Source organism: Streptomyces sp. NPDC037410 (assembly GCF_055602235.1).
In genome coordinates, this window is sequence record NZ_JBVJWR010000034.1 from 1 (window position 1) to 52,343 (window position 52,343).

The window sequence follows — 52,343 nt, forward strand, 5'->3', positions numbered from 1 at the left end:
ACGTCCACACAGTCCGCAAAACCGACACCGCCACGTCCCGGAACAAGAAGTCGACGACCCCACGGCCTCGCCGCACAGGTTAAAGATCAAGCTAGCGGCCGCCAGGGCATCCCCGGCGCCCGGACCTAGACTGGAGAGGTCCTACCTGGGTCGGGAGGCGTCATGACATTCGTGCAGATCATCGACTGCAAGACGAGCCGGGTCGACGACCTGAACCGGCTCATGGACCGGTGGGTCGAGCAGACCAAGGGCAAGCGGACCGCGACGCACAGCATCGTCGGGAAGGACCGTTCCGACTCCTCGCACGTCGTGGAGATCGTGGAGTTCGCCTCGTACGACATGGCCATGCGGAACTCGCAGCTTCCCGAGACCGACCGGATCTTCAAGGAGATGGTCGCGCTCTGTGACGAGATGCCGACCTTCACCGATCTGGACGTCGTCCGGGACGAGCAGATGTACAAGGCGGCCTCGCGCCGGTTCTTCGAGCTGGTCTCGATGCCCGGGGAGCTGCCGCCGCTCGACGAGGTGTTCGCCGAGGGGTATCACGACCACGATCCGACGAATCCGAGCGACGCGGTCGGGATGGACGCGCTGCGGCGTGAGGCCGAGATGTGGCGGGCGGCGTTCGACTTCACGTTCACCGTCGAGGACCAGATCGCCGACGGTGACCGGGTCTGCACCCGCTGGACCTGGAACGGCACCCATGTCGGCGACTTCATGGGGATCCAGCCGACCGGCATGGAGGTGAGCATGACCGGGATGGTCGTCCACCGCTTCCGGGAGGACGGCAAGGCCGTCGAGGGCTGGTGGCAGTACGACCTGCTCGGTCTGATGGGGCAGCTCGGGGCAGTGGAGGCCTAGGGCCCATACGGCCCTGATCCGCCGGACAGGCTCCAGGCAAGCAGTGAGGCCCGGTGCTCCCGCGACGGGAGCACCGGGCCTCGGCTGTCAGCCGGGCTGCCTCAGCGGGCCTCGGCTGTCAGTCGGCTGACTCAGTGGGAGTGGCCGTGACCGTGGCCGTGGCCGTGGTCCGCCGGCTCCTCTTCCTTCTTCTCCACCACGAGGGTCTCGGTGGTGAGGAGGAGGGAGGCGATCGAGGCGGCGTTCTCCAGGGCGGAGCGCGTCACCTTCACCGGGTCGATGACGCCGGCCTTGACCAGGTCGCCGTACTCGCCGGTCGCGGCGTTGAAGCCCTGGCCCTTGTCGAGCTCGGCGACCTTCGAGGTGATGACGTAGCCCTCGAGGCCGGCGTTCTCGGCGATCCAGCGCAGCGGCTCGACGGCGGCGCGGCGGACGACCGCGACACCCGTGGCCTCGTCGCCGGTCTTGTCGAGGTTGCCCTCGAGGACCTTGACGGCGTGGACGAGCGCGGAGCCACCACCGGAGACGATGCCCTCCTCGACCGCGGCGCGGGTCGCGGAGATGGCGTCCTCCAGACGGTGCTTCTTCTCCTTGAGCTCGACCTCGGTCGCGGCGCCGACCTTGATCACGCAGACGCCGCCGGCGAGCTTCGCGAGGCGCTCCTGGAGCTTCTCGCGGTCCCAGTCGGAGTCCGTGGACTCGATCTCGGCCTTGATCTGGCCGACGCGACCGGCGATGTCCTCGGCGTTGCCGCCACCGTCGACGATGGTGGTGGAGTCCTTGGTGATCGTCACACGGCGGGCGGTGCCGAGCACGTCCAGGCCGGCCTGGTCGAGCTTGAGGCCGACCTCCTCGGCGATGACGGTGGCACCGGTGAGGGTGGCCATGTCGCCGAGCATCGCCTTGCGGCGGTCGCCGAAGCCGGGGGCCTTGACGGCCACGGCGTTGAAGGTGCCACGGATCTTGTTGACGACGAGGGTGGAGAGGGCCTCGCCCTCGACGTCCTCGGCGATGATCAGGAGCGGCTTGCTGGCGCCGGCCTGGATGACCTTCTCCAGGATGGGCAGCAGGTCCTGGATCGAGGAGATCTTGCCCTGGTTGATCAGGATGTACGGGTCGTCGAGGACGGCCTCCATGCGCTCCTGGTCGGTCACCATGTACGGGGACAGGTAGCCCTTGTCGAAGGCCATGCCCTCGGTGAAGTCGAGCTCCAGGCCGAAGGTGTTGGACTCCTCGACGGTGATGACACCGTCCTTGCCGACCTTGTCCATCGCCTCGGCGATGAGCTCGCCGACCTGCTGGTCCTGCGCGGAGAGCGCGGCGACGGCGGCGATGTCGGACTTGTCCTCGATCGGGCGCGCGGTGGCGAGCAGCTCGTCGGAGACGGCCTTGACGGCGGCGTCGATGCCCTTCTTCAGGGCGGCCGGGGAGGCGCCGGCGGCGACGTTCTTCAGACCCTCGCGGACCAGGGCCTGGGCGAGCACCGTGGCGGTGGTGGTGCCGTCACCCGCGATGTCGTTGGTCTTGGTCGCCACCTCCTTCACGAGCTGGGCGCCGAGGTTCTCGTACGGGTCCTCGATCTCGACCTCGCGGGCGATCGTGACACCGTCGTTGGTGATGGTGGGGGCGCCGAACTTCTTGTCGATGACGACGTTGCGGCCCTTGGGGCCGATCGTCACCTTCACCGTGTCGGCAAGCTTGTTGACGCCGCGCTCAAGGGCGCGACGGGCGTCCTCGTCGAACTTCAGGATCTTCGCCATGGGAGCGGTTCAGCCCTCTCGGAATGTCGTGGAACGAACTGCGCCCCCGGACGCCCGGTGCGGGGTCAAGGGGCGCAGCTCAAAGCATCTGGTTCAGATACTTCGGCGAATTACTTCTCGACGATCGCGAGCACGTCGCGAGCCGAGAGGACGAGGTACTCCTCGCCGTTGTACTTCACCTCGGTGCCGCCGTACTTGCTGTACAGCACGATGTCGCCGGTCTTGACGTCGAGCGGCAGGCGCTCGCCGTTCTCGAAGCGGCCCGGGCCCACGGCAAGGACGACGCCCTCCTGGGGCTTCTCCTTGGCGGTGTCCGGAATGACCAGGCCAGAGGCGGTGGTCTGCTCGGCGTCGAGCGGCTGGACCACAATGCGGTCCTCGAGCGGCTTGATGGCAACCTTGGAGCTGGTGGTCGTCACGATCCGACCTCCCCCTTCGGAGATCTCACGGGGTTAACTGTCTGAGGTGGCGACCAGGTGGATCCGTCGTCGCGGGTGCCGGACCTGCCCGTCGCTGTGTTGGCACTCTCCAGTGGGGAGTGCCAGGGCCGAGACTATGACCGCGATTAGCACTCGGTCAAGCGGAGTGCCAATTCATCGCTCCGTGGCGTGACGGTACGCGTGACGGTACGAGTGACCGTACGAGGTCCGCCGGCCCCTTCGCAGGTCTTCGCGCCGACCGCCGCCCCCACCCGCTGGACCGGTGAGGGGTGGGGGCTCACCCGTTCCGCCGCCTTCCGGACGAGCCGTTCGATCGGGTCGACGGGGGCGGCGCAGGCCGGGAGGGCGAGGAGCGCGCCGGTCACGGCGAGCGCGGCGAACCGCCTCACACGTAGTCCTCGAGCTTCGCGACCGCGTACCCCTTGGACGTGATCACGTTCATCACCCGCCGGATCATGTCCGGCATCGTGCCCTTCCAGTCCTCCTTGCCCCGGAAATGGGTGAGCACGATGTCGCCGGGGTGCAGGTCCCGGTCCCATTCGCGCCACTCCATGTGGTCGGGGAAGGCCTCGGCGGCCCAGAGCGGGACCGCCTTGACGCCGCAGCTCTTCGCGGCGACCAGGGTGTCCTCGTTGTAGTTGCCGTACGGCGGGCGGAAGATCGAGGGCCGCTTGCCGAACTGCTTCTCGATGACGTCCTGCATGCCGCAGATCTCGTGCTTCTGCTCGCTGTACGAGAGTGCGGGGAGGTACCGGTGGTGGAGGGTGTGGTTGTTCAGGGCGACGCCGGACTCCTGGGACTTCTGCATCTTCGCGAAGTAGCCGTAGTCGTCCTTGACGACGTAGTCGCTGAGGAAGGCGCTGTAGGGGATCCGCAGCTCCTTCATCATCTTCAGCAGCTGGGGGTCCTTCTCCGCGCCGTCGTCGATCGTGAGGAAGACGACCTTCTGCTTGGTGGGCACGGTGGTGAAGACGGGCGGCAGGCCTTCGCCGTCGGTCTCGAAGCCCTTGCGGGTGGTGATCTTCGGCTTGACGGCGGGCGGGGCGGGCGCTTCGAGCGGGGGCTTGGCGAGGCCCCACTTCCTGGCGGCGAGCACGCGGGCGGCCCGCTGCGCGCGGACCCTCGCGACGTACGCGTTGAGGGCGCCGGCGGCGGGGGCCTGTTTCTCGGCGGCGGGGGCGGGCGCGCCGCGCTCGGGTTCGGCGCTGCCGGAGCAGGCCGTGGCGGCGGAGGCGAGGGCGGCCACGGCGAGCGCCGCCCCGAGCGTCCGGCGGGAGCGGTGCGCACCCTTGGCCGTCATGCGGGAGTGATGCGCACCGTATGTCATCATCTGGTCCTTTTGTCGTACGAGCTGCATGGCGCCGCATCCTGTCAGCGCGAGAGCCCCTTCCGGGCCGCGACACCGCCGTACGGCCCCACCGTCCCCCGACCGGCCCACACCCTCCCAGGCCCCAGAATGGGACGGGTGACCGACCTCGCCTCCTTCGCCGCCCTGCTCGCCCCCGAGGGGCAGACGCTCCTCGCCGCCCTGCGCGACTACGACCCCGCGCAGGAGCTCGCGGTCGCCTCCCGGCTGCGCCGCGACCATCCCGCCGAGCTCGTCACCGCGGCGCTCGGCCAGGCGCGGCTGCGGCAGCGGGCGGTGGCGAAGTTCGGTGCGGAGGACGCGTACCGGATGTACTTCACGCCCAACGGCGTCGAGCAGTCGACCCGCGCCTCGGTCGGCACGTACCGGGCGGCCCGGATGAAGGCGCTCGGCGTCCGGAGCGTCGCGGACCTCTGCTCCGGGATCGGCGGCGACGCGATCGCCCTGGCCCGCGCCGGGATCTCCGTCCTCGCCGTCGACCGGGACCCGCTGACCGCCGAGGCGGTACGGGCCAACGCGGCCGCGCTCGGGCTCGGGGAGCTGATCGAGGTCCGGTGCGCGGACGTCACCGAGATCGACACGAGCCCGTACGACGCGGTCTTCGTCGACCCGGCGCGGCGCGGCGGCCGGGGCAGGATCTTCGACCCCGAGGCGTACTCCCCGCCGCTGTCCTGGGCGATCGACGCGGCCCGCCGGGCGCCGCACGCCGCCCTGAAGGTGGCGCCGGGCATCCCGCACGAGGCGGTGCCCGAGGAGGCCGAGGCGGAGTGGATCTCGGACGGCGGGGACGTGAAGGAGGCCGTGCTCTGGTTCGGCACGGAACCGGGCGCCCGCCGGGCCACCCTGCTGCCCTCCGGCGCCGGGCTCACCGGCCGGGGGCTGCCCGATCCGGCGGTCCGCCCGGTCGGCCGCTATCTGTACGAACCGGACGGCGCCGTGATCCGCGCGCACCTCGTCGCCGAGGTCGCGGAGGAGCTGGACGGCGGTCTGATCGACGAGACGATCGCGTACGTGACGGCGGACGAGCTGAGGGAGACCCCGTACGCCGCCGCGTACGAGATCACCGACGAACTCCCCTTCAACCTCAAGAAGTTGAAGGCCCTGCTGCGGGAGCGCGAGGTCGGCACCCTCACCGTGAAGAAGCGCGGCTCGGCGGTCGAACCCGAGGAGATCCGCCGCAAGGTGAAGCCGAAGGGCCCCAACGCGGCGACGGTGCTGCTCACTCGGGTCGCGGGTGCCCCGACGATGCTGATCGGCCGGCCGGCCGGCGGGGGCCGTTGAGCCGCACCGCGAAGCGGTAGTGGCCGACGGCCTTCGCCAGGCCGGTCAGACCCGTGATCCAGAGGATCAGGGCGACGCCCATGCCGTACGCGACCAGGCCGTAGCCGTCGTTGCGGCCGGCGCCCGCCGGGACCGCGAAGCCCATCCAGAGGCCGACCCCGCACATCGCGAAGGACAGCAGCAGCCAGACGACGCTGAGGACGGGGGCGAGCAGCCGGGCGTCCGTCGGACCGTGCCGGTCGAGGGCCGCCCATGGGGTGAGGCGCTCACGGACGGTCCGGTCGCGCCGCAGGCTGCGGACGGTCAGCCACACGGCCGTCACGAAGATCCCGAGGCCGGGGACCGCCGCGATGACCCCGGTCACCACCATCATGAAGTCGGAGTACGGCGCGCCGAGCGCGATGAGCAGCACGCCGATGAGCCCCCAACCCAGTTGGAGCAGGAGGAACCAGACCAGGAACAGCGTGAGCCGCCCGACGCCGAGCAGCCGCCTGCCGAGTTCGTCGAGGGCCAGCGCCCGGTCGGCGAGCAGCGCCTCCCGGTCGGGCCAGCTCCGGAGTTCGGCGGGCGGGGGCGGCGGAGGGAGCGGGGTACGCGGGGACATGCCCAGGACTCTAAGGCGCGCCGCGCCGGGACTCCTCGGCGCGGGCCCCCGTCGCCTCGCCCGCGCGCCCGAGCAGCAGTTCCCGCTCGCTCTCGTTCCTGGTGAGCGCGGCCGCCCGCGCGAACTCCGCGCGGGCCTCCTCCGTACGGCCGAGGCGGGCCAGGAGGTCGCCGCGGACGCTCGGGAGCAAGTGGTAGCGCGCCAGGGCCGGTTCGTCGGTGAGCGCGTCGACGAGGGCGAGGGCCGCGGCGGGGCCCTCGGTCATCGACACGGCGACCGCGCGGTTCAGCTCGACGACCGGGGAGGGCATGAGGGCGCCGAGCCGGCCGTAGAGCGCGGCGATGGTCGCCCAGTCCGTCTCGTCGTACGAGGCGGCCCGCGCGTGGCATGCGGCGATGGCGGCCTGGAGGGCGTACGGCCCGTAGGAGCGGCCGTCCCCGGCGCGGGCGAGGGCCGCGTACCCGCGGCGCATCAGGAGCCGGTTCCAGCGGCTGCGGTTCTGGTCGGCGAGGAGCACCGGCCGCCCGTCGGGGCCGGTGCGGGCGGGGATGCGGGAGGCCTGGAGTTCGAGGAGGGCGGACAGGCCGTGTGCCTCGCTCTCGCCGGGCATCAGGGCGGCCAGGCCCCGGGCGAGCCGCAGCGCGTCCTCGCACAGGCCGGGCCGCAGGAGGTCGTCGCCGGCGGTCGCCGCGTACCCCTCGTTGAAGATCAGGTACACGACTTCGAGGACGGAGCCGAGCCGGGCGGCCCGGTCCGCCCCGTACGGCACCTCGAACTCCACGCCCTCCTTCGCGAGCGTCCGCTTGGCGCGGGTGATCCGCGCCGCGACCGTCGCCTCCGGTACGAGGAAGGCGCGGGCGATCTCGTCCGTCCGCAGTCCGCCGACGAGCCGCAGGGTGAGCGCGGCGCGCGCGTCGGCGGAGAGCACCGGGTGGCAGGTGGTGAAGACGAGCCGGAGCACGTCGTCGTCGATGTCGCCCGGTCCTGACGGCTCGGGGTCGTACGACTCCTCCGAGAGCGTCCTGCCCACCTCGGCGAGCTTCCGGGCGTACGTCTCGCGCCGCCGCACGAGGTCGACGGCGCGGTGCTTCGCGGCGGCCGTCAGCCAGGCTCCCGGTCTTTCCGGGACTCCTGACCGCGGCCACTGCTCCAGGGCGGAGACGAGGGCGTCCTGGGCGAGCTCCTCGGCGATGCCGACGTCACGGACGATCCGCGCCACGGTGGCGATGATCCGCGCCGACTCCATCCGGAAGACCGTCTCAAGCGTGCTCTCCACCACCGTCACGTCTCACATGACAGCACAGCGCGGGTCAGCCTTCCGGCATCTCCTCGACCTCGCGGACCTCCAGGCCGACCTTCCAGTGCGGCGGGTGGACGGCCAGGAACCGCTTCCCCCACTCGACGGCCTCGGCCATGTCCTTGCACTGGAGCATCGCGTAGCCGCCGACGACCTCCTTGGTCTCGGTGAACGGGCCGTCGGTGAACGACAGCTTCCCGTCCGACCAGGTGATCCGGGTGGCCTCGGCGGTCGGCTTGAGTCCGGCCGTGTCCACCATGGCGCCGGCCTTGGTGATCTCCTCGAAGAGGGCGCCCATGCGCTGCTCGAAGCCGGGGTCGGCGCTCTCCATGTCGATGGTGTTCTCCTCGATGCGCACGAGGGACAGGTAGCGGGGCATGACGACTCCTCGGGGGTGCGGTGGGCGGGGCCGTTCCCCGCCGTCCACACATACGTCGAACGGGCGGGGCCCGCATCGACACCGCGCCGCGAGAATCTTCTAGACGTAGTCCTCCAGGCGGGCCACCGTGAAGCCCTGCTCCTGGATCTTCCGCAGCATCGTCGCCGTCATCTCGGTCATCGTCCGGCCCTTGAGCTCGGACGGGCCCCGGAAGTGGGCCAGGATGATGTCGCCGGGGCGCAGCTTCCGGTCGCCGCGCTGGTACTGCATGTTCTTGATCTGCATGGACTCGCGCCACAGCACGATCGCGTCGAGACCGCACTCCCCGGCCGCCGCGCGCGTGGCCTCGTTCCAGTTGCCGTACGGCGGCCGGAAGAGCCGCGGTGTCGTGCCGTACCGCTGCTTGAGCTTCGTCTGCTGGCCGCAGATCTCCCGGCGCTGGGCCTCCGCGGAGAGGGTGCGCAGGTTGGGGTGGGTGAGGGTGTGGTTGGCGAGGCCGTTGCCCTGGGCTATCAGCGGCGCGAAGTACGGGTAGTCGGCGCGGATGGACGCGTCCGTGAGGAACATCGTGAAGGGGACCTTGAGGTCCTTCATCATCCGGACGAAGCCGGGGTCCTTCTCGGCCCCGTCGTCGATCGTGATGAAGACGATCTTCTCGCGGGTGGGGACGTCGCCGATGACGGGCACCGGCCCGCCGGGCGCGCGGACCACCGGCTTGACGGCGGGCGGGGCGGGCGGGGCGGCGAAGGGCTTCAGACCCCACTTCCGGTACGCGGCGGCAGCGGCGGCTCCGGGGGCCTCGTCCTCGGCGGAGGGCGTGGCGGCGGGTGCGCTCGTCCGCTCGGGGAGGGGTGCGGCGGCCGCGGACGGCTCCTCCGCCGTGCAGCCGGTCACCAGGAGGGCGACGGCGGTCAGGGCCGCCCACAGCGCGATCGTCTTCTTCACGCGCTGTGGGATGCCCGAAGCGGTCGAAAGGTTGCTCTATTTTCGAGCCGAAATCGCTTATTCGACCGATTCGAAGCGCCAGCGGTGGACCGGCCGGGTGATCAGCTCCGCGTCCGGCTCCGGCAGCTCGGGCAGCTCGGCGTCGAACGCGTCCGCCTCCCACCAGGTGAGGACGAGGACCCGGTCCTGCGGGGCCCGGAGGACCTCCCGGCGGACCGGCTCACGGGCGAGGACCCGCGCCCGCTCCCGCGCCCACTCCAGGAGCTCGGCGCCCCGGCCCTGGGCGGCCCGGGCCTCCCACATGAGCGTGAGCCTCACGAGTACAGGTTCTCCTTGCTGACCTCGTGCACGTGGTCGTGGTCGTGGGCGTGCGACGCACCGGGCACGTGGGGGTCCGTCACCGGCAGGGACGAGTCCGCCGACAGCTCCAGGTCGGAGGCCGGCCGGTTGCGGGCGACCATCTCCGAGCCCAGGGCCGCGACCATCGCGCCGTTGTCGGTGCACAGGCCGGGCCGGGGCACCCGCAGCCGGATCCCGGCGCGCTCGCAGCGCTCCTGGGCCAGGGCCCGCAGCCGCGAGTTGGCGGCGACGCCGCCGCCGATCATCAGGTGGTCGACGCCCTCGTCCTTGCAGGCCCGGACGGCCTTGCGGGTGAGCACGTCGACGACCGCCTCCTGGAAGGACGCGGCGACGTCCCGTACGGGCACGTCCTCGCCGGCCGCCCGCTTGGCCTCGATCCAGCGGGCCACGGCCGTCTTGAGGCCGGAGAAGGAGAAGTCGTACGCGGGGTCCCGGGAGCCGCTGAGGCCGCGCGGGAAGGCGATGGCCGCCGGGTCGCCCTCCTTGGCGAGCCGGTCGATGACCGGTCCGCCGGGGAAGCCGAGGTCGAGCACGCGGGCGATCTTGTCGAAGGCCTCGCCGGCCGCGTCGTCGATGGTGGCGCCCATCGGCCGCACGTCGGAGGTGATGTCGGCGGAGAGCAGCAGCGAGGAGTGCCCGCCGGAGACGAGCAGGGCCATCGTCGGCTCGGGCAGCTTGCCGTGCTCCAGCTGGTCGACGCAGATGTGCGAGGCGAGGTGGTTGACGCCGTAGAGCGGCTTGCCGAGGGCGTAGGCGTACGCCTTGGCGGCGGAGACGCCGACGAGCAGGGCGCCCGCGAGGCCGGGGCCCGCGGTGACGGCGATGCCGTCGAGGTCCTTCGCGGAGATCCCGGCCGTCTTCAGGGCGCGCTCGATCGTCGGGACCATGGCCTCCAGGTGGGCGCGGGAGGCGATCTCGGGCACGACGCCGCCGAAGCGGGCGTGGGTGTCGACGCTGGAGGCGACGGCGTCGGCGAGGAGCGTGGTCCCGTGGACGATGCCGACGCCGGTCTCGTCGCAGGAGGTCTCGATGCCGAGTACGAGCGGTTCGTCAGCAGCCATCTGAATCAGTCTCTGTTCCTTGAACGGTGTGTCGCATCACGAGCGCGTCCACGTTGCCGGGCTGGTAGTAGCCGCGGCGGAAGCCGATCGGCTCGAAGCCGAAGCGCTCGTAGAGCTTCTGGGCCCGGGTGTTGTCCACGCGGACTTCGAGGAGGACCTCTTCGCACTCGAAGGCGGTCGCGGCCTGGAGGAGGTCGGTGAGGAGGCGGGCGCCGAGACCCGTACCCCACTGGTCGCGGGCGACGGCGATCGTCTGGACGTCGCCGAGGCCGCCGGCGGCGGCGAGCCCGGCGTACCCGACGAGCCGGCCGGACTCGTCCTCGGCCACCCGGTAGTGGCGGGTCGCGTGCGGCCCGCGGGCGTGCGCGAGCTCCGACCAGAACATGCCCTCCGACCAGGCGTCCTCGGGGAACAGCTCGGCTTCGAGCGCGAGCACGGGCTCGATGTCCCACCAGCGCATCTCACGGAGCACGGCCGTCACTTGGGGGTGACCACCTTGTAGTTCTTCGGCACCTGCGCGTCGGGCCGGCGCAGGTACATCGGCAGCGGTTCGAGGAAGCCGCCCTCGTCCTTCGCCAGCTTCTCGGCCGCGAGGGCGGCGAGCGCGGCGGCCGACTGGTGCTCGGGCTCGCGGGCGTCCGGGAAGGCGTCCGGGTAGAGGAGCGCGCCCGCGCCGACCACCGGAAGCCCGGCGAGGGACTCGGCGATGTCGGCGGGCCGGTCGACGGCCGCGTCGCCCACGCGGGTGCGGGAGTCCTCGTACCGCGCCCAGTAGACCTCCTTGCGGCGCGCGTCCGTCGCGACGGCGAAGGGCTCGTCGATCCCGGAGGCGTACGCGAGGCCGTCGAGGGTGCACAGGCCGTGCACGGGCACGCCGAGCGCGGAGGAGAAGGCCGCCGCCGTGACGAGGCCGACCCGGAGCCCGGTGTACGGGCCGGGGCCGACGCCGACGACGATCGCGGTGACCGCGTCGAGCTTGAGTCCGGCCTCCTGGAGGACGCGGTCGACGGCGGGCAGCAGGAGTTCCCCGTGGCGGCGGGCGTCGACCTGGCCGGACGAGGCGACGACGGCCTCGCCGTCGTGGAGGGCGACGGTGACGGCGGGGGTGGCGGTATCCATGGCGAGCAACAGCACGCGAACAGCCTACGGCTCCCGGGCACGCTGCCCCGAACCTCGGTCCGGCGGCTGCTACCGTCACCCTTCGATACGTTCGTACGAAAGGTGGGCACGGTGGCACGGAGCAGCTCGGGATTCGTGGCCGGGCTCACGGCGGCGGCCGTCGCCGCGGTCTGCTTCCTCGCCTACCAGGCCTCGGCCAGCGCCCCGGCGGACCTGTCGGTGAAGCCGCCGACGTCGGGCGCGACGACCCCCTCGGTCTCGCCGAGCGGCGGCCCGAAGAAGCCCGCGAAGGACCCCCTCGCGGTCCCGGCGGGCTCGGGCACCGGCGAGCGCGTGGTGTACGCGCTGTCCGACCGCCGGGTGTGGATCGTGGACGGCAAGGGCAAGGCGACCCGGACGTTCACGGTGTGGCCGAGCACGGTCGACCCGCTGCCCGGCGCGTACCGGGTGAGCTCGCGCTCGGGTTCGGTGCGCGGTTCGGACGGCGTGCAGATCGAGCACGTGGTGCGGTTCGCGACGGCGCAGGACGTGGCGGTCGGATTCAGCGCGGCGGTCGACGGCTCGACGCCGTCCCCGGACCCGGCCAGGAAGACCGGCGGCATCCGGATGAAGCGGGCCGACGGAAACGCGATGTGGACGTTCGCGGTGATCGGCGCGAAGGTCGTCGTCGTCTCCTGAGCCCCGGCTACGCGGCCTCGTCCCGTACGGGCTCTTCCTCCTCGGGTTCGGCCGGTGGCGGGGTGGAGAGGGCCCGGGCGGCCGCGCAGGACGCGAGCAGCTCACTCATCGAGACGTGGTCCCGGCCGGGTTCCGCGCGTTCGGGCGTCGCCATGCATGCCTCCCGTAGGTTAGGTACACCTAACCAGCTCGTGCATCCATGTCACCACGGCTCACGGGACCCATGCAACACCTTCCCGACGCGTTGTCGGAATCTACGTGCGTCCGGATACGCGCCCCCAGTTGCGTGCCGTTCAGATCAGCGTGAGCTCCTCCCCGGCCCAGCGCGTGCCGATCCCGCGCAGCACGACCGTGCGCCGGTCGTCGTCGGTGTCCCCGGTCACCCGGTGGATGAGCAGGTGCAGCCGGTCATCGGTCAGCTCCTCGACCTTGCCGTCGCCCCATTCGACGACGACCACGGACTCGGGCAGCGAGACGTCCAGGTCGAGGTCCTCCATCTCGTCGAGCCCGCCGCCGAGGCGGTACGCGTCGACGTGGACGAGGGCCGGCCCGCCGACCAGGGACGGGTGGACGCGGGCGATGACGAAGGTCGGGGAGGTGACGGCCCCCCGCACCCCGAGCCCCTCGCCGAGGCCGCGGGTCAGGGTGGTCTTCCCGGCGCCGAGCTCGCCGGTGAGCATGACGAGGTCGCCGGGCCGGAGGACCTTCGCGAGCCGGCGGCCGAGCTCCTGCATCTGCTGCGGGGAGTCGACGGAGAGGGTGGCGCCGGAGACGGGCGGATGAGCTGCTTCCATACGGGCCAACTTAGCTCGTACGGAACGGCTCCCCCGCCGGGACCGCACCGGCCCGGACCAGCAGGTCGGCCAGGCGGTCGGTGACCGCCTCCGGGTGTTCCAGCATCACCAGATGGCCCGCGTCCGGGACGATGACCAGCTCGGCGTCCGGCAGGAGGGCGGCGATGGCCTCGGTGTGCGAGCTGGGGGTGACCAGGTCGTTGTCCCCGGCGAGCGCGAGCACCGGCAGCTCGGCGAAGGCGGCGAGGGCGGCGGCCTTGTCGTGCTCGGCGAAGGCCGGGTAGAAGGCGGCGACCACGTCGATCGGGGTCGACTCGATCATCCGCTCGGCGAAGCGGGCGACGGCCGGGTCGACGTCCTTCGAGGCGAACGAGTACTTCTTGATCAGCCCGGCGAAGAGGTCGGCGGTCGCCCGGCGCCCGCGCTCGACCAGCTCCGCCTGGGAGCCGAGGGCCCGCAGGACGCCCGGCAGGACCCGCCGGACGGCGTTGACGCCGGCGAGCGGCAGCCCGTACGACACCTCGTCCAGCTTCCCCGCCGAGGTGCCGACGAGGGCGACGCCGGCGACCCGGTCGCGGATCAGCTCGGGGTACTGCTCGGCGAGCGCCATCACGGTCATGCCGCCCATGGAGTGCCCGACGAGGACGAGCGGCCCCTCGGGCGCGGCCGCGTCGAGGACGGCCTTGAGGTCGCGGCCGAGCAGGTCGATGGAGACGGGCCCCCCGTCGGAACCGGCTTGGGAGTGCCCGGAGCGGCCGTGGCTGCGCTGGTCCCAGTGGACGGTGCGGACGAGCCCGCGCAGGGCGGCCCGCTGGAAGTGCCAGGAGTCCTGGTTGAGGCAGTAGCCGTGGCTGAAGACGACGGTGACGGGGGCCGGGGCCTTCCGCCCGAAGAGCCGCCGGCGGCGGCCGGGCGACGAGGTGTCCGGCTCGACCTCGTCCACCTCGTAGTACAGGACGGTCCCGTCGTCGGCGAGGGCCCGGCCGGGCGTGCCGCGCAGCCCGCCGTACGGCCCGGCGGCGTCCAGGGCGAGCCGGGCCTTCTGCCGTACGGAACGGCCCACCGTGAGCCGCTCGACGGCGACCCCGGCGGCCGCTCCGGCGGCGAGGACGCCTATCGCGGCACCGGCGAACCCGGCCCTCCGCCAGCTGCTGCCGCTCGGCTCCGCCATGGCGGGCTACTCCCCCAGGTAGACGCGCGGGACGCGCGCGCTGATCCGGGTGACGATCTCGTACGCGATGGTGCCGGCGGCCACCGCCCAGTCCTCGGCGGTCGGCTCGCCCCGGTCGCCGGGGCCGAAGAGCACGGCCTCGGTGCCGGGCTCGGGAGTGTCCCCGCCGAGGTCGACGACGAACTGGTCCATGGCGACGCGCCCGGCGACCGTGCGGACGCGGTCGCCGACGAGGACGGGCCCGCGCCCGGAGGCGTGCCGGGGAATCCCGTCGGCGTACCCGAGCGGGACGAGGCCGAGGGTGGTCTCGCCCTCGGTGACGTAGTGGTGGCCGTAGCTCACGCCGTGCCCGCCGGGCACCTGCTTCACCAGCGCGACGCTCGCCTTGAGCGACATGACGGGCCGCAGGCCGAGCTCGGCGGAGGTGCCGAGCTCGGGGCTCGGCGACACGCCGTACATCGCGATGCCGGGCCGGACCAGGTCGAAGTGGGCCTCGGGCAGCGTGAGGGTGGCCGGCGAGTTCGCGATGTGCCGGACCTCGGGGCGCACCCCCGCCCGCTCGGCGTGGGCGAGCATCGAGCGGAAGAGGTCGAGCTGGGCGGCGATCGACGGGTGGTGCGGCTCGTCCGCGCAGGCGAAGTGCGACCAGAGACCGGTCACCTTGACGAGCCCGTCGACCTCCGCCTTGAGGGCGGCCTCGACGAGCTCGGGCCAGTCGGCGGGCTGGCAGCCGTTGCGTCCGAGCCCGGTGTCGGCCTTGAGCTGGATACGGGCGGTCTTCCCGACGGCCTTCGCCGCCTCGACGACCTCCTCCAGGGCCCACATCCCGCTCACGGACATGTCGAGCCCGGCCTCGATGCCCTGGTCCCAGGGGTCGCCGGGGGTCCAGAGCCAGCACATGACCGGCACGTCCGTGATCCCGGCGGCGCGCAGCGCGAGCGCCTCGTGCGGGGTGGCCGTGCCGAGCCAGTCCGCACCCGCTTCCAGGGCGGCGCGGGCGCAGCGCAGGGCGCCGTGTCCGTACCCGTCGGCCTTGACAACGGCCATGATCCGGACGTGCGGGGCGACCCGGGCGCGCAGCGTGCGGAGGTTCGCACGCAGCGCGCCGAGGTCGATCTCGGCGCGGGCCCTGAGGGGCGGAGTCGTCTCAGTCATCGCGCCCAGTCTCTCAGGTGTCAGCGCCCGGGCCGCTTTCCCCAGATGTAGACCCGGTCACCCTTGCGGAGGGCGCCCCAGAGTTTCCGCGCGTTCGCGTAGCTGAGATTGACGCAGCCACGGCTTCCGCCGGGCGTGGCGAGCTGTCCGTAGACTGCGTGAAACGCCTGGCCACCGCTGAAGAACTGGGCGTACGGCATGGGGGTGTCGTAGATGGACGACCAGTGGTCCTTGTGGCGCCAGTAGACGGTGTGCCAGCCGGTGCGGGTGGCGTAACCGGGCCGCCCGGTCCGCACGTTGACGACGGAGTATGTCACCTTCTTCCCCTTTTGCACCCACATGAGCTGTCGATTGAGGTCGACGCAGGCGACGGTGTACGACTTCACGGGGCAGCGCCGGCCCGGGTCGAGGTTCTTCCGGGCGGCGAGCAGCTCGGCGCGGGCCCAGGTGACGGGACCGGCGAACCCGACGGCCGGCTTGATCTTCTCCTTCACCTGGAAGGCGCGGATCGCCCGGCAGTCGGCGGCGGACTGCCTCCCGTCGACGGGCAGCCTGAGCAGCCGCTCGACCTGCCGCTGATAGGTCCCCGCCTTCGCGGTGCAGGCGGCCCCGCCGACGGCGCTGCGCGGCAGGAACTCGACCAGCTCGTCGACCTGCTCCTCGGGCTCGGGCACGACCGCGTCGCCCTCCGTCGGGAGGGGCGGCAGCACCTGATCGGGCGTATCCATCGGGTACTCGGCCCGCCCGCCCCCGACGAGCCCGGGCACGAGCGGATCGGGGTCGGCGGCGGGATCCGCGGCGAGGCGGCCACCGACGGGCGGGGCGGCGAGGCGGCCACCGGCCGGCGGGGCGGCGAGGGCGACGGGTCCCAGGGCGAGGGACGCGGCGAGAACGAACAACACGGGCGCGGTACGACTTCTCCAACTGGTCACCCCACCCACCCAATCCGCCCCACGCGCCGACAGCGCGCGGGAACCCACGGCTGGGTCAACGGTGTTCGCCCGAGTGGGGGGTGGACGCCTACGGCGCGCCCATCACGTCCCGCCACGCCCCCCGGAGCGAGTCCGCGACCTCCGTAGCCGTCACCGGCGCACCGCCCGAGGACGCCCGCCGCGCGGCGAGCCCGTGCAGGTACGCCGCACAGGAGGCCGCGTCGAAGGCCGGAAGCCCCGCCGCGAGAAGCGACCCGGCGAGCCCGGACAGCACATCGCCACTGCCCGCCGTCGCGAGCCAGGACGTCCCCGTCGGGTTGACCCGTACGGGACCGGTCCCGCCCGCCCCGCACACCACCGTCGTCGAGCCCTTCAGGAGGACCGTCGCCCCGAAACGGCCCGCCAGTTCGCGCACCGCCGCGAGCCGCCCCGCCTCGACCTCCTCCCGCGCGACGCCGAGCAGCGCCGCCGCCTCGCCGGCGTGCGGGGTGAGCAGGGTCGGAGCCGTACGGGACCGCACGGCGTCCGGCGCGATGGCCCGCAGGCCGTCCGCGTCGACGAGCACGGGAACGTCCGAGGCGAGGACCCCCGCGACGGCGACCCCCGTGCCCGGGCCCTCCCCGAGACCGGGCCCCACGACCCAGGCCTGGACCCGCCCGGCCTTGTCGGGGGGTCCGGGGTGCACCAGGGTCTCGGGGTGCGCGGCGATCACCGTGTCACCGGCGTGGCCCACGTACCGCACGGCCCCCGCCCCGCCGCGCAGCGCCCCGGCGACGGCGAGCACGGCGGCACCCGGATAGCGTGCCGATCCGGCGAGCACCCCGACGACACCCCGCCGGTACTTGTCGCTCTCGGCGCCCGGCACGGGCAGCAGCCACGCCAGGTCCTCGTGCTGGAGGGCCTCCAGGTCCGGCACGCCGGGGAGTACGTCTCCGAGCCCGATGTCGACGAGCCGCAGCGCGCCCGCGTACTCCCGCGCCGGGTCGACCAGCAGACCCGGCTTGTACGCCCCGAAGGTGATCGTCGCGTCGGCCCGCAGCGCCTCCCCGTGGACCTCGCCGGTGTCGGCGTCGACCCCGCTCGGCAGGTCGACGGCGACGACGACGGCGTCGGAACCGCGCGCGGCGCGGGCGACGGGCACGGCGTCGGGGCGCAGCCCGCCGCGGCCCCCGATGCCGGTGATGCCGTCGAGGACGAGGTCGGCGCCGGCGAGCACGTCGTACGGATCGTCGACGACCCGGCCGCCGGCGGCCCGCAGCGCGGCGAGCCCGCCCTCGTGCGCCCGCTCCCCGAGCAGCACGGCCGACACCCCCGCCCCGCGGCGGGCGAGCCGGGCCCCGGCGTACAGGGCGTCGCCGCCGTTGTCGCCGCTGCCGACGAGGAGGACGACCCGGGCGCCGTACACCCGCCCCTTCCCGAGCAGCGAACAACAGGCGGCGGCGAGGCCGGCGGCGGCGCGCTGCATGAGCGCGCCGTCCGGAAGGCGGGCCATGAGCTCGGCCTCGGCGGCCCGGACGGTCTCCACGCGATAAGCGGTACGCATGCGAGCAGTCTCCCGCCGAAGCCCCCTCCGCGCAGACCCCACACCCGGCGGGTCGGCGCCCGCGACGGGGAGCGCCGGGCGTCTCAGCCCTCCGCGATCACCACCGCCGATGCCACCCCCGCGTCATGGCTCAGCGACACGTGCCAGTGCTTGACGCCCAGTTCCGCCGCGCGCGCCGCCACCGTCCCGCGGACCCGGAGCCGCGGCTGGCCGCTGTTCTCGACGTACACCTCCGCGTCCGTCCAGTGGAGGCCGCCCGGCGCGCCGAGGGCCTTCGCGAGGGCCTCCTTCGCGGCGAAGCGGACGGCGAGGGACGCGGGCCCGCGTCGGTCGCCGCTCGGGAGGAGGACCTCCCGCTCGACGAAGAGGCGCTGCAGCAGCCCCGGCGTGCGCTCGATGGACGCGGCGAAGCGGTCGATCTCCGCCACATCGATCCCCACCCCAATGATCATTTCCCACTCACTCCACGGTCACGGATTTGGCCAGGTTGCGCGGCTGGTCGACCTCGTTGCCCCGCGCGGTGGCGAGCTCGCAGGCGAAGACCTGGAGCGGCACGGTGGCGACCAGCGGCTGGAGCAGCGTAGGCGTGGCGGGGATGCGGACGAGGTGGTCGGCGTACGGGACGACGGCGTCGTCGCCCTCCTCGGCGATGACGATGGTCCGCGCCCCCCGGGCCCGGATCTCCTGGATATTGGAGACGATCTTGTCGTGGAGGACGGAACGCCCGCGCGGCGAGGGCACGATCACCACCACCGGCAGGTCCTTCTCGACGAGCGCGATCGGCCCGTGCTTGAGCTCGCCCGCCGCGAAGCCCTCCGCGTGCATGTACGCGAGTTCCTTGAGCTTCAGGGCGCCCTCCAGGGCCACCGGGTGGCCCACGTGGCGGCCCAGGAAGAGGACCGTGTCCTTGTCGGCGAGGGACCGGGCGAGCACCCGTACGGGCTCCATGGTCTCCAGGACGCGCTCGACGTCCTCGCCGATCCGGGCGAGGTCGCGGACGACGGCGTGGATCTCGTCGCCCCACTGGGTGCCGCGCACCTGGCCGAGGTAGAGGGCGAGCAGGTAGCAGGCCACCAGCTGCGTCAGGAAGGCCTTCGTCGAGGCGACGGCGACCTCGGGCCCGGCGTGCGTGTAGAGGACCGCGTCCGACTCGCGCGGGATCGTCGAGCCGTTGGTGTTGCAGACGGCGAGGACCTTCGCGCCCTGCTCCCGCGCGTGCCGCAGCGCCATCAGCGTGTCCATGGTCTCGCCGGACTGGGAGATCGCGATGACGAGGGTGCGCTGGTCGAGGATCGGGTCGCGGTAGCGGAACTCGCTGGCGAGCTCGACCTCGCAGGGGATCCGGGTCCAGTGCTCGATGGCGTACTTGGCGATGAGCCCGGCGTGGAAGGCGGTGCCGCAGGCGACGACGACGACCTTGTCGGCCTCGCGGAGCACGGCGTCGGGGATGCGCACCTCGTCGAGGACGAGCCGGCCGGCGCCGTCGATCCGCCCGAGGAGGGTGTCGGCGACGGCCTTGGGCTGCTCGGCGATCTCCTTGAGCATGAAGGAGGCGTAGCCGCCCTTCTCGGCGGCGGAGGCGTCCCAGTCGACGTGGTAGGCGCGGACCTCGGCGGGCACGCCCTCGAAGTCGGTGACGGTGACGCCGTCCCTGGTCAGCTCGACGACCTGGTCCTGGCCGAGCTCGATGGCGGACCGGGTGTGGGCGATGAAGGCGGACACGTCGGAGGCGAGGAAGTTCTCGCCCTCCCCCACGCCGACGACGAGCGGCGAGTTCCGGCGGGCGCCGACGACGACGTCGGGCTGGTCGGCGTGGACGGCGACGAGGGTGAAGGCGCCGTCGAGGCGGCGGCAGACGAGCCGCATGGCCTCGGCCAGATCGCCCACGGACGAGAACTCCTCGGCGAGGAGGTGGGCGACGGTCTCGGTGTCGGTCTCGGAGAGCAGCGTGTGGCCGCGCTCGGCGAGTTCCTCCCGGAGGGCGGCGAAGTTCTCGATGATGCCGTTGTGGACGACGGCGACGCGCCCGGCGTTGTCCAGGTGCGGGTGCGCGTTGACGTCGGTGGGGCCTCCGTGGGTGGCCCAGCGGGTGTGTCCGATGCCGACGGAGCCGCCGGGCAGCGGCCGGTCGACGAGCTCCTTCTCCAGGTTGACGAGCTTGCCCGCCTTCTTGGCGGCGGCGAGCCCGCCGTCCGCGAGCACGGCGACGCCGGCGGAGTCGTACCCCCGGTACTCCAGCCGCTTCAGCCCCGCGACGACCACATCAAGCGCCGACTGCCCGCCGACGTATCCCACGATTCCGCACATGACGGCAGGCTACGCCGGAACCCCTGCCACCGGCCGGAGTCGACGCGGGGCGCGCGTCGGCGGCTCCACGGGGACCGTATGACCGCTTTCGCCACGTGACCGACCCCACGACCCACGGACGCCTCCGACCCCCGACAATGGCGGGGTGATCACTTCGCCGCCACGAAGCTCCGACGGAGACGGCCCCCGCAACGGCGCCGGGACCAAAGAGGGCGCCGGACACGGGAGCCCCCGCAACGGGACGGGGCACCGCCGGCCGTCCGAGGCGACCCCGTACGTCGACCTCACCCGCGCCGAGTGGAGCGCCCTGCGCGACAAGACGCCGCTCCCGCTGACCGCCGACGAGGTCGAGCGGCTCCGCGGCCTCGGGGACGTCATCGACCTCGACGAGGTGCGGGACGTCTACCTCCCGCTGTCCCGGCTGCTCAATCTGTACGTGCAGGCCACCAGCGGGCTGCGCGGCGCGCTGAACACCTTCCTCGGCGAGAGCGCCGAGCAGCGCGGCACGCCGTTCGTCATAGGGGTCGCCGGTTCGGTGGCCGTCGGCAAGTCGACGGTCTCCCGGCTGCTGCAGGCGCTGCTCGCCCGCTGGCCGGAGCACCCGCGGGTGGAGCTGGTGACGACGGACGCCTTCCTCTACCCGATGGAGGAGCTGAAGTCGCGCGGTCTGATGTCCCGGAAGGGTTTCCCCGAGTCGTACGACCGCCGGGCCCTGACCCGCTTCGTCGCGGACGTCAAGGCGGGCAAGGACGAGGTCTCGGCGCCGGTCTACTCGCACCTGATCTACGACCGGGTGCCCGGCGAGCGGCTCGTCGTGCGCCGCCCGGACATCCTCATCGTGGAGGGTCTCAACGTCCTCCAGCCGGCGCTGCCCGGCAAGGACGGCCGCACCCGCGTCGGTCTCGCCGACTACTTCGACTTCTCGGTGTACGTGGACGCCCGGCCGGAGGACATCGAGCGCTGGTACCTGAACCGCTTCCGGAAGCTGCGGGACACCGCGTTCCAGGACCCGTCCTCGTACTTCCGGCGCTGGACGCAGGTCTCCGAGGACGAGGCCTTCGACTACGCCCGCACGATGTGGCGGACCATCAACAAGGTGAACCTGCTGGAGAACGTGGCCCCGACACGCGGCCGCGCGACCCTCGTCGTCCGCAAGGGCCCCGACCACAAGGTGCAGCGCCTGAGCCTCCGTAAGCTCTGAGCTCCGTACGCTCGGCACATGCTGCATCTGAGGCTGATCGTCCCGCCCGACCGCACCCCCGCCGCGGTGCGGCTGATCGAGTCGACGGTCGGCACCGCCCATCTGGTGGTGCTCACCGGCGCGGCCCGGGACCCCTCGGGCGATGTGGTGATGTGCGACGTGGCCCGCGAGGCGGGCGACGAACTGCTGCACGGGCTGCGTGAGCTGAGGATCGACCAGGACGGCTCGATCGCCGTCGAGAACATCGACCTGTCCCTCTCCACCCGCGCGGACGCGGCCGAGCTGGAGGCCCCGGGCGAGCCGGCGGACGCGGTGATCTGGGAGCAGCTGGCGGGGGCGACGCACGAGGAGTCGACGCTCTCGATCACGTACAGCGCGTTCATGATCCTGGCGACGATGATCGCGGCCTGCGGTGTCGTCCTGGACAACGCGATCCTGATCGTGGGCGCGATGGCGGTCGGCCCGGAGTTCGGCCCGCTGGCCGGTGTCTGTACGGCGGTCGTGCAGCGCCATCCGAAGCTGGCGGCGCGCTCGCTGATGGCGCTGTTCGTCGGCTTCACGGCGGCGATGATCGCGACGACGCTGTTCAGCCTGGGGATGGACGCGCTCGGCCTGTTCAGCAAGGCGCAGCTGGACGCGGACCGCCCCAACACCAGCTTCATCTGGCAGCCGGACCCGTTCTCCTTCGTCGTGGCGCTGCTCGCGGGCATCGCGGGCACCCTGTCCCTGACCTCGTCCAAGTCCGGGGCCCTGGTGGGCGTGGCGATCTCGGTGACGACGGTCCCGGCGGGCGCGAACGCGGCGGTGGCGCTCAGCTACGGCGACCTGGGCCAGATGTGGGGCTCGATCGCGCAGCTGACGCTCAACCTCTTCGGCATCATGCTGGCCGGGACTCTCACCCTGTACGGGCAGAAGGCGCTGTGGCGCACCCAGCGGGGCCGCTGGCGCCGCGCACCGAAGGTCTGACCGTACGGAGGAGGGCCCCCGCCCGGCTGCTGGAACTCCAAGCATCCGGTGGGGGCCCTCACTCTGCATGACGGTGCCTCAGAAAGCCTAGCCCAGTGCGGACTTCACGACGTCCGCGAGGCGCTGCGCGACCGAGCGGGCCTGCTCGATGTCGGCGGCCTCGACCATGACGCGCACCAGCGGCTCGGTGCCGGAGGGGCGCAGCAGGACGCGGCCGGTGGAGCCCAGCTCCCGCTCGGCGTCGGCGACGGCCGCGGCGAGCTCGCCGGAGGTGTTCACCCGGGACTTGTCGACGTCCTTGACGTTGATGAGGATCTGCGGCAGCCGCTCCATGACGCCGGCGAGGTCCGCGAGCGACCGGCCCGTGGCGGCGACGCGGGCGGCCAGCATCAGGCCGGTGAGGGTGCCGTCGCCGGTGGTGGCGTGGTCGAGCACGATGACGTGGCCCGACTGCTCGCCGCCGAGGGCGTAGCCGTTCTCCTTCATGGACTCCAGGACGTAGCGGTCGCCGACCGCGGTCTGGACGAGGTGCAGGCCCGCGCCCTCCATGGCGAGCTTGAAGCCCAGGTTCGACATGACGGTCGCGACGACGGTGTCGCCGCGCAGGGTGCCGGCCTCGCGCATGGCGAGGGCGAGCACGGCGAGGATCTGGTCGCCGTCGACCTCGTTGCCGGCGGCGTCCACGGCCAGGCAGCGGTCGGCGTCGCCGTCGTGGGCGATGCCCAGGTCGGCGCCGTGCTCGACGACGGCGGCCTTGAGCAGGCCCAGGTGGGTGGAGCCGCAGCCGTCGTTGATGTTGAGGCCGTCGGGCTCGGCGCCGATGGTGACGACCTGCGCGCCGGCGCGGGAGAAGGCCTCGGGCGAGACGCCGGAGGCGGCGCCGTGGGCCTCGTCGAGGACGATCTTGAGGCCGTCGAGACGGTTGGGGAGCACGGACATGAGGTGCGAGACGTACGTCTCGAAGCCCTCGCCGACGTCGCGCACACGGCCGACGCCGGAACCGGTCGGGCGCTCCCACGGGGCGCCGGTGCGGTGCTCCTCGTACACGCCCTCGATCTTGTCCTCGAGGTCGTCGGCGAGCTTGTGGCCGCCGCGGGCGAAGAACTTGATGCCGTTGTCGGGCATGGCGTTGTGGCTGGCGGAGAGCATCACGCCGAGGTCGGCGCCGAGGACGCCGGTGAGGTGGGCCACGGCCGGGGTGGGCAGGACGCCGACGCGCAGCACGTCGACGCCGGCGCTGGCGAGGCCCGCGACGACGGCCGCTTCGAGGAACTCTCCGGAGGCGCGCGGGTCCCGCCCGACCACGGCGGTCGGCCGGTGGCCCTCGAAGGTGCCCGCCTCGGCGAGCACGTGCGCGGCCGCGACGGACAGGCCGAGCGCGAGCTCCGCCGTCAGGTCCGCGTTGGCGACGCCGCGTACGCCGTCCGTGCCGAAGAGTCGTCCCACAGCTGTCCTCCGAGAATACGTGCCCAAAGTTTTGAAAGAGGTTATGAAAAAACGTACGCCCCGACGGCACGGGCAGTGCCGCCGGGGCGTACGAAAGCAGCGAGCAGGCGTGATTAGCGCTTGCTGTACTGCGGAGCCTTGCGGGCCTTCTTGAGACCGGCCTTCTTCCGCTCGACCGCACGGTCGTCACGGGAGAGGAAGCCGGCCTTCTTCAGCGCCGGGCGGTTGTTCTCGACGTCCGCCTCGTTCAGCGCACGGGCCACGCCGAGGCGCAGGGCGCCGGCCTGGCCGGAGACACCGCCACCCGCGATGCGGGCGATGACGTCGTAGCGGTTGTCGAGCTCGAGCACCTTGAAGGGCTCGTTGACTTCCTGCTGGTGCACCTTGTTGGGGAAGTAGTCCTCAAGGGTGCGACCGTTGATCTTCCACTTGCCGGTGCCCGGAACGATCCGGACGCGGGCGATGGCGTTCTTGCGACGGCCCAGGCCGGCGGCCGGCTGCGGGTCGCCGAAGCGGGACGCGAGCGACTCGGAGGTGTACTCACCCTCGACGAGCTCGGTCTCGGTGGTGTACTCCTCGACGCCCTCGAACTCGTCGACGGGGGTCTCGGGGGTGGTCTCGGCCACGATGCTCCTCAGATTTCTTTCGTTCTTAGGGGGTGTGGCCGGAATTACTGCGCGACCTGGGTGATCTCGAACGGAACCGGCTGCTGGGCAGCGTGCGGGTGGTTCTCGCCCGCGTAGACCTTCAGCTTCGAGAGCATCTGACGGCCCAGGGAGTTCTTGGGGATCATGCCCTTGATGGCCTTCTCGACGGCCTTCTCGGGGTTCTTGGCGAGCAGCTCGTCGTAACGGACGGAGCGCAGACCACCCGGGAAGCCAGAGTGGCGGTAGGCCATCTTCTGGGTCTTCTTGTTGCCGGACAGGTGAACCTTGTCGGCGTTGATGATGATGACGAAGTCGCCCATGTCCATGTGGGGGGCGTAGACGGGCTTGTGCTTGCCTCGCAGGAGGTTCGCAGCCGTCGTCGCCAGGCGGCCCAGGACGATGTCCTGCGCGTCGATGATGTGCCACTGGCGAGTCACATCGCCGGGCTTAGGGCTGTACGTACGCACTTCGTAGCCTTCGCTTCTTCAGTGGATGGAGTCCAGACACACCTGAAGCGATCATGCAGCTGGGGCCTGCACTGCCGGGACGACGCCCGTATGCGAGCCACTGGTAACTGCTCCAGGGAACCTGCGTAAAGGCCGCTCGTGTGAGAACCACGAAGCCAATACGCATAACAAACCGCAACAGTACCCGCGCACCCCACCAGGGTCAAAACGGCCGGTGACCCGGCTGTGGGCAATCGTTCCGCAGGGCGAGGGGGGTCCCCCCTGCTCGAGCGAAGCCGAGAGCTTGGGGGAGGGTGGGCACAGCCCCGAACGCGCCTCCCGCGCCAGGGCCCTCCCCACGACCACCTACCGGACCCTGTCCACCCGTCGCTCGTCCCACACCGGCTCCGACGTCTCGCGTACGACCCCGTCCGACCCGAAGACCAGGAACCGGTCGAAGCTCTTCGCGAACCAGCGGTCGTGCGTGACGGCCATCACCGTCCCGTCGTACGACTCCAGGCCCTCCTGGAGGGCCTCGGCGGACTCCAGGTCCAGGTTGTCCGTCGGCTCGTCCAGGAGCAGCGCCGTGGTGCCGGCGAGCTCAAGGAGCAGGATCTGGAACCGCGCCTGCTGCCCGCCCGACAGCTTGTCGAACGGCTGGTCACCCTGCCGCTCCAGCTCGTACCGCCGCAGCATCGACATCGCCCCGCCCCGGTCCTTGGCGTGCTCGGTCCACAGGATGTCGACGAGCGGCCGCCCGGCCAGCTCCGGGTGCGCGTGGGTCTGCGCGAAGTGCCCCGGCACGACCCGCGCGCCGAGCTTCCACGTACCCGTGTGGGCGACCGACCGGTCCCCCGCGAGCAGCCTCAGGAAGTGCGACTTCCCGGACCCGTTCGAGCCGAGGACGGCGACCCGCTCCCCGTAGAAGATCTCCAGGGAGAACGGCTTCATCAGACCGGTCAGCTCAAGGTTCTCGCAGGTCACGGCCCGCACACCGGTCCGCCCGCCGCGCAGCCGCATCCGGATGTCCTGCTCGCGCGGCGGCTCCGGCGGCGGCCCCGCCTCCTCGAACTTCCTCAGCCGGGTCTGCGCCGCCGCGTACCGGGACGCCATCTCGTGGCTGACCGCTGCCGCCTGCCGCAGGTTGATCACCAGCTTCTTCAGCTGCGCGTGCTTCTCGTCCCAGCGCCGCTTCAGCTCCTCGAAGCGGGCGAACCGCTCCCGCCGCGCCTCGTGGAAGGTGTCGAAGCCGCCGCCGTGCACCCAGACGTCCGAACCGGCCGGTCCCGGCTCGACCGCGATGATCTTCTGCGCACCCCGGGAGAGCAGCTCCCGGTCGTGGGAGATGAAGAGCACGGTCTTACGGGTCTCCCGCAGCCGCTCCTCCAGCCACCGCTTGCCGGGGACGTCGAGGTAGTTGTCGGGCTCGTCGAGGAGCAGGACCTCGTCGGGGCCGCGCAGCAGCGACTCCAGGACGAGCCGCTTCTGCTCGCCGCCGGAGAGGGTCCTGACCTGTCGGAACTGCGCCTTGTCGTACGGGACGCCCAGCGCGGCCATCGTGCAGATGTCCCAGAGGGTCTCGGCCTCGTAGCCCTGCACCTCGGCCCAGTCGCTGAGGGCCTGCGCGTACTTCATCTGGGCGGCCTCGTCGTCGACGGTCATGATCAGGTGCTCGGCCTCGTCGACGGCCTTGGCGGCCTCCCGGATCCGGGGCTGGGCGACCGAGACGAGCAGGTCACGGACGGTGGACTCGTCCCGTACGGAGCCGACGAACTGCGGCATCACGCCGAGCCCGCCGCTGACGGTGACGGTGCCGCCGTGCGGCTGGAGCTCCCCTGCGATCATCCGGAGCAGTGTGGTCTTGCCGGCGCCGTTGGCCCCGACGAGGGCGACGACGGCGCCCTCCCCGACCCGGAAGGAGGCGTCCCCGAGCAGGACCCTCCCGTCGGGAAGGTAGTACTCCAGATGCGCGGCCTCGACATGTCCCATGGGATGCATTGTCACCGCCCGCCGGGGCCCCGCCCAACCGGTTTAGGATGCGCGGCATGAGCTTTGGGGGACCGCAGTGGCCGCAAGAGCCGCAGCAGCAGGGGCAGCAGGGGTACGGACAGCAGCCCGGATACGGGTATCCGCCACAGCAAGGGCAGGGGCAGCAGCCGGGCTACGGCTACCCGCAGCCCTACCAGCCGCAGCAGCCTCAGCAGCCGAACCCCTTCCCCGGCGCGCAGGCCGGCACCGACACCCCCGACTGGGGCGCCCTGGCCGACGCCTCGGCCTCGCGCGGCCGCCGCAAGCGCCTCCTGCTGATCGCGGGCGGCGTCCTGGCCACGGTGGCCGTGGGCGCGATCGTCGCGACCGCCGTCGTCAGCACCAACCAGGAGAACGACGAGGCCAAGAACCACCCGGTCCCCACCGGTTCGGTCTCCCCCACGGGCACGCCGACCCCCGAGCCGACGTTCTCGTCGGTGGCGCCGCCGCCCCCGCCGAACCCGAAGGACTACATCTCCGACCCGAAGAAGGACAAGGCCCCGCTCAGCGCCGAGGGCCTCTTCCCGGGCAAGAAGCTGACCATGGACGGCCGCGCGTACAAGAAGGGCGCGACCTCCGCCACGACGAACTGCGCGGCCGTCACCCAGGGCGGCCTCGGCCCGGTCCTGAAGCGGAACGGCTGCGAGCGGGTGCTCCGCGCCACCTATGTGAAGGACGGCGTGGCGATCACCGTCGGCGTCGCCGTCTTCCCCTCCGAGGCGGCGGCCCAGAAGGCGAAGGACCAGGCCAGCGGCGGCATCGCGCCCCTGACGGGCGCGGGAGTGGGTGACTTCTGCCACGCCACGGTCTGCCTGCGCCGCTCGAACGCGATCGGCCGCTACGCCTACTTCACCCAGGCCGGCTTCGCCAACGGCAAGAAGGTCACCAAGGCCGACAAGCCCGTCTTCCAGGGCAGCGACGACCTCGGCACCTTCGCCTTCAACCAGATCTACGCCCGGGGCCGCGCCCAGGCCTCAGCAGCAGCCGCCGGCTCCGGGGAGTGACCGCTTGTTGCGCGCCTCCCGGCTGCGGGCGGCGAGCAGCTCGTCCGCCGGGTAGCCGACCTCTTCGAGGGTGAGGCCGTGCGGCCGCACGACGTGGACGGCCGAGTCCCGGACGCCGGCGGCGAGCACCTTGCCGGGCCAGTCGACGGGCCGGTGGCCGTCGCCGACGAAGAGCAGGGCACCGACGAGCGAGCGGACCATGTTGTGGCAGAAGGCGTCCGCCTTGACGGTCGCCTCCAGGATCCCGTCCTCGCGCCGCTCCCAGCGCAGTACCTGGAGCGTGCGGATGGTGGTGGCGCCCTCGCGCTTCTTGCAGTACGCGGCGAAGTCGTGCTCGCCGACGAGCGCGGTGGCGGCCTCGTTCATGGCGTCCATGTCGAGGGCCCAGTCGTGCCAGAGCACGTGCCCGCGGAGCAGCGGGTCGACGCCGCCGGGGTTGTCGGTGACGCGGTAGGCGTAGCGGCGCCAGATGGCGGAGAACCGGGCGTTGAAGCCCGCGGGGGCCTCTTCCACGCTCCACACCCGCACGTCGTGGGAGAGCCGCCCGGCGAGCCGCCGCAGCAGCTTGTCCCGGTGCTCGGCCCACACCTCCACGGGCAGGTCGACATGGGCGACCTGGCCGCGCGCGTGCACCCCGGCGTCGGTCCGGCCGGCGACGGTCAGCTCGTACGTCTCCTTGGACCGGGTGACGGTCCGCAGGGCGTCCTCGATCTCTCCCTGTACGGTCCGCTGCCCCTGGGCCTGCTTGGCCCAGCCGGAGAAGTCCTTGCCGTCGTACGACAGGTCAAGCCGAACCCGTACGAACCCGTCCTGCACGTCATCGCTCACGCGGCGATCCTCTCAAAAGCAGCTCAGACACACGGGAACGGGCCCGCACCCCAGGGGGTACGGGCCCGCTCACGAGAAACGTACGAAAAACGCTTACGCGTCCTTCGCCTCGTCCTCGGTCGCCTCGACGGCGGCGGCCTCGTCGGCCTCCTTGACGGCGCGCTTGGTGGCGGCCTCGGCCTCGGCAACGGTCGCCTTCTTGGCGATCTCGCCCTCGACCAGCTCGATCACGGCCATCGGGGCGTTGTCGCCACGACGGTTGCCGATCTTGGTGATACGGGTGTAACCACCCGGACGCTCCGAGTAGCGCGGGGCGATCTCGGTGAAGAGGGTGTGGACGATGCCCTTGTCGGTGATCGTCTGCAGCACCAGGCGACGGTTGTGGATGTCGCCCTTCTTCGCCTTGGTGATCAGGCGCTCGGCGACCGGACGCAGGCGACGGGCCTTGGCCTCGGTCGTGGTGATGCGGCCGTGCTCGAAGAGCGACTTCGCCAGGTTGGCGAGGAGCAGCTTCTCGTGCGCGGCGGAACCGCCGAGGCGGGCACCCTTCGCGGGACGCGGCATGGTGATTCTCCTTGTGATCTGCACCGGCCGTATGAGGTACCGATGTCAGTGTCCGAGCGGGCGGTCACCCGTCGGAGATCCGGCCGCGCCCCGAAGGGGCGAGGCCGGAAGGGGCGCGGGGCGGCGTCGATTTGCGACTCCGTCGCGGGGCGCGATCAAGCACAGCGCTCCCGCACCCACGTACGGACCGTGAGGCCCGAGCTCTTAGTACTGCTCGGTCTCGACGAAACCGGCGTCCGCGTCGTCATCGGCGCCGAAGGCGTCAGCCGCAGCCGTCGGGTCGAATCCGGGCGGGCTGTCCTTGAGCGCGAGGCCCATACCGGCCAGCTTCGCCTTGACCTCGTCGATCGACTTCGCACCGAAGTTGCGGATGTCGAGCAGGTCGGCCTCGGAGCGGGCGACGAGCTCACCCACGGAGTGGATGCCCTCGCGCTTGAGGCAGTTGTACGAACGAACGGTGAGCTCGAGCTCCTCGATCGGCAGCGCCAGGTCGGCGGCAAGGGCGGCGTCCGTCGGGGACGGGCCCATGTCGATGCCCTCGGCGTCGATGTTGAGCTCGCGGGCGAGACCGAACAGCTCGACCAGGGTCTTGCCGGCGGACGCCATGGCGTCACGCGGGCGCATGGCCTGCTTGGTCTCGACGTCGACGATGAGCTTGTCGAAGTCGGTGCGCTGCTCGACTCGGGTCGCCTCGACCTTGTAGGTGACCTTGAGGACCGGCGAGTAGATCGAGTCGACCGGGATGCGGCCGATCTCCTGGCCGACCTGCTTGTTCTGGACTGCGGAGACGTAGCCGCGACCGCGCTCGACGGTCAGCTCCATCTCCAGCTTGCCCTTGGCGTTCAGGGTCGCCAGAACGAGGTCGGGGTTGTGCACCTCGACACCGGCCGGGGGCGCGATGTCGGCGGCGGTGACCAGACCCGGGCCCTGCTTGCGCAGGTACATCACGACCGGCTCGTCGTGCTCCGAGGAGACGACCAGCTGCTTGATGTTGAGGATGAGGTCGGTGACGTCCTCCTTGACGCCCGGCACGGTGGTGAACTCGTGCAGGACACCGTCGATGCGGATGCTGGTGACAGCGGCACCCGGGATCGAGGAGAGGAGGGTACGGCGGAGGGAGTTGCCGAGGGTGTAGCCGAAGCCCGGCTCCAGCGGCTCGATGACGAACCGGGAGCGGAACTCGTCGACGACCTCTTCGGTCAGCGACGGACGCTGAGCGATCAGCATGTCTGTGATTCCTTCATTCGTGGACGCCCACTATTTGACGTCCTCGGAGTACTGCGTACTGCAAGGGTACGGGCGGTACGCCCCCGAAAGGGGACGCACCGCCCGAAAGTCCAGGTCAAGCAGCCGATGCGTCAGACGCGGCGGCGCTTGGGGGGACGGCAGCCGTTGTGCGGCGTGGGGGTGACGTCCTGGATCGAACCGACCTCGAGGCCCGTGGCCTGGAGGGAGCGGATCGCGGTCTCACGGCCGGAGCCGGGACCCTTGACGAAGACGTCGACCTTGCGCATGCCGTGCTCCTGCGCGCGGCGGGCGGCCGACTCGGCGGCCATCTGCGCGGCGAAGGGGGTGGACTTGCGCGAGCCCTTGAAGCCGACGTGGCCGGCGGAGGCCCAGGAGATCACGTTGCCCGAGGGGTCCGTGATCGAGACGATCGTGTTGTTGAACGTGCTCTTGATGTGCGCGTGGCCGTGAGCGACGTTCTTCTTTTCCTTGCGGCGCACCTTCTTGGCAGCGCCCTGACGACCCTTGGGGGGCATCTCTTACTCCTACGGGAGGTGGTCGGTCCTACAGCGAAGACCGCTTGGTCAAGCGTCCGCTGAGGACTACTTCTTGCCCGGCTTCTTCTTACCGGCGATGGCGCGACGCGGGCCCTTGCGGGTACGAGCGTTCGTGCTGGTGCGCTGGCCGCGGACGGGCAGGCCACGACGGTGGCGGAGGCCCTGGTAGCAGCCGATCTCGACCTTGCGGCGGATGTCGGCGGCGATCTCGCGGCGGAGGTCACCCTCGGTCTGGAGGTTGGCGTCCACGTACTCGCGGATCTTGACGAGGTCTTCCTCGGCAAGGTCGCGGACACGGGTGGACTCGTTCACGCCAGTGGCGGCGAGGATCTCCTCGGACCGGGTGCGCCCGATACCGAAGACGTAGGTGAGTGCGACCACCACACGCTTTTCACGCGGGATGTCAACACCGGAAACGCGTGCCATTCAATGGCTCCTGTGTTCTCGGGGGTCTGCTGCAGAACCATTCCCGGCTGCCGTATGAGGTACAGGTCGGGTCCCCGGCCCCCGCCGGAGGTGCCGTCAACCGTGGGACACGGTCGGACGGGCTCTGCGTATGTACGTATTGCTATGCGTCGCGCGAAGAACTGCGAAATGCAGGTCGGTCGGCGTGCGTCAGCCCTGGCGCTGCTTGTGGCGCAGGTTGTCGCAGATGACCATGACCCGGCCGTGACGGCGGATCACCTTGCACTTGTCGCAGATCTTCTTGACGCTCGGCTTGACCTTCATGGGATGTGAGGTTCTCCGGGTCAGTGCCATCACCCGCGCGGAGGGCGGGTGCGGGCAAGATCTACTTGTACCGGTAGACGATCCGGCCACGCGTCAGGTCGTACGGAGAGAGCTCCACGACGACCCGGTCGTCCGGGAGGATTCGGATGTAGTGCATCCGCATCTTGCCGGAGATGTGCGCGAGGACCTTGTGACCGTTCTGGAGCTCCACCTTGAACATGGCGTTCGGGAGGGACTCGATCACGGTGCCCTCGATTTCGATGGCACCTTGCTTCTTGGCCACGCTTCGCCTTTCGAATCGGCTACCTTGATCGACTCTCTTCGCCGCGTGCAGGCACACGGGTACACGAGAGCCGACGCATCAGTCTACGTCAGGCCCCAGGAAAAGACGAATCGGGAAGTCTGCCCACCGTAGAAGATCATTACGCAAAGGACGAAACGCTCTAACCCAGCGGGTCCGGCGCCGCCGTGACACCAAGCTCGGCCAGCTTCGCCTTGCCCCCGACCCCATCCCCGACGCAGGACTCCGTCCGGCGGACGGGGGTCCCGCGCAGCCGCCCGCCGGGCCCCGGTCCTACGCCAAGGGGTCCGGCGCAGCCGTCACGCCCAGTTCCGCCAGCTTCGCCTTGCCGCCGTCGACCGCCGTGAGGACCAGGGGGCCCTCCTCGGTCAGGGCGATGGAGTGCTCCCAGTGGGAGGACCAGGTGCCGTCGGTCGTGATGACCGTCCAGTCGTCCTTCAGGACCTCCGTGCGCGGGGTGCCCAGGGAGACCATCGGCTCGATCGCCAGGCAGAGGCCGGGGACCAGCTTGGGGCCCTTGCCGCGCTTGCGGGAGACGTAGTTCAGGAGGTGCGGGTCCATGTGCATCTCTGTACCGATGCCGTGGCCGCCGTAGTCCTCGATGATGCCGTAGCGGCCGAGGCTGTGGTCGCCCACCGCGGGGCGCGGCTGGCGCTTGATGTACGACTCGATCGCCTTCGAGATGTCCACCAGGCGGTTGCCGAGCTTCATGGCCGCGATGCCGGCCCACATCGACTCCTCGGTCACCCGGGAGAGCTCGATCAGCTCCGGGGCGTGACCGGTGCCGACGAAGGCGGTGTACGCGGCGTCGCCGTGCCAGCCGTCCACGATCGCACCGCAGTCGATCGAGATGATGTCGCCGTCCTTGAGGACGGTCTTCTCGTCGGGGATGCCGTGGACGACGACCTCGTTCACCGAGGTGCAGATCGTCGCGGGGAACCCGCCGTACCCGAGGAAGTTCGACTTCGCCCCGTGGTCGGCGATGACCTTCCGCGCGACCTCGTCGAGGTCCTTCGTCGTCGCACCCGGCACGGCCGCCTCACGCGTCGCCGCGTGGATGGCGGCGACGACCAGGCCCGCCTCGCGCATCTTCGCGATCTGCTCGGGGGTCTTGATCTGCACCATCGTGGCCGGGGCCTTTCCTTCGAGTACGGGGAACAGAACAACGATACGGCCGCGACGCCCCCGAGGGGCACCGCGGCCGTATCGAACGAACCAGGGTTACTTCTTGAGCGCGTCCATCGCCTTGGCGGTGACCTCGTCCACCTTGCCGAGCGCGGAGATCGTGGCGACCAGGTTCTGCGCCCGGTAGTAGTCGATGATCGGCTCGGTCTCGGTGTGGTAGACCGACAGGCGCTTGCGGACGGTCTCCTCCGTGTCGTCGTCGCGCTGGTACAGCTCGCCGCCGCAGGCGTCGCAGACGCCCTCGGTCTTCGGAGCGTTGTACGTCACGTGGAAGACGTGCGCGGAGTCGTTGCGGCAGATGCGGCGACCCGCGATCCGCTTCACGACCTCGTCCTCGGGGACCTCGAGGTCCAGGACCGCGTCCAGCTCGATGCCGTCGGCCTTGAGGAAGGCGTCCAGGGCCTCGGCCTGGGCCACGTTCCGCGGGAAGCCGTCGAGCAGGAAGCCGCCCTCGGCGTCCGCCTGGCGCATGCGGTCCTCGGCCATCCCGATCGTCACGGAGTCCGGCACGAGCTGGCCGGCCTTCATGTACGACTGCGCCTCTACGCCCAGCGGCGTGCCCTGCGAGATGTTGGCACGGAACAGGTCGCCCGTAGAGATGTGCGGGATGCCCAGGTTCTTGGCGAGGTACGCGGCCTGCGTGCCCTTGCCCGCACCGGGCGGTCCGACGAGGACGATTCGCATCAGCGGAGGAACCCTTCGTAATTGCGCTGCTGGAGCTGGCTCTCGATCTGCTTCACGGTCTCCAGCCCCACACCCACGATGATGAGGATGCTCGTCCCACCGAAGGGGAAGTTGGCATTGGCGCCACCGAAGCCTGCCAACGCCATCGTCGGCACAAGAGCGATCAGACCCAAGTACAGCGAGCCCGGCCAAGTGATCCGGTTGAGCACGTAGCTCAGGTACTCGGCAGTAGGTCGACCAGCCCGGATACCCGGGATGAAGCCACCATACTTCTTCATGTTGTCCGCGACTTCCTCGGGGTTGAACGAGATCGCCACATAGAAGAAGGCGAAGAACACGATCAGGAGGAAGTACGCGGCGATGTAATACGGGTGGTCACCCTTGACGAAGTGGGCTTCGATCCAGGTCTTCCAGCCCGCGGTGCTGTTCGAGAACTGCGCGATCAGGGCCGGGATGTAGAGAAGCGACGACGCGAAGATGACAGGAATCACACCTGCCTGATTCACCTTCAACGGGATGTAAGTGGACGTACCGCCGTACGACCTGCGGCCGATCATCCGCTTCGCGTACTGCACCGGGATGCGTCGCTGGGCCTGCTCGACGAAGACCACGAGGGCCACCATCACGAAGCCGATGAGGATGACGGTGCCGAACTCGATCCAGCCCTTGGCGAGCTTGCCGCTCTGCTTGATGGCCCACAGGGCGCCGGGGAAGCCGGCGGCGATCGAGATGAACATCAGGATCGACATGCCGTTGCCGATGCCGCGGTCGGTGATGAGCTCGCCCAGCCACATGACGACACCGGTGCCCGCGGTCATCGTGATGACCATGGTGGCGATGGTGAAGATCGACGGGTCGGGCACGACCTGGTCGGCGACGGCGCAGCCGCTGAAGAGCGCACCGCTCTTGGCGGTGGCGACGAGACCGGTGCCCTGGAGGATGGCGAGAGCCACGGTCAGGTACCGGGTGTACTGCGTGATCTTGGCAGTACCGGCCTGACCCTCCTTCTTGAGGGCTTCGAGGCGCGGGATCACGACGGTCAGCAGCTGCAGGATGATGCTCGCCGTGATGTACGGCATGATGCCGAGCGCGAAGATGGTGATCTGCAGCAGCGCTCCGCCACTGAACATGTTGACCAGGCCGAACAGGCTGTTGTTGCCCTCGCTGGCCTGCTTGACACACTGCTGGACGGCCTCGTAGCTGACGCCCGGCACCGGGATGTGGGCCCCGAGGCGGTACAGCACGATGATGGCGAGCGTGAAGAGCAGCTTCTTGCGCAGGTCGGGCGTCTTGAACGCCCGGGCGAACGCGGTGAGCACGGTGCCTCCTGCGACCCCCGCGCACGTGCGTCAGAGGTGACGGTCTTGAGGTAAAGGACAGAGTTGCACGCCACCTTACCGGCGACCGTGCCCCCCTAGGAACGACCAACCGGGGATGCCCCTTTTGAGAGGCATCCCCGGTCGGATGTTCAGGCCATCGAGTCGTCTCAGACGAGCTCGGTGACGGTGCCGCCGGCGGCGGCGATCTTCTCCTTGGCGGAGCCGGAGACGGCGTCGACCGTCACCTGCAGCGCCACGGAGACCTCGCCCTGGCCCAGGACCTTGACGAGCTGGTTCTTGCGAACGGCACCCTTGGCGACCAGGTCGGCCACCGTGACCTCGCCACCCTGCGGGTAGAGCGCGGTGAGCTTGTCCAGGTTCACGACCTGGTACTCGGTGCGGAAGGGGTTCTTGAAGCCCTTCAGCTTCGGAAGACGCATGTGGAGGGGCATCTGGCCACCCTCGAAGCGCTCCGGAACCTGGTAACGGGCCTTCGTACCCTTCGTACCACGACCGGCCGTCTTACCCTTCGAGGCCTCACCGCGACCCACACGGGTCTTCGCGGTCTTGGCGCCCGGGGCGGGACGGAGGTTGTGGGCCTTCAGCGGGCTGTTCTCCGCCATGTCAGTCAACCTCCTCGACCGTCACGAGGTGGCGGACGGTGTGCACCATGCCGCGGAACTCGGGGCGGTCCTCCTTGACAACCACGTCACCCAGGCGCTTGAGGCCCAGGGAACGGAGGGTGTCGCGGTGGTTCTGCTTGCTGCCGATGTACGACTTCGTCTGCGTGACCTTGAGGCGAGCCATTACGCACCCGCCCCAGCACGCGCACGGAGGAGAGCCGCGGGAGCGACGTCCTCGAGGGGCAGACCACGGCGAGCCGCGATCTCCTCGGGACGCTGCAGGCCCTTGAGGGCCTCCACGGTCGCGTGCACGATGTTGATCGCGTTGTCGGAGCCGAGCGACTTCGACAGGATGTCGTGAACGCCGGCGCACTCGAGGACGGCGCGCACCGGGCCACCGGCGATGACACCGGTACCGGGGGAAGCCGGCTTGAGCAGGACGACGCCCGCGGCCTTCTCGCCCTGGATCGGGTGAGGGATGGTGCCCTGGATGCGGGGAACCTTGAAGAAGTTCTTCTTGGCTTCCTCGACGCCCTTGGCGATGGCCGCGGGAACTTCCTTGGCCTTGCCGTAACCGACACCTACGGTGCCGTCACCGTCACCCACCACGACGAGCGCGGTGAAGCTGAAGCGACGACCACCCTTGACAACCTTGGCGACGCGGTTGATCGCGACAACGCGCTCAACGTACGCGGTCTTCTCGGCGGCAGCGCCACCGTCGCGACCCTTCCGGTCCCGCCGCTCGCCGCCACCGGCACCGCTGCCGCGGCGCTGGGGTCCAGCCATTGGATTACCTCTCTCTGTTACGTCCGTTAGTCCCGGAACCGGGGCTTAGAACTTCAGCCCGGCTTCGCGGGCGGCGTCAGCCAGAGCGGCAATGCGCCCGGCGTACCTGTTGCCACCACGGTCGAACACGACGGTCTCGACGCCGGCAGCCTTGGCGCGCTCGGCGACAAGAGCGCCGACCTGCTTGGCCTGCGCGGACTTGTCACCCTCGCCACCACGGATCGACGCGTCCAGGTTCGACGCGGACGCAAGGGTGTGACCCTTGAGGTCGTCGATGACCTGAGCGGTGATACCGCGGTTCGAACGCGTCACGACGAGGCGCGGACGCTCCGCCGTACCCGACACGTTCTTGCGGATGCGGATGTGGCGGCGCGCCTTGGCGGCCCGCTTGTAAGCGTCGCCCTTGGCGATCTTCACACCGTATGCCATGGCTTACTTACCAGCCTTTCCGACCTTGCGGCGGATGACCTCGCCGGCGTACTTGACGCCCTTGGCCTTGTACGGGTCGGGCTTCCGCAGCTTGCGGATGTTCGCCGCGACCTCGCCGACCTTCTGCTTGTCGATGCCCTCGACCGAGAACTTGGTCGGCGACTCGACCTTGAACGAGATGCCTTCCGGCGCCTCGATCAGGATCGGGTGGCTGTAGCCGAGCTGGAACTCCAGAGCGGAGCCCTTCGCGGCCACGCGGTAACCGACACCGCTGATCTCGAGCGCCTTCACGTAACCCTGGGTCACACCGGTGATCATGTTGGCCACCAGCGTGCGGGACAGGCCGTGAAGGGCCTTGTTCTGACGCTCGTCGTTCGGACGGTTGACGTTGAGCACGCCATCCTCGCCCTTAACGATCTCGATCGGCGCGGCGACGGTGTGGCTCAGGGTGCCCTTGGAACCCTTGACCGTGACCGTGCGGCCATCGATGGTGACGTCCACGCCGGCGGGAACCTGGATAGGCAGCTTGCCAATACGCGACATTAGCTATTCCTCCGTTCCCGACTACCAGACGTAGGCGAGGACTTCCCCACCTACGCCCTTCTTGCCTGCCTGCTGGCCGGTCAGGAGACCGTGGGACGTGGAGATGATCGCCACGCCCAGGCCGCCGAGGACCTTCGGCAGGTTGGTGGACTTCGCGTAAACCCGGAGACCGGGCTTCGAGATCCGCTTGATGCCCGCGATGGAGCGCTCACGGTTCGGACCGAACTTGAGCTCGAGGACGAGGTTCTTGCCGACCTCGGCGTCCTCGACCTTCCAGCCCGTGATGAAGCCCTCCTGCTGGAGGATTTCCGCGATGTGAGACTTGATCTTGCTGTGCGGCATCGTCACGGAGTCGTGGTATGCCGAGTTCGCGTTACGCAGACGAGTCAGCATGTCCGCGATCGGATCAGTCATGGTCATGAATTGGCCTTCGGCCTCTCTCGCCGGGGTTTCCTGTATGCGCCATCCCTCTCCCCACACAGGGGCGGGACGGGTGCGGCGCGGGGACCTACGGCGTAGTAAGTCGTAAGGGCGGCGAACGCCCAACCCTCCTAGCCTAAGCCATGGAGGGGTGGGCATCCGCCATACCCAATGCTTACCGAGAGACTCCGGTCATCCCAACTAAGGGATTACCAGGAGCTCTTGGTCACGCCCGGCAGCTCGCCACGGTGAGCCATCTCACGGAGGCACACGCGGCACAGGCCGAACTTGCGGTACACGGAGTGGGGACGACCACAGCGCTGGCAGCGCGTGTAGCCACGCACGCCGAACTTGGGCTTGCGGGCAGCCTTCGCGATGAGAGCCTTCTTCGCCATCTCGCTTACGCCTCCTTGAACGGGAAGCCGAGGTGACGCAGAAGGGCACGGCCCTCGTCGTCGTTGGTCGCCGTGGTCACCACGGTGATGTCCATACCCCGGACACGGTCGATCTTGTCCTGGTCGATCTCGTGGAACATGACCTGCTCCGTGAGACCGAAGGTGTAGTTGCCACGCCCGTCGAACTGCTTGGGGGACAGACCACGGAAGTCGCGGATGCGCGGAAGCGCGAGCGACAGGGTGCGGTCCAGGAACTCCCACATGCGGTCGCCACGGAGGGTGACGTGCGCACCGATCGGCTGGCCCTCACGCAGCTTGAACTGCGCGATGGACTTACGAGCCTTGGTGACGGCCGGCTTCTGGCCGGTGATCGTGGTGAGGTCACGGACGGCACCGTCCATGAGCTTCGAGTCACGGGCGGCGTCGCCGACACCCATGTTGACCACGATCTTCACGAGGCCGGGGATCTGCATGACGTTCTCGTAGGAGAACTCCTCACGCAGCTTGCCCGCGATCTCCTCGCGGTACTTCGTCTTGAGACGCGGAGTGGTGGTAGCCATCAGATGTCCTCACCCGTCCGCTTGGCAACGCGGATCTTGTTGCCCTCGTCGTCGAAGCGGTAACCGACACGCGTGACGACCTTCTTGCCGTCCTTCTCCACGACCAGCTGGACGTTGGAGACGTGGACCGGAGCCTCGGTCGTGACGATGCCACCGGCCTGCGACGGGCCGGCCTTGGTGTGCTTCTTGACCCGGTTGACACCCTCGACGAGGACGCGGTTCTCGCGGGGGAAGGCCGTGATGACCTTGCCCTGCTTGCCCTTGTCCTTACCGGTGATGACCTGGACCAGGTCGCCCTTCTTGATCTTCATGCTTACAGCACCTCCGGCGCGAGCGAGATGATCTTCATGAACTTCTTCTCGCGCAGCTCACGGCCGACCGGGCCGAAGATACGGGTGCCACGAGGGTCGCCGTCGTTCTTGAGAATGACAGCGGCGTTCTCGTCGAAGCGGATGTACGAGCCGTCCTGGCGGCGGCGCTCCTTGACGGTGCGAACGATGACCGCCTTGACGACGTCACCCTTCTTCACGTTGCCACCGGGGATCGCGTCCTTGACGGTGGCGACGATGACGTCACCGATGCCCGCGTAGCGGCGACCCGAGCCACCGAGAACACGGATGCAAAGGATCTCCTTGGCACCAGTGTTGTCGGCGACACGCAGTCGCGACTCCTGCTGGATCACGTCTATCTCCTGATTTGTCTGCCGGTTCCCGGCCGGGGCTTCACGAGGAAGCCCCGGCCGAGCCTGGCGGAACTGACCTGAGGGATACCCCTCAGGTAATTACTTGGCCTTCTCGAGGATCTCGACGACGCGCCAGTGCTTCGTCGACGACAGCTTCCGGGTCTCCATCAGGAGGACGCGGTCGCCGATGCCGGCAGCGTTCTGCTCGTCGTGAGCCTTGAGCTTGTTCGTACGGCGGATGACCTTGCCGTACAGCGCGTGCTTGACGCGGTCCTCGACAGCGACGACGACGGTCTTGTCCATCTTGTCGCTGACGACCAGGCCCTCGCGGACCTTGCGAGCGTTGCGCTCGGTCTTCTCAGTCACGTTGCTCTCGCTCATCAGACGTTCTCCACCGTCTCGATGCCCAGCTCACGCTCGCGCATCAGGGTGTAGATCCGGGCGATGTCCTTACGGACGGACTTGAGCCGACCGTGGTTCTCGAGCTGGCCCGTCGCCGCCTGGAAGCGGAGGTTGAACAGCTCTTCCTTGGCCTCGCGGAGCTTGTTGAGAAGCTCCTCGTTGCCCAGCTCGCGCAGCTCGGACGCCTTGGTACCGGCCGACATCACAGCTCACCTGCTTCGCGCTTCACGATCTTGCACTTCATCGGCAGCTTGTGGGCCGCACGGGTGAGGGCCTCGCGCGCGATCTTCTCGTTCGGGTAGGACAGTTCGAACATCACCCGACCCGGCTTGACGTTCGCGATCCACCACTCCGGAGAACCCTTACCGGAACCCATGCGGGTCTCGGCGGGCTTCTTCGTCAGCGGGCGGTCCGGGTAGATGTTGATCCAGACCTTGCCGCCACGCTTGATGTGGCGGGTCATCGCGATACGAGCCGCCTCGATCTGGCGGTTGGTCACGTAAGCCGGCGTGAGGGCCTGAATGCCGTACTCGCCGAACGCAACCTGCGTACCACCCTTGCTGGCGCCGGAGCGCTTGGGGTGGTGCTGCTTGCGGTGCTTGACCCTACGGGGGATCAGCATGTCGGTCAGGCCTCCGTTCCGGTGCTCTCAGCCGGAGCAGCGGCGGCAGCCTCGGCCTTGGGGGCCTCGGCGGCCGGAGCCGACTGCTGCGGCTTGCGGCCGCGGCCGCCACGCTCGCCACCGCGGCCACCACGGCCGGCCGGGCGGTCGCCAGCGCCGGCGCCACGGGCCGGGCGGTTACCCGCACGGGCAGCAGCGTTCTCGGCGCGGACCTCGGCGATGTTCTTGACGTCGCCCTTGTAGATCCAGACCTTCACGCCGATGCGGCCGAAGGTCGTCTTGGCCTCGAAGAAGCCGTAGTCGACGTTCGCGCGGAGCGTGTGCAGGGGCACACGGCCCTCGCGGTAGAACTCCGAGCGGGACATCTCGGCGCCGCCGAGGCGACCGCCGCACTGGATCTTGATGCCCTTGGCGCCAGCCTTCATCGTGCCCTGCATGCTCTTACGCATGGCGCGACGGAAGGAGACGCGGGAGGAGAGCTGCTCGGCAACGGCCTGGGCGACCAGCTGGGCGTCCATCTCGGGGTTCTTGACCTCGAGGATGTTCAGCTGGACCTGCTTGCCCGTGAGCTTCTCGAGGTCGCCGCGGATGCGGTCGGCCTCGGCGCCACGGCGGCCGATGACGATGCCGGGACGCGCGGTGTGGATGTCCACCCGCACGCGGTCACGGGTGCGCTCGATCTCAACCTTCGAGATGCCGGCGCGCTCCATGCCGGACGTCATCATCCGACGGATGGCGACGTCTTCCTTGACGTAGTCCTTGTACAGCTTGTCGGCGTACCAGCGGGACTTGAAGTCCGTGGTGATACCGAGCCGGAACCCATGCGGGTTAACCTTCTGGCCCATTACCGGGTTCCTTCCTTGCTGCTGACGACCACGGTGATGTGGCTGGTCCGCTTACGGATCCGGTAGGCACGGCCCTGAGCACGCGGACGGAACCGCTTCAGGGTCGGGCCCTCATCCACGAACGCCTCGCTGATGTACAGCGAAGAGGCGTCAGAGTGGTCGTAGTTGTGCGCGGCGTTGGCGATGGCGCTGTCCAGCACCTTGCCGACCGGCACGCTCGCGGCCTGCGGGGCGAAACGCAGGACCGCCTGAGCCTCCGTGGCATCCATGCCACGGATAAGGTCCACCACACGGCGGGCCTTCATGGGCGTAACGCGGATGTACCGCGCCTGGGCCCTGGCTTCCATGGTTGTCCTTCCAGTGTCTGTCATGGTCATTCCACCCCGCTACTAGCGGCGCTTCGACTTCCGGTCGTCCTTCACGTGACCCCGGAAGGTGCGCGTCGGCGAGAACTCGCCGAGCTTGTGGCCGACCATCGACTCGGTGACAAACACCGGAATGTGGGTCTTGCCGTTGTGCACCGCGATCGTGTGGCCGAGCATGGCCGGGATGATCATCGAGCGACGGGACCAGGTCTTGATGACGTTCTTGGTACCGGCTTCGTTCTGGGCGTCCACCTTCTTGACGAGGTGGCCGTCGACGAAGGGTCCCTTCTTGAGACTGCGCGGCATCTAAACCCGCTCCTAGCGCTTCTTGTTCGTCTTGCGGCGGCGGACGATGTACTTGCTCGAAGCCTTCTTCGGCGAGCGAGTACGACCCTCCTTCTGACCCCACGGGGAGACCGGGTGGCGACCACCGGAGGTCTTGCCCTCACCACCACCGTGCGGGTGGTCGACCGGGTTCATCGCCACACCGCGGACGGTCGGGCGAACGCCAAGCCAGCGCTTACGGCCGGCCTTGCCCCAGTTGATGTTCGACTGCTCGGCGTTGCCGACCTCGCCGATGGTGGCGCGGCAGCGGGCGTCGACGAGACGGATCTCACCGGACGGCATACGAAGGTGGGCCATCGTGCCCTCCTTCGCCAGCAGCTGCACGGAGGCACCAGCGGAGCGGGCGAACTTGGCGCCGCCACCGGGACGGAGCTCGATCGCGTGGATCGTGGTACCGACCGGGATGTTGCGGAGCGCCAGGTTGTTGCCGGGCTTGATGTCAGCGCCGGGGCCGTTCTCGACGCGGTCGCCCTGCGTCAGACCCTTGGGGGCGATGATGTAGCGCTTCTCGCCGTCCAGGTAGTGGAGCAGCGCGATGCGCGCGGTGCGGTTGGGGTCGTACTCGATGTGAGCGACCTTGGCCGGCACGCCGTCCTTGTCGTGGCGACGGAAGTCGATCACACGGTAGGCGCGCTTGTGTCCGCCACCCTGGTGGCGAACGGTGATCCGACCGGTGTTGTTACGGCCGCCCTTGCTGTGCAGGGGGCGAACCAGCGACTTCTCCGGCGTGGACCGCGTGATCTCGACGAAGTCGGCTACGGAGGAGCCACGACGGCCCGGCGTAGTCGGCTTGTACTTGCGGATTCCCATTTCTCAGTCCTCGTCCGATTCCGGACGATCCAGACCGCCGTTAGGCGGTCGGACCGCCGAAGATGTCGATACGGTTGCCCTCAGCAAGGGTCACGATGGCGCGCTTGGTGTCCTTGCGCTTGCCGAAACCGGCCTTGGTGCGCTTGCGCTTACCCTGGCGGTTGATCGTGTTGACCCCGGTGACCTTGACCGAGAAGACCGCCTCGACGGCCTGCTTGATCTGGGTCTTGTTGGAGCCAGGCGCGACGATGAACGTGTACTTGTTCTCGTCCAGCAGGGCGTAGCTCTTCTCCGAGACGACCGGCTTGACGAGAATGTCGCGCGGGTCCGAGAAGGTCTTGCTGGTGACGACGGCCTCAGTCATCAGGCGTCGCTCCCTTCGGTCTCAGCGGTCTGGGGGCCAGACACGAAGGACTCGAGGGCGGCCTGGGTGAAGACCACGTCGTCGGAGACGATCACGTCGTACGTGTTGAGCTGGCCCGGCTCCAGGATGTGCACCTGGGGCAGGTTACGAGCGGACAGCCACGCGGCCTCGTCGGAACGCTCGACGACCAGGAGCAGGTTCTTGCGCTCCGAGATCTTGCCGAACAGCGTCTTCGCGGCCTTGGTGGAGATGCCACCCTCGACCACGCCGGTGACGACGTGGATGCGGGAGTGGTTCGCGCGGTCCGAGAGGGCACCGCGGAGAGCGGCGGCCTTCATCTTCTTCGGCGTCCGCTGCGAGTAGTCACGCGGCTGCGGGCCGTGCACGACGCCACCACCGGCGAACTGCGGGGCGCGGGTCGAACCCTGACGGGCGCGGCCGGTGCCCTTCTGGCGGTAAGGCTTCTTGCCACCACCGCGGACTTCGCCACGGGTCTTGGTCTTGTGCGTGCCCTGACGGGCCGCGGCCAGCTGCGCGACGACGACCTGGTGGATCAGCGGGACGCTGACCTTGGCGCCGAAGATCTCCTCGGGGAGCTCGACGGTCCCGGCCTTGTCGCCAGACGGCGAAAGGATGTCAATGGTGCTCATCGGTTCCTCAAACCCCCTTGGCCGCGGTGCGGACCAGGACGAGGCCACCGTTGGGGCCGGGGACGGCGCCCTTGATGAGCAGCAGACCCTTCTCGGCGTCAACGGCGTGGACGGTCAGGTTCTGGGTGGTCACACGCTCGTTGCCCATGCGACCGGCCATGCGCATGCCCTTGAAGACACGGCCCGGGGTGGCGCAGCCACCGATCGAACCGGGCTTGCGGTGCACGCGGTGGGCACCGTGCGAGGCCTTGCCACCACGGAAGTTGTGGCGCTTCATCGCACCGGCGAAGCCCTTGCCCTTGCTCTTGCCGGTGACGTCGACCTTCACGCCGGCCTCGAAGACCTCGGCGGTGATCTCCTGGCCGAGCGTGTACTCGGAGGCGTCAGCGGTGCGGAGCTCCACCAGGTGGCGGCGCGGGGTGACGTCGGCCTTGGCGAAGTGGCCCTTGAGGGGCTTGTTCACCTTGCGCGGGTCGATCTCGCCGAAGGCGATCTGGACCGACTCGTAGCCGTCGACGTCGTTCGTACGGACCTGGGTCACGACATTCGGGCCGGCCTTGACGACGGTCACCGGGACGACCCGGTTGTTCTCGTCCCAGACCTGCGTCATGCCGAGCTTCTCGCCCAGGATGCCCTTGATGTTCTTAGCCATCTGCGCGCCCTCAGAGCTTGATCTCGATGTCGACGCCCGCCGGCAGGTCGAGACGCATGAGCGAGTCAACCGTCTTCGGCGTGGGGTCGAGGATGTCGATGAGGCGCTTGTGCGTGCGCATCTCGAAGTGCTCGCGCGAGTCCTTGTACTTGTGCGGCGACTTGATGACGCAGTACACGTTCTTCTCAGTGGGCAGCGGCACCGGGCCCGCGACCGACGCACCAGTGCGGGTCACCGTCTCGACGATCTTCTTCGCCGAGGAGTCGATGACCTCGTGGTCGTAGGCCTTGAGCCGGATGCGGATCTTCTGTCCCGCCATGGCTACTAGTAGTCCTTTGTCTCGTAACGCTCTGGAACCCGGTGCGCTGTGCTTCCTGAGAAGCGCCGTTTCCTCCGACCCACGCGGTCGGGCGTGTCGCACTCCCTCTACGCAGAAATCCCTGAGGATTTCCCAACCAAGGGGGCACGGTCGCCATGACCGCGGTTCGGGGGCGAACACCCACCGGGTGCCTGGTCTGCACCCCGCTGACGCTTCCCAGAAGATTCCCGTACGTCCGCTCCTGAAAAGGAGCGACGAGTACTGTGGGACTCGCTTCCGGTCCTCCCGACGGGAGGCGCGCAGCATCGGCACTCAACCGAGCAACCCCGACAGTCTGCCATACGCGGCCTTCCCGCCGCCAATCGGGGGCGAAGACTGTACCCCACGTCACGTACGGCCATGCGCCGGGGCGCACGGGCGTGCCGCACGCGCCCCCTTTCCCCCGTCATCCCAACCGCCGGGCCTGCTCCGTCAGATGACGCCGCTCGGGCGCGCTCGTGGTGTGCCGGGCCGCCTCCCGGTAGGCGGCGGCCGCGTCCTCCTTCTCGCCGAGGAGTTCGAGAAGGTGCGCGCGGGTCGCGAGGAGGCGGTGGTTCCGGGCCAGCAGCCGGTCCTCCGCGAGACCGTCGAGCAGGTCGAGGCCGGCCCGCGGGCCGTGGACCATGGCGACGGCGACCGCGCGGTTGAGGGTGACCATCGGGTTCGGCCCGGTGCGCTCCAGGAGCTCGTACAGGGCGAGGATCTGCGGCCAGTCCGTGGCCTCCGCGGACCCCGCCTCGTCGTGCACGGCCGCGATCGCCGCCTGGAGCTGGTACGGGCCGACCCGGCCCTGCGGCAGGGTGCGGCTGATCAGCTCCACGCCCTCCGCGATCAGGGCGACGTCCCAGCTCCCCCGGTCCTGCTCCGCGAGCGGTACGAGCTCCCCGTGCGGGCCCGTGCGGGCCGGGCGGCGGGCGTCGGTGAGCAGCATCAGCGCGAGCAGGCCCGCCGTCTCGGTGTCGTCGGGGACGAGCCGGTGCAGCATCCGGGCCAGCCGGATCGCCTCCGTGGACAGCTCGGGCGCGGTGAGCTCCTCGCCGCCGCTGGCCGTGTAGCCCTCGTTGAAGACGAGGTACAGCACGTGCCGCACCTCGGCCAGGCGGGCGCTGCGGTCCTCGCCCTCGGGCGGCGTGAGCTCCAGGCCGCCCGACTTGATCGTCTGCTTGGCCCGGCTGATCCGCTGCGCCATGGTCGACTCGGGCACGAGGAACGCGGCCGCGATCTGCGCGGTGGTGAGGCCGCCGACGGCGCGCAGGGTGAGCGCGATCCGGCTGGGCGGCGACAGGTCCGGGTGGCAGCAGAGGAAGAGCAGCGACAGGGAGTCGTCCCGGTCGGTGTCCGGGGCGTCGTCGGCGGCGCGCGCGAGGAGCGCGGAGTCGGGCGTGGCGAGCGCGACGGCGTCCTCGCGGCGCCGGCGGGCGGACTCGCTGCGCACCAGGTCGACGTACCTGCGGGTGGCGACCGTGAGCAGCCAGCCGCGCGGGTGCTCGGGCACGCCGTCCTCGGGCCACTGCCGTGCGGCCGCGATCAGGGCCTCCTGGACGGCGTCCTCGCAGAGGTCGAAGGACCCGTACCGGCGAATGAGCGCACCGAGGACCTGCGGCGCGCAGCTGCGCAGCAGGTCCTCGACGGCGTGCGGGCCGGTCACAGCGACAGACCCTCGGACATGCGGGCGCCGACCACGGCGGCAGGCCCTCGGCCACGCGCGGCGCCGACCCCAGCAGCCGCCCCGCAGCCACGCGCCGCGCCCGTCACGGCGACCGTCCCCCGGCCTTGTGCCGCGCCCGTCACACGTCCGCCGCGGACTCGTGCAGGATCGGCCACAGCTCGACGGGATCGGCGTCCGCGAAGGGCATGTCCGCGGCGATCGCCTGGGCGCGCTCCAGGCTCTCGCAGTCGAGCAGGTAGAAGCTGGCCAGGTACTCCTTGGTCTCCAGGTACGGGCCGTCGGTGACCGCGGGGACGCCGTTCTCGCGCCGGACGAGCTGGGCGGCGGCCGCGTCGGCCAGGCCGTACGCGCCGAGCAGCTCGCCGCTCTCCCGGTACTTCCGGTTGAAGGCCTCCTGGCGGGCGATCGCCTCGGGCCAGGCCTCGGCCGGGAAGGAGTCCCACTTGGCCTGGTTGCCGTAGATCATCGCCATGTACTTCATCTCGGGTGTCCTCCCGGTCCGGCCCGCCCCTCGTGGCGCGCTGTCACCCTGGGGTCGTTGCCAGGATCACCCGCTCGACATCGCCCCGCACATCTTTCCAAGATCTTTTTCAGGGATCTCCCCCCCCGGTCGGTCCAGGGGCACAACCCCGCCGCTCGTACACCCGTCTTCCCGTGGACGAATGAGCGAAGGGGCCCGCCTTGCACACTCCACCCCGTCGGCGGACGGTTCTCGCCGCCGCCCTCGCGGTCACCGCGGCCGCCGCCGGGTGTTCCGTACCGGAGCCGCGCCGGACCGCGCCGACCGCCGATCCGGCGCCGGGCAGGCCGATCGCCTCCGCGCGGGCCCGGCGGGCGCTGCTCATGCAGTTCTCCGCGCATCCGGACGACGACCTGTACTTCATGAACCCGGACACGCAGCGGCTGCTCGACGCGGGCGTCCCGCTCGTCTCCGTGTACGTGACGGCCGGCGAGCACAACGGCCGGAACCGGATCGCGGGGATGCCCGAGACTCCCCCGGACCGGGCTGCCTACTCCTCCGCCCGCCACCAGGGCCTGCGCCAGTCGTACGCGGTGGCGCTCGGCCTCCCCGCGTTCACGCCGTGGCGCCGGGAGGTCCTGACGCTCCCCGGCGGCCGGCGGGCCGAGTCCGACACCCTCACGAACGGCTCCCGCAGCGTCGAGCTGGTCTTCCTCAACCTGCCGATGCACGCCGGCCGCCGCTACATGGCCGTGCCCTCGCTCTGGCAGGACCGCGCCCTGGAGCTGCGCACCCATCTGTCGGCCGGCTCCCCCGTCACCCGCGCCGACAGCTACGACTACGACCAGCTGATCGCCGTCCTCGCCGGCCTGCTGCGCCGCCACCGGCCCACGGTCGTGCACACGCTGGACCCGGACCCGGACATCCAGCACAGCGACGAGGCGACCCGGCAGCGGGACTCCGAGCAGCCCGGCTACGCGGACCACGGGGACCACACGGCGGTCGCCTCCTTCACCTGGGCCGCGCTGTGCCGCTGGGTCTCGGACGCGGTCCGGGACGGCGAGCCGGTCCCGGCCTTCACCACCACCGCCTTCCGCGGCTACTACAACCGGCACTGGCCCAAGAACCTCCCGCCCGCGGTCCTGGCCGAGAAGGCCGCCCGCCTCGTCCCGTACGGCGGGAAGCCCTCCTGGTCGTGCGGGAACCCCTCCGGCTGCGGCGACTACGGCGTCGGCGGCGACCGGCCGCTGACCAACCGCAAGGGGTGGGTGCGCTCCACGCACCACCGCTGGCCGGGTCCCGGCCCGGCCCTGGCCGAGGAGCCGGGCGGCCGGCTCGCGGCGTACGGGGTGCTCGGGCTGCGCGCGGTCCGCTGGCGGGAGTCCGCGCCCGGCGTCTGGGGCGAGCCGGTGGACCTGGGCGGCGGCCCGCTCGCGCCCGCGCTCGGCTCGGCGGTGCTCGGCGACGGCCGGGTACTGCTCCTCGGCGTGCGGTTCGCCGCGCTCGACGGGCACGGCGGGGCCAACCGGCGCGAGGTGGTGCTCCTGGAGCAGCGCTCCCCCGGCGGCGCCTTCCTGGCCTGGCGGGGCCTGGGGACCCCGGAGCGCACCGACGACCGCAGCCGCAGAATCGGTTCTCCGGTGGCCTTCACCGCCCCCGACGGCCGGGTCCACCTCTTCGTACGGAACGCGGACAAGGGCGTCTCGACGCGGGTCCGGGCGGCGGACGGCTCCTGGTCGGCGTGGCGTCCGCTCCCCGGCGACGCGGAGGTCCAGGACGGCCTGGCCGTCTCGGCGGACGCGGCCGGGCGGGTGCACGTGTACGCGGCGGGGCGGGACGGCGTACGGCACTGGGTGGACGGCGTCCCGCAGGCGGCCCGGCTGCCGCTCTCCGGCTCCACGGTGGCCAGCGCGGGCGGCGAGCTCTACCACCGGGCGCCGGCGGCGGCGCGGCTGCTCGGCCCGGCCGGTGACGCCGGGCTCGACGGGTACGGGGGCGTGGTCGCCGCGCGGTCGGCCGCGCTCGGGACCGTCCTGCTCGGCACGGACGTGAAGGGCCGGGTGGCGCTCAGGACCGGCGACCGGCTCCGTGAACAGAACAGGGCGGCCGTCTCGACCGCGCTCCACCTGGGCGCCCGGGGGGCCACCGTGGTGGGCCTCGGCGCGGACGGCCACCCGTGGAGCTGGCGACCGTAGAACACCTGGAAACGCGAGATGGCCCTGACGCGCGGAAAGGCCCGGGAACGCGGAAAGGCCCGGGAACGCGAGAAGGCCCCGCACCTTTCGGTGCGGGGCCTTCCCTTACTGCTCAGCAGCTCTTGCGAGCTACCAGGTCAGTTCAAGATCAGGCGTTGATCTTGACGACCTGGCCGGCGCCGACGGTCCGGCCACCCTCACGGATGGCGAACTTGAGGCCCTCCTCCATGGCGACGGGCTGGATCAGCTCGACGGTCATGGCGGTGTTGTCGCCCGGCATGACCATCTCGGTGCCCTCGGGGAGGGTCACGACGCCGGTCACGTCCGTGGTACGGAAGTAGAACTGCGGGCGGTAGTTGTTGAAGAACGGGGTGTGACGGCCACCCTCGTCCTTCGACAGGATGTAGGCCTGGGCCTCGAAGCTGGTGTGCGGCGTAACCGAACCCGGCTTGATGATGACCTGGCCGCGCTCGACGTCCTCGCGCTTGATGCCACGGAGGAGCAGACCGACGTTCTCACCGGCCTGGCCCTCGTCGAGCAGCTTGCGGAACATCTCGATGCCGGTGACCGTGGTGGTGGTCTTCTCGGTCTTGATGCCGATGATGTCGACGGTCTCGTTGACCTTGAGGACACCACGCTCGATACGACCGGTGACGACGGTGCCACGACCGGTGATCGTGAAGACGTCCTCGATCGGCATCAGGAACGGCTTGTCGACGTCACGCTCGGGCTGCGGGATCGACTCGTCGACGGCGTGCATGAGGCCGAGAAGCTTCTCGCCCCACTCCTTGTCGCCCTCGAGCGCCTTGAGCGCCGAGACGCGGACGACCGGCAGGTCGTCGCCCGGGAACTCGTACTCGGAGAGGAGCTCACGGACCTCGAGCTCGACGAGCTCCAGGATCTCCTCGTCGTCCACCATGTCGGCCTTGTTCAGGGCGACGACGATGTACGGAACGCCGACCTGGCGAGCAAGGAGGACGTGCTCCTTGGTCTGCGGCATCGGGCCGTCGGTGGCGGCGACCACGAGGATGGCGCCGTCCATCTGCGCGGCACCCGTGATCATGTTCTTGATGTAGTCAGCGTGACCGGGGCAGTCGACGTGCGCGTAGTGACGCGACTCCGTCTGGTACTCGACGTGCGCGATCGAGATGGTGATACCGCGCTGGCGCTCCTCGGGAGCCTTGTCGATCTGGTCGAAGGCCGAGGCCTCGTTCAGGTCCGGGTACGCGTCGTGCAGCACCTTGGTAATGGCGGCCGTGAGGGTCGTCTTACCGTGGTCGATGTGACCGATGGTACCGATGTTGACGTGCGGCTTAGTCCGCTCGAACTTTGCCTTCGCCACTGAATCCTCCTGCGGAGTGGTTCTGTACGCCTTGCTTCATCGGCGCCAGGTGATCTTTGCTGGGATGCCAGTCGACCGGGGCCCGATCCCTCGGGTTTCGGGGGGCTGAGCCCCGGCGACAGGTGTCAAGCCTAAAACGTGAAACTCGGGAGAGTTACTCGCCCTTGGCCTTCGCGATGATCTCCTCGGCGACGTTCCGCGGAACCTCGGCGTAGGAGTCGAACTGCATCGAGTAGCTTGCGCGACCCGAGGTCTTGCTGCGGAGGTCTCCGACGTAGCCGAACATCTCCGAGAGCGGCACGAGGCCCTTCACGACGCGGGCGCCGCTGCGCTCCTCCATGGCCTGGATCTGGCCACGGCGGGAGTTGATGTCACCGATGACCTCGCCCATGTAGTCCTCGGGCGTGACGACCTCGACGGCCATCATCGGCTCAAGGATGACGGGAGAAGCCTTGCGCGCGGCCTCCTTGAAGGCCTGCGAACCGGCGATCTTGAACGCGAGCTCGGAGGAGTCGACCTCGTGGTAGGCACCGTCGAGAAGGATGACGCGGACGCCAGTCATCTCGTAGCCGGCCAGGATGCCGAACTGCATGGCCTCCTGCGCACCCGCGTCGACCGAAGGGATGTACTCCTTCGGGATGCGGCCACCGGTGACCTTGTTCACGAACTCGTAGGAGGCGTCGCCACCCTCGATGGGCTCGATCGCGATCTGCACCTTGGCGAACTGACCGGTACCACCGGTCTGCTTCTTGTGGGTGAAGTCCACGCGCTCGACGGCCTTGCGGATCGTCTCGCGGTACGCGACCTGCGGCTTGCCGACGTTCGCCTCGACCTTGAACTCGCGACGCATACGGTCGACGAGGATGTCGAGGTGAAGCTCGCCCATACCACCGATGATGGTCTGGCCGGTCTCCTCGTCCGAGTGGACCTGGAAGGAGGGGTCCTCCTCCGCGAGACGCTGGATGGCGACACCCAGCTTCTCCTGGTCACCCTTGGACTTGGGCTCGATGGCGACCTGGATGACCGGCGCCGGGAAGTCCATGGACTCCAGGATCACCGGGTTCTTGTCGTCGCACAGCGTCTCACCAGTGGTGGTCTGCTTGAGGCCCATGACGGCGACGATGTCGCCGGCGCCCACCGAGTCGATCTCCTCACGCTTGTTCGCGTGCATGCGGTAGATCTTGCCGATGCGCTCCTTCTTGCCCTTGACGGAGTTCAGCACCGCGGTGCCGGCCTCCAGGCGACCGGAGTAGATCCGGACGAAGGTGAGCTTGCCGAGGTGCGGGTCGCTCGCGATCTTGAACGCGAGGGCCGACAGCGGCTCGTCGTCGGACGGCTTGCGCTTCACGACGACCTCGGCGTCCTTGACGTCGTGGCCCTCGATGGCCTCGACGTCCAGGGGCGAGGGGAGGTAACGGACGACAGCGTCGAGCAGGGGCTGAACGCCCTTGTTCTTGAACGCGGTGCCACAGAAGACGGGGGTGACCGTCTTCTCGCCGTTGCCCTTGCCGGACGCGATGGTGATACGACGGACAGCCGCGTACAGCTGCTCCTCGGTGGGCTCGACGCCCTCGAGGAAGAGCTCCATGAGCTCCTCGTCGTTCTCCGCGACCGTCTCGACGAGCTTGCCGCGGTACTCCT

The 52,343-nt window shown here is 70.0% G+C and carries 66 protein-coding genes (1 of these 66 running past the window's edge); 7 read left to right on the plus strand and 59 right to left on the minus strand.

Features of this window, described 5'->3' with window-relative positions; all coding sequences use genetic code 11:
- Window positions 1-162: 162 nt before the first annotated feature.
- A complete protein-coding gene (locus ACZ7HT_RS35175) occupies window positions 163-861 on the plus strand; it encodes an ester cyclase (protein ID WP_471173582.1) in 699 nt (232 codons plus the stop codon).
- A gap of 131 nt (window positions 862-992) precedes the next feature.
- Here the strand turns inward: ACZ7HT_RS35175 and groL are convergent, their stop codons facing one another.
- From groL to ACZ7HT_RS35195, 4 genes are all read right to left on the minus strand, one after another.
- A complete protein-coding gene (gene groL / locus ACZ7HT_RS35180) occupies window positions 993-2,621 on the minus strand; it encodes a chaperonin GroEL (RefSeq protein ID WP_471173585.1) in 1,629 nt (542 codons plus the stop codon).
- A 110-nt stretch (window positions 2,622-2,731) separates the two neighbouring features.
- The gene (gene groES / locus ACZ7HT_RS35185) at window positions 2,732-3,040 is read right to left on the minus strand and encodes a co-chaperone GroES (protein WP_017239619.1); all 309 of its coding nucleotides are present in this window, start codon (window positions 3,038-3,040) and stop codon (window positions 2,732-2,734) included.
- Between the two features lie 146 nt (window positions 3,041-3,186).
- Complete coding sequence (locus tag ACZ7HT_RS35190) at window positions 3,187-3,450, minus strand: hypothetical protein (protein ID WP_471173587.1); 264 nt, start codon at window positions 3,448-3,450, stop codon at window positions 3,187-3,189.
- Complete coding sequence (locus ACZ7HT_RS35195; RefSeq protein ID WP_471173589.1) at window positions 3,447-4,361, minus strand: polysaccharide deacetylase family protein; 915 nt, start codon at window positions 4,359-4,361, stop codon at window positions 3,447-3,449. Before ACZ7HT_RS35195 ends, ACZ7HT_RS35190 begins: the two co-directional genes overlap by 4 nt.
- 156 nt (window positions 4,362-4,517) lie before the next feature.
- On the opposite strand from ACZ7HT_RS35195, the gene ACZ7HT_RS35200 reads away from it, so the two are divergent.
- Window positions 4,518-5,708: a THUMP-like domain-containing protein gene (locus tag ACZ7HT_RS35200; protein ID WP_471173590.1), complete on the plus strand. Its 1,191-nt coding sequence runs from the start codon at window positions 4,518-4,520 to the stop codon at window positions 5,706-5,708.
- On the opposite strand, the gene ACZ7HT_RS35205 is transcribed toward ACZ7HT_RS35200, so the two are convergent.
- From ACZ7HT_RS35205 to tsaB, 8 genes are all read right to left on the minus strand, one after another.
- On the minus strand, window positions 5,647-6,312 hold the full coding sequence (locus tag ACZ7HT_RS35205; RefSeq protein ID WP_471173593.1) for a hypothetical protein: 666 nt from the start codon (window positions 6,310-6,312) through the stop codon (window positions 5,647-5,649). The genes ACZ7HT_RS35200 and ACZ7HT_RS35205 overlap by 62 nt on opposite strands.
- Before the next feature lie 10 nt (window positions 6,313-6,322).
- A complete protein-coding gene (locus ACZ7HT_RS35210) occupies window positions 6,323-7,558 on the minus strand; it encodes an RNA polymerase sigma factor (protein WP_471173652.1) in 1,236 nt (411 codons plus the stop codon).
- Between the two features lie 64 nt (window positions 7,559-7,622).
- Entirely contained in the window at window positions 7,623-7,988 is a 366-nt protein-coding gene (locus tag ACZ7HT_RS35215; RefSeq protein ID WP_376591534.1) for a YciI family protein, read from the minus strand.
- A gap of 99 nt (window positions 7,989-8,087) precedes the next feature.
- Window positions 8,088-8,933, minus strand: a complete 846-nt coding sequence (locus tag ACZ7HT_RS35220; RefSeq protein WP_471173597.1) for a polysaccharide deacetylase family protein — start codon at window positions 8,931-8,933, stop codon at window positions 8,088-8,090.
- A gap of 57 nt (window positions 8,934-8,990) precedes the next feature.
- Complete coding sequence (locus tag ACZ7HT_RS35225; protein ID WP_471173655.1) at window positions 8,991-9,236, minus strand: hypothetical protein; 246 nt, start codon at window positions 9,234-9,236, stop codon at window positions 8,991-8,993.
- An 11-nt stretch (window positions 9,237-9,247) separates the two neighbouring features.
- The gene (gene tsaD / locus ACZ7HT_RS35230; protein WP_471173598.1) at window positions 9,248-10,354 is read right to left on the minus strand and encodes a tRNA (adenosine(37)-N6)-threonylcarbamoyltransferase complex transferase subunit TsaD; all 1,107 of its coding nucleotides are present in this window, start codon (window positions 10,352-10,354) and stop codon (window positions 9,248-9,250) included.
- Window positions 10,344-10,814 (minus strand): ribosomal protein S18-alanine N-acetyltransferase, encoded by a 471-nt coding sequence (rimI, locus tag ACZ7HT_RS35235; protein WP_471173658.1) that lies wholly within the window; start codon window positions 10,812-10,814, stop codon window positions 10,344-10,346. The genes tsaD and rimI overlap by 11 nt, the downstream gene beginning before the upstream one ends.
- A 17-nt stretch (window positions 10,815-10,831) precedes the next feature.
- A complete protein-coding gene (gene tsaB / locus ACZ7HT_RS35240; RefSeq protein WP_471173600.1) occupies window positions 10,832-11,488 on the minus strand; it encodes a tRNA (adenosine(37)-N6)-threonylcarbamoyltransferase complex dimerization subunit type 1 TsaB in 657 nt (218 codons plus the stop codon).
- A gap of 96 nt (window positions 11,489-11,584) precedes the next feature.
- On the opposite strand from tsaB, the gene ACZ7HT_RS35245 reads away from it, so the two are divergent.
- Entirely contained in the window at window positions 11,585-12,151 is a 567-nt protein-coding gene (locus ACZ7HT_RS35245; RefSeq protein ID WP_471173602.1) for a hypothetical protein, read from the plus strand.
- Window positions 12,152-12,158: 7 nt separating this feature from the next.
- Here ACZ7HT_RS35245 and ACZ7HT_RS35250 read toward each other — a convergent pair whose 3' ends face one another.
- From ACZ7HT_RS35250 to glmS, 8 genes are all read right to left on the minus strand, one after another.
- Window positions 12,159-12,305: a hypothetical protein gene (locus ACZ7HT_RS35250; RefSeq protein WP_181924544.1), complete on the minus strand. Its 147-nt coding sequence runs from the start codon at window positions 12,303-12,305 to the stop codon at window positions 12,159-12,161.
- 139 nt (window positions 12,306-12,444) lie between these two features.
- Entirely contained in the window at window positions 12,445-12,945 is a 501-nt protein-coding gene (gene tsaE, locus ACZ7HT_RS35255; protein WP_471173603.1) for a tRNA (adenosine(37)-N6)-threonylcarbamoyltransferase complex ATPase subunit type 1 TsaE, read from the minus strand.
- Between the two features lie 10 nt (window positions 12,946-12,955).
- On the minus strand, window positions 12,956-14,116 hold the full coding sequence (locus tag ACZ7HT_RS35260) for an alpha/beta fold hydrolase (RefSeq protein ID WP_471173604.1): 1,161 nt from the start codon (window positions 14,114-14,116) through the stop codon (window positions 12,956-12,958).
- A gap of 6 nt (window positions 14,117-14,122) precedes the next feature.
- Complete coding sequence (gene alr / locus ACZ7HT_RS35265; protein WP_471173606.1) at window positions 14,123-15,271, minus strand: alanine racemase; 1,149 nt, start codon at window positions 15,269-15,271, stop codon at window positions 14,123-14,125.
- 20 nt (window positions 15,272-15,291) lie between these two features.
- Window positions 15,292-16,173, minus strand: coding sequence for a L,D-transpeptidase (locus tag ACZ7HT_RS35270; RefSeq protein WP_471173608.1), 882 nt, complete (start codon window positions 16,171-16,173; stop codon window positions 15,292-15,294).
- A gap of 118 nt (window positions 16,174-16,291) precedes the next feature.
- Window positions 16,292-17,746 carry an NAD(P)H-hydrate dehydratase gene (locus ACZ7HT_RS35275; RefSeq protein WP_471173610.1) on the minus strand — a complete coding sequence of 485 codons (1,455 nt, stop codon included), beginning with the start codon at window positions 17,744-17,746 and terminating at the stop codon, window positions 16,292-16,294.
- A gap of 83 nt (window positions 17,747-17,829) precedes the next feature.
- Window positions 17,830-18,198 (minus strand): holo-ACP synthase, encoded by a 369-nt coding sequence (locus tag ACZ7HT_RS35280; RefSeq protein ID WP_471173611.1) that lies wholly within the window; start codon window positions 18,196-18,198, stop codon window positions 17,830-17,832.
- A gap of 7 nt (window positions 18,199-18,205) precedes the next feature.
- Complete coding sequence (glmS, locus tag ACZ7HT_RS35285) at window positions 18,206-20,053, minus strand: glutamine--fructose-6-phosphate transaminase (isomerizing) (protein WP_471173613.1); 1,848 nt, start codon at window positions 20,051-20,053, stop codon at window positions 18,206-18,208.
- A 145-nt stretch (window positions 20,054-20,198) separates the two neighbouring features.
- Between glmS and coaA the strand changes: the two genes are divergently transcribed.
- Complete coding sequence (gene coaA, locus ACZ7HT_RS35290) at window positions 20,199-21,254, plus strand: type I pantothenate kinase (RefSeq protein WP_471173615.1); 1,056 nt, start codon at window positions 20,199-20,201, stop codon at window positions 21,252-21,254.
- An 18-nt stretch (window positions 21,255-21,272) separates the two neighbouring features.
- Window positions 21,273-22,220 (plus strand): DUF389 domain-containing protein, encoded by a 948-nt coding sequence (locus tag ACZ7HT_RS35295; protein ID WP_471173617.1) that lies wholly within the window; start codon window positions 21,273-21,275, stop codon window positions 22,218-22,220.
- An 87-nt stretch (window positions 22,221-22,307) separates the two neighbouring features.
- On the opposite strand, the gene glmM is transcribed toward ACZ7HT_RS35295, so the two are convergent.
- The 4 genes from glmM to ACZ7HT_RS35315 form a co-directional block, all read right to left on the minus strand.
- Window positions 22,308-23,666, minus strand: coding sequence for a phosphoglucosamine mutase (gene glmM / locus ACZ7HT_RS35300; RefSeq protein WP_471173618.1), 1,359 nt, complete (start codon window positions 23,664-23,666; stop codon window positions 22,308-22,310).
- 113 nt (window positions 23,667-23,779) lie between these two features.
- Window positions 23,780-24,292, minus strand: coding sequence for a 30S ribosomal protein S9 (rpsI, locus tag ACZ7HT_RS35305; protein WP_015035601.1), 513 nt, complete (start codon window positions 24,290-24,292; stop codon window positions 23,780-23,782).
- Between the two features lie 44 nt (window positions 24,293-24,336).
- On the minus strand, window positions 24,337-24,780 hold the full coding sequence (rplM, locus tag ACZ7HT_RS35310) for a 50S ribosomal protein L13 (RefSeq protein WP_030687790.1): 444 nt from the start codon (window positions 24,778-24,780) through the stop codon (window positions 24,337-24,339).
- 345 nt (window positions 24,781-25,125) lie between these two features.
- On the minus strand, window positions 25,126-26,748 hold the full coding sequence (locus ACZ7HT_RS35315; RefSeq protein ID WP_471173620.1) for an ABC-F family ATP-binding cassette domain-containing protein: 1,623 nt from the start codon (window positions 26,746-26,748) through the stop codon (window positions 25,126-25,128).
- A gap of 56 nt (window positions 26,749-26,804) precedes the next feature.
- On the opposite strand from ACZ7HT_RS35315, the gene ACZ7HT_RS35320 reads away from it, so the two are divergent.
- Entirely contained in the window at window positions 26,805-27,791 is a 987-nt protein-coding gene (locus ACZ7HT_RS35320; protein WP_471173622.1) for a hypothetical protein, read from the plus strand.
- Here ACZ7HT_RS35320 and truA read toward each other — a convergent pair.
- The 33 genes from truA to ACZ7HT_RS35485 all read right to left on the minus strand — a co-directional run bounded on the left by truA (window position 27,762) and on the right by ACZ7HT_RS35485 (window position 47,186).
- Window positions 27,762-28,619: a tRNA pseudouridine(38-40) synthase TruA gene (truA, locus tag ACZ7HT_RS35325; protein ID WP_471173624.1), complete on the minus strand. Its 858-nt coding sequence runs from the start codon at window positions 28,617-28,619 to the stop codon at window positions 27,762-27,764. The two genes, ACZ7HT_RS35320 and truA, sit on opposite strands and share 30 nt — an antisense overlap.
- A 93-nt stretch (window positions 28,620-28,712) precedes the next feature.
- The gene (gene rplQ, locus ACZ7HT_RS35330) at window positions 28,713-29,183 is read right to left on the minus strand and encodes a 50S ribosomal protein L17 (protein ID WP_031012120.1); all 471 of its coding nucleotides are present in this window, start codon (window positions 29,181-29,183) and stop codon (window positions 28,713-28,715) included.
- Between the two features lie 204 nt (window positions 29,184-29,387).
- Complete coding sequence (locus ACZ7HT_RS35335; protein ID WP_004946635.1) at window positions 29,388-30,410, minus strand: DNA-directed RNA polymerase subunit alpha; 1,023 nt, start codon at window positions 30,408-30,410, stop codon at window positions 29,388-29,390.
- A gap of 131 nt (window positions 30,411-30,541) precedes the next feature.
- The gene (gene rpsK, locus ACZ7HT_RS35340) at window positions 30,542-30,946 is read right to left on the minus strand and encodes a 30S ribosomal protein S11 (RefSeq protein WP_003956432.1); all 405 of its coding nucleotides are present in this window, start codon (window positions 30,944-30,946) and stop codon (window positions 30,542-30,544) included.
- Between the two features lie 66 nt (window positions 30,947-31,012).
- Window positions 31,013-31,393 (minus strand): 30S ribosomal protein S13, encoded by a 381-nt coding sequence (gene rpsM / locus ACZ7HT_RS35345; RefSeq protein ID WP_024755422.1) that lies wholly within the window; start codon window positions 31,391-31,393, stop codon window positions 31,013-31,015.
- A 189-nt stretch (window positions 31,394-31,582) separates the two neighbouring features.
- Window positions 31,583-31,696, minus strand: coding sequence for a 50S ribosomal protein L36 (gene rpmJ, locus ACZ7HT_RS35350; RefSeq protein WP_003956441.1), 114 nt, complete (start codon window positions 31,694-31,696; stop codon window positions 31,583-31,585).
- Between the two features lie 61 nt (window positions 31,697-31,757).
- The gene (gene infA, locus ACZ7HT_RS35355) at window positions 31,758-31,979 is read right to left on the minus strand and encodes a translation initiation factor IF-1 (protein ID WP_003956442.1); all 222 of its coding nucleotides are present in this window, start codon (window positions 31,977-31,979) and stop codon (window positions 31,758-31,760) included.
- Window positions 31,980-32,270: 291 nt separating this feature from the next.
- Entirely contained in the window at window positions 32,271-33,122 is an 852-nt protein-coding gene (gene map, locus ACZ7HT_RS35360) for a type I methionyl aminopeptidase (protein ID WP_471173627.1), read from the minus strand.
- 96 nt (window positions 33,123-33,218) lie between these two features.
- Window positions 33,219-33,866, minus strand: a complete 648-nt coding sequence (locus tag ACZ7HT_RS35365) for an adenylate kinase (protein ID WP_471173630.1) — start codon at window positions 33,864-33,866, stop codon at window positions 33,219-33,221.
- Complete coding sequence (gene secY / locus ACZ7HT_RS35370) at window positions 33,866-35,185, minus strand: preprotein translocase subunit SecY (RefSeq protein WP_471173631.1); 1,320 nt, start codon at window positions 35,183-35,185, stop codon at window positions 33,866-33,868. Before secY ends, ACZ7HT_RS35365 begins: the two co-directional genes overlap by 1 nt.
- Window positions 35,186-35,352: 167 nt before the next feature.
- Window positions 35,353-35,808 (minus strand): 50S ribosomal protein L15, encoded by a 456-nt coding sequence (gene rplO, locus ACZ7HT_RS35375; RefSeq protein ID WP_471173632.1) that lies wholly within the window; start codon window positions 35,806-35,808, stop codon window positions 35,353-35,355.
- Window position 35,809: 1 nt separating this feature from the next.
- The gene (gene rpmD / locus ACZ7HT_RS35380) at window positions 35,810-35,992 is read right to left on the minus strand and encodes a 50S ribosomal protein L30 (protein WP_041130781.1); all 183 of its coding nucleotides are present in this window, start codon (window positions 35,990-35,992) and stop codon (window positions 35,810-35,812) included.
- Window positions 35,992-36,594 (minus strand): 30S ribosomal protein S5, encoded by a 603-nt coding sequence (rpsE, locus tag ACZ7HT_RS35385; protein WP_015035588.1) that lies wholly within the window; start codon window positions 36,592-36,594, stop codon window positions 35,992-35,994. Before rpsE ends, rpmD begins: the two co-directional genes overlap by 1 nt.
- Before the next feature lie 45 nt (window positions 36,595-36,639).
- Window positions 36,640-37,023 (minus strand): 50S ribosomal protein L18, encoded by a 384-nt coding sequence (gene rplR, locus ACZ7HT_RS35390; RefSeq protein ID WP_351793016.1) that lies wholly within the window; start codon window positions 37,021-37,023, stop codon window positions 36,640-36,642.
- A 3-nt stretch (window positions 37,024-37,026) separates the two neighbouring features.
- Window positions 37,027-37,566 carry a 50S ribosomal protein L6 gene (gene rplF, locus ACZ7HT_RS35395; protein WP_073810162.1) on the minus strand — a complete coding sequence of 180 codons (540 nt, stop codon included), beginning with the start codon at window positions 37,564-37,566 and terminating at the stop codon, window positions 37,027-37,029.
- A 21-nt stretch (window positions 37,567-37,587) separates the two neighbouring features.
- Window positions 37,588-37,986, minus strand: a complete 399-nt coding sequence (gene rpsH / locus ACZ7HT_RS35400; RefSeq protein WP_015035585.1) for a 30S ribosomal protein S8 — start codon at window positions 37,984-37,986, stop codon at window positions 37,588-37,590.
- A 209-nt stretch (window positions 37,987-38,195) separates the two neighbouring features.
- Window positions 38,196-38,381: a type Z 30S ribosomal protein S14 gene (locus ACZ7HT_RS35405; protein ID WP_003948630.1), complete on the minus strand. Its 186-nt coding sequence runs from the start codon at window positions 38,379-38,381 to the stop codon at window positions 38,196-38,198.
- A 5-nt stretch (window positions 38,382-38,386) separates the two neighbouring features.
- Window positions 38,387-38,944 carry a 50S ribosomal protein L5 gene (gene rplE, locus ACZ7HT_RS35410; protein WP_351793114.1) on the minus strand — a complete coding sequence of 186 codons (558 nt, stop codon included), beginning with the start codon at window positions 38,942-38,944 and terminating at the stop codon, window positions 38,387-38,389.
- Window positions 38,941-39,252 (minus strand): 50S ribosomal protein L24, encoded by a 312-nt coding sequence (gene rplX / locus ACZ7HT_RS35415; RefSeq protein WP_015035583.1) that lies wholly within the window; start codon window positions 39,250-39,252, stop codon window positions 38,941-38,943. Before rplX ends, rplE begins: the two co-directional genes overlap by 4 nt.
- A 2-nt stretch (window positions 39,253-39,254) precedes the next feature.
- Complete coding sequence (rplN, locus tag ACZ7HT_RS35420; protein ID WP_003956455.1) at window positions 39,255-39,623, minus strand: 50S ribosomal protein L14; 369 nt, start codon at window positions 39,621-39,623, stop codon at window positions 39,255-39,257.
- A gap of 99 nt (window positions 39,624-39,722) precedes the next feature.
- Window positions 39,723-40,004 carry a 30S ribosomal protein S17 gene (rpsQ, locus tag ACZ7HT_RS35425; protein WP_024755411.1) on the minus strand — a complete coding sequence of 94 codons (282 nt, stop codon included), beginning with the start codon at window positions 40,002-40,004 and terminating at the stop codon, window positions 39,723-39,725.
- Entirely contained in the window at window positions 40,004-40,228 is a 225-nt protein-coding gene (gene rpmC, locus ACZ7HT_RS35430) for a 50S ribosomal protein L29 (protein WP_056552388.1), read from the minus strand. Before rpmC ends, rpsQ begins: the two co-directional genes overlap by 1 nt.
- Complete coding sequence (rplP, locus tag ACZ7HT_RS35435; RefSeq protein WP_017239579.1) at window positions 40,228-40,647, minus strand: 50S ribosomal protein L16; 420 nt, start codon at window positions 40,645-40,647, stop codon at window positions 40,228-40,230. The genes rpmC and rplP overlap by 1 nt, the downstream gene beginning before the upstream one ends.
- Before the next feature lie 5 nt (window positions 40,648-40,652).
- Window positions 40,653-41,492, minus strand: a complete 840-nt coding sequence (gene rpsC, locus ACZ7HT_RS35440) for a 30S ribosomal protein S3 (RefSeq protein ID WP_015035579.1) — start codon at window positions 41,490-41,492, stop codon at window positions 40,653-40,655.
- Complete coding sequence (gene rplV, locus ACZ7HT_RS35445) at window positions 41,492-41,839, minus strand: 50S ribosomal protein L22 (protein WP_041662774.1); 348 nt, start codon at window positions 41,837-41,839, stop codon at window positions 41,492-41,494. The genes rpsC and rplV overlap by 1 nt, the downstream gene beginning before the upstream one ends.
- 42 nt (window positions 41,840-41,881) lie before the next feature.
- A complete protein-coding gene (gene rpsS, locus ACZ7HT_RS35450; RefSeq protein ID WP_015035577.1) occupies window positions 41,882-42,163 on the minus strand; it encodes a 30S ribosomal protein S19 in 282 nt (93 codons plus the stop codon).
- A gap of 12 nt (window positions 42,164-42,175) precedes the next feature.
- Window positions 42,176-43,012 carry a 50S ribosomal protein L2 gene (gene rplB, locus ACZ7HT_RS35455; protein ID WP_017239576.1) on the minus strand — a complete coding sequence of 279 codons (837 nt, stop codon included), beginning with the start codon at window positions 43,010-43,012 and terminating at the stop codon, window positions 42,176-42,178.
- A 40-nt stretch (window positions 43,013-43,052) separates the two neighbouring features.
- Window positions 43,053-43,376, minus strand: a complete 324-nt coding sequence (rplW, locus tag ACZ7HT_RS35460) for a 50S ribosomal protein L23 (protein WP_024755407.1) — start codon at window positions 43,374-43,376, stop codon at window positions 43,053-43,055.
- Window positions 43,376-44,026: a 50S ribosomal protein L4 gene (rplD, locus tag ACZ7HT_RS35465; protein WP_471173635.1), complete on the minus strand. Its 651-nt coding sequence runs from the start codon at window positions 44,024-44,026 to the stop codon at window positions 43,376-43,378. Before rplD ends, rplW begins: the two co-directional genes overlap by 1 nt.
- A gap of 7 nt (window positions 44,027-44,033) precedes the next feature.
- Window positions 44,034-44,678, minus strand: a complete 645-nt coding sequence (rplC, locus tag ACZ7HT_RS35470) for a 50S ribosomal protein L3 (protein WP_030687820.1) — start codon at window positions 44,676-44,678, stop codon at window positions 44,034-44,036.
- A 10-nt stretch (window positions 44,679-44,688) separates the two neighbouring features.
- Window positions 44,689-44,997, minus strand: coding sequence for a 30S ribosomal protein S10 (gene rpsJ / locus ACZ7HT_RS35475; RefSeq protein ID WP_003948644.1), 309 nt, complete (start codon window positions 44,995-44,997; stop codon window positions 44,689-44,691).
- Between the two features lie 445 nt (window positions 44,998-45,442).
- A complete protein-coding gene (locus ACZ7HT_RS35480) occupies window positions 45,443-46,684 on the minus strand; it encodes an RNA polymerase sigma factor (protein ID WP_471173636.1) in 1,242 nt (413 codons plus the stop codon).
- 139 nt (window positions 46,685-46,823) lie between these two features.
- Window positions 46,824-47,186 (minus strand): YciI family protein, encoded by a 363-nt coding sequence (locus tag ACZ7HT_RS35485; protein ID WP_471173637.1) that lies wholly within the window; start codon window positions 47,184-47,186, stop codon window positions 46,824-46,826.
- Window positions 47,187-47,386: 200 nt separating this feature from the next.
- On the opposite strand from ACZ7HT_RS35485, the gene ACZ7HT_RS35490 reads away from it, so the two are divergent.
- On the plus strand, window positions 47,387-49,360 hold the full coding sequence (locus ACZ7HT_RS35490) for a PIG-L family deacetylase (RefSeq protein WP_471173639.1): 1,974 nt from the start codon (window positions 47,387-47,389) through the stop codon (window positions 49,358-49,360).
- Window positions 49,361-49,508: 148 nt separating this feature from the next.
- On the opposite strand, the gene tuf is transcribed toward ACZ7HT_RS35490, so the two are convergent.
- Window positions 49,509-50,702 carry an elongation factor Tu gene (tuf, locus tag ACZ7HT_RS35495; protein ID WP_041662773.1) on the minus strand — a complete coding sequence of 398 codons (1,194 nt, stop codon included), beginning with the start codon at window positions 50,700-50,702 and terminating at the stop codon, window positions 49,509-49,511.
- A 154-nt stretch (window positions 50,703-50,856) separates the two neighbouring features.
- Window positions 50,857-52,343, minus strand: the 3' portion of a protein-coding gene (gene fusA / locus ACZ7HT_RS35500; protein WP_359507677.1) for an elongation factor G. It continues 643 nt past the right edge of the window; 1,487 of the gene's 2,130 nt are visible here — the last part of the coding sequence; its start codon lies beyond the right edge, outside the window; the stop codon is at window positions 50,857-50,859.

Excerpts from the sequence above, each read along its gene's own strand:
- ACZ7HT_RS35175 (WP_471173582.1), top strand. The coding sequence starts at position 163 with ATGACATTCGTGCAGATCATCGACTGCAAGACGAGCCGGGTCGACGAC.
- groL (WP_471173585.1), bottom strand. The coding sequence starts at position 2,621 with ATGGCGAAGATCCTGAAGTTCGACGAGGACGCCCGTCGCGCCCTTGAG.
- ACZ7HT_RS35195 (WP_471173589.1), bottom strand. The coding sequence starts at position 4,361 with ATGACGGCCAAGGGTGCGCACCGCTCCCGCCGGACGCTCGGGGCGGCG.
- ACZ7HT_RS35200 (WP_471173590.1), top strand. The coding sequence starts at position 4,518 with ATGGGACGGGTGACCGACCTCGCCTCCTTCGCCGCCCTGCTCGCCCCC.
- ACZ7HT_RS35205 (WP_471173593.1), bottom strand. The coding sequence starts at position 6,312 with ATGTCCCCGCGTACCCCGCTCCCTCCGCCGCCCCCGCCCGCCGAACTC.
- ACZ7HT_RS35210 (WP_471173652.1), bottom strand. The coding sequence starts at position 7,558 with ATGGAGTCGGCGCGGATCATCGCCACCGTGGCGCGGATCGTCCGTGAC.
- ACZ7HT_RS35215 (WP_376591534.1), bottom strand. The coding sequence starts at position 7,988 with ATGCCCCGCTACCTGTCCCTCGTGCGCATCGAGGAGAACACCATCGAC.
- ACZ7HT_RS35225 (WP_471173655.1), bottom strand. The coding sequence starts at position 9,236 with ATGTGGGAGGCCCGGGCCGCCCAGGGCCGGGGCGCCGAGCTCCTGGAG.
- tsaD (WP_471173598.1), bottom strand. The coding sequence starts at position 10,354 with ATGGCTGCTGACGAACCGCTCGTACTCGGCATCGAGACCTCCTGCGAC.
- rimI (WP_471173658.1), bottom strand. The coding sequence starts at position 10,814 with ATGCGCTGGTGGGACATCGAGCCCGTGCTCGCGCTCGAAGCCGAGCTG.
- ACZ7HT_RS35250 (WP_181924544.1), bottom strand. The coding sequence starts at position 12,305 with ATGGCGACGCCCGAACGCGCGGAACCCGGCCGGGACCACGTCTCGATG.
- tsaE (WP_471173603.1), bottom strand. The coding sequence starts at position 12,945 with ATGGAAGCAGCTCATCCGCCCGTCTCCGGCGCCACCCTCTCCGTCGAC.
- ACZ7HT_RS35260 (WP_471173604.1), bottom strand. The coding sequence starts at position 14,116 with ATGGCGGAGCCGAGCGGCAGCAGCTGGCGGAGGGCCGGGTTCGCCGGT.
- alr (WP_471173606.1), bottom strand. The coding sequence starts at position 15,271 with ATGACTGAGACGACTCCGCCCCTCAGGGCCCGCGCCGAGATCGACCTC.
- ACZ7HT_RS35275 (WP_471173610.1), bottom strand. The coding sequence starts at position 17,746 with ATGCGTACCGCTTATCGCGTGGAGACCGTCCGGGCCGCCGAGGCCGAG.
- ACZ7HT_RS35280 (WP_471173611.1), bottom strand. The coding sequence starts at position 18,198 with ATGATCATTGGGGTGGGGATCGATGTGGCGGAGATCGACCGCTTCGCC.
- glmS (WP_471173613.1), bottom strand. The coding sequence starts at position 20,053 with ATGTGCGGAATCGTGGGATACGTCGGCGGGCAGTCGGCGCTTGATGTG.
- ACZ7HT_RS35295 (WP_471173617.1), top strand. The coding sequence starts at position 21,273 with ATGCTGCATCTGAGGCTGATCGTCCCGCCCGACCGCACCCCCGCCGCG.
- ACZ7HT_RS35315 (WP_471173620.1), bottom strand. The coding sequence starts at position 26,748 with ATGGGACATGTCGAGGCCGCGCATCTGGAGTACTACCTTCCCGACGGG.
- ACZ7HT_RS35320 (WP_471173622.1), top strand. The coding sequence starts at position 26,805 with ATGAGCTTTGGGGGACCGCAGTGGCCGCAAGAGCCGCAGCAGCAGGGG.
- rplQ (WP_031012120.1), bottom strand. The coding sequence starts at position 29,183 with ATGCCGCGTCCCGCGAAGGGTGCCCGCCTCGGCGGTTCCGCCGCGCAC.
- ACZ7HT_RS35335 (WP_004946635.1), bottom strand. The coding sequence starts at position 30,410 with ATGCTGATCGCTCAGCGTCCGTCGCTGACCGAAGAGGTCGTCGACGAG.
- rpsK (WP_003956432.1), bottom strand. The coding sequence starts at position 30,946 with ATGCCCCCCAAGGGTCGTCAGGGCGCTGCCAAGAAGGTGCGCCGCAAG.
- rpsM (WP_024755422.1), bottom strand. The coding sequence starts at position 31,393 with ATGGCACGCGTTTCCGGTGTTGACATCCCGCGTGAAAAGCGTGTGGTG.
- rpmJ (WP_003956441.1), bottom strand. The coding sequence starts at position 31,696 with ATGAAGGTCAAGCCGAGCGTCAAGAAGATCTGCGACAAGTGCAAGGTG.
- map (WP_471173627.1), bottom strand. The coding sequence starts at position 33,122 with ATGGTGCAGATCAAGACCCCCGAGCAGATCGCGAAGATGCGCGAGGCG.
- ACZ7HT_RS35365 (WP_471173630.1), bottom strand. The coding sequence starts at position 33,866 with ATGCGAATCGTCCTCGTCGGACCGCCCGGTGCGGGCAAGGGCACGCAG.
- rplO (WP_471173632.1), bottom strand. The coding sequence starts at position 35,808 with ATGGCGGAGAACAGCCCGCTGAAGGCCCACAACCTCCGTCCCGCCCCG.
- rpmD (WP_041130781.1), bottom strand. The coding sequence starts at position 35,992 with ATGGCTCGCCTCAAGGTCACGCAGACGAAGTCGTACATCGGCAGCAAG.
- rpsE (WP_015035588.1), bottom strand. The coding sequence starts at position 36,594 with ATGGCTGGACCCCAGCGCCGCGGCAGCGGTGCCGGTGGCGGCGAGCGG.
- rplR (WP_351793016.1), bottom strand. The coding sequence starts at position 37,023 with ATGGCATACGGTGTGAAGATCGCCAAGGGCGACGCTTACAAGCGGGCC.
- rplF (WP_073810162.1), bottom strand. The coding sequence starts at position 37,566 with ATGTCGCGTATTGGCAAGCTGCCTATCCAGGTTCCCGCCGGCGTGGAC.
- rpsH (WP_015035585.1), bottom strand. The coding sequence starts at position 37,986 with ATGACCATGACTGATCCGATCGCGGACATGCTGACTCGTCTGCGTAAC.
- ACZ7HT_RS35405 (WP_003948630.1), bottom strand. The coding sequence starts at position 38,381 with ATGGCGAAGAAGGCTCTCATCGCGAAGGCTGCCCGCAAGCCCAAGTTC.
- rplX (WP_015035583.1), bottom strand. The coding sequence starts at position 39,252 with ATGAAGATCAAGAAGGGCGACCTGGTCCAGGTCATCACCGGTAAGGAC.
- rpsQ (WP_024755411.1), bottom strand. The coding sequence starts at position 40,004 with ATGAGCGAGAGCAACGTGACTGAGAAGACCGAGCGCAACGCTCGCAAG.
- rpmC (WP_056552388.1), bottom strand. The coding sequence starts at position 40,228 with ATGTCGGCCGGTACCAAGGCGTCCGAGCTGCGCGAGCTGGGCAACGAG.
- rplP (WP_017239579.1), bottom strand. The coding sequence starts at position 40,647 with ATGCTGATCCCCCGTAGGGTCAAGCACCGCAAGCAGCACCACCCCAAG.
- rpsC (WP_015035579.1), bottom strand. The coding sequence starts at position 41,492 with ATGGGCCAGAAGGTTAACCCGCATGGGTTCCGGCTCGGTATCACCACG.
- rplV (WP_041662774.1), bottom strand. The coding sequence starts at position 41,839 with ATGGAAGCCAGGGCCCAGGCGCGGTACATCCGCGTTACGCCCATGAAG.
- rpsS (WP_015035577.1), bottom strand. The coding sequence starts at position 42,163 with ATGCCGCGCAGTCTCAAGAAGGGACCCTTCGTCGACGGCCACCTCGTC.
- rplB (WP_017239576.1), bottom strand. The coding sequence starts at position 43,012 with ATGGGAATCCGCAAGTACAAGCCGACTACGCCGGGCCGTCGTGGCTCC.
- rplW (WP_024755407.1), bottom strand. The coding sequence starts at position 43,376 with ATGACTGAGGCCGTCGTCACCAGCAAGACCTTCTCGGACCCGCGCGAC.
- rplD (WP_471173635.1), bottom strand. The coding sequence starts at position 44,026 with ATGAGCACCATTGACATCCTTTCGCCGTCTGGCGACAAGGCCGGGACC.
- rplC (WP_030687820.1), bottom strand. The coding sequence starts at position 44,678 with ATGGCTAAGAACATCAAGGGCATCCTGGGCGAGAAGCTCGGCATGACG.
- rpsJ (WP_003948644.1), bottom strand. The coding sequence starts at position 44,997 with ATGGCGGGACAGAAGATCCGCATCCGGCTCAAGGCCTACGACCACGAG.
- ACZ7HT_RS35485 (WP_471173637.1), bottom strand. The coding sequence starts at position 47,186 with ATGAAGTACATGGCGATGATCTACGGCAACCAGGCCAAGTGGGACTCC.